Origin of the sequence: Gordonia sp. Swx-4 (genome assembly GCF_030316175.1) — a bacterium.
Classification (GTDB): Bacteria; Actinomycetota; Actinomycetes; order Mycobacteriales; family Mycobacteriaceae; genus Gordonia; species Gordonia alkanivorans.
This window is the reverse complement of the sequence record NZ_CP128197.1, coordinates 1721125-1778033: the sequence shown is the minus strand read 5'-3', so window position 1 is coordinate 1778033 and position 56909 is coordinate 1721125. Positions and strand designations below refer to the sequence as shown.

Sequence of the window (56909 nt, the reverse complement as noted above, 5' to 3'; positions counted from 1 at the left end):
GCCGGTCCGCTCGACGGCTTCGAGGATCGTCTCGTCCTCTGCGACAGTCACCGTCACCCCGGACATCTGGCACTCGACCTCGAACGGCGTATCGCCGATGCGGGGCCCCACCGGCTCGGCCGGGCTGAAGCGTTCCGTGTGCAGGGCTCCGTGCGGCCACGATCCCGTTTCCGATTCGACGGCCGTCAGGAGCCCCTCGGGTCCGCAGCAGTACACGCCGACACCCTCGCGCGGTCCACCGAGAATCCGCGTCAGGTCCAGCACGCCGACCTCGTCTTGCGGATAGAGGTGCACCTTGTCGTCGTAGCCGGCGAGCTCGGCGGCGAATGCCATCGAGTCCCGCGTTCGCCCGCCGTAGTGCAGAGACCATGGAATCCCCCGCTCCTCGGCGTCGCGGAGCATGGGCAGGATCGGCGTCACCCCGATTCCCCCGGCGATGAACAGGTACTCGTCAGCGTCCTCGAGCGGGAAGTGGTTGCGCGGTCCGCGAACCCGGACGCGGTCGCCGCAGGAGAGGCGATGAGCGCGTTCGGAGCCGCCACGGCTCTCGCGTTCCCGCAGGACTGCGATGCGCCATGTCGGCTCGTGGCGTGGTCCGCACAGCGAGTACTGCCGAACGAGATCGTTGCCGAGGTCGAGGTCGACGTGGGCGCCCGGCGAGAAGTCCGGCAGCGCGGTTCCGTCTCCTGCCTCCAACGACAAACTCACCACGCCGATGCCCTCGGAGCGGACGCCACTGACCACCGCTTCGATCCATTGCGCATCATCCGACGCGCCGGCGGCCGGGCCCTTGACTGCTGAAGGCTGTGTCATTCGACGCCACCTGGCCGAATCTGAACGCCTCCCAGGGCCTTCGGGGCGTGGCGGGCCGGGATACCGTCCACGGTCACCAGCGCACGCCGCGAGCGTCGATGACGCGGCGTGCCTTGAAGGTGGTCGGTTCCAGAGTGCCCGGGGTGAGCACCTCGAACGGAATGCGAATGCCCAACCGTTGTTTCAGTACGGACTCGGCGCGCGCGACGAGTGCAGCCTGGGCTTCGGCACGTCGGTCGTCGTCCACCGCTTGCCAGGCCTCATGGGTGCCGGCCGAGACCTCGGCGTGAACCGCGATCTCGTCCAGTGCGCCTTCGGTGTGGACGTGGATCCGGAATTCGGGTCCGAGTTCAGGGATGTCACGCAACGCGGTCTCGATGGCACTCGGGTAGATGTTGGCACCCCGGATGACGAGCATGTCGTCGAGTCGCCCGAGCACACCCTCGGGCATGCGCGGGTAAGTTCGTCCGCAGACGCACGGGGTGTCGTCGAGATACGTCTCGTCTCCGGGCGCGAATCGGATCATCGGTTGGGACTCCCGCCACAGGTGCGTGTAGATCACGGCCCCACGTTCGCCGACCGGGATCGCCACGTTGTGGTCGTTCCGATCGACGACCTCGGTGTAGACCTCATCGGTGATCAGGTGGGTGCCGGTACCTGCCTCGCACCCGACGCTGGTCTGGAACGGATACATCTCCGACGTCGATCCGGCATCGGCCACCGTTGCGCCCCAGCCCTCTTCGATGATTCGTCGCGTTCCGGGCAGGCTGCCGCCGGGCTCTCCACCGACCAGCACGTGCTGTACCGAACTGGCGCGCAGATCGACACCCATCCGCTCTGCCACGGACAGCAGGTGGATGCAGTACGACGGGGTCGCGCTGAACACCGTTGAGCCGAGCGTGCCGATCATCTCGATGTGCTTCTCGGAATCGGTGACCCCCAGCGGAAAGACCGTGGCGCCGATGCGTTCCACGCCCTGCAGGACGCCCCAGCCACCGAAGAACAGTCCGAACGGGAATCCGATCTGCACGATGTCATCGGGGCGCACACCGGCACACCACTGTGCCATGGCGTGTACGTCGGCGGCCCGGTCCCAGTCACCGCGGGACACCGCATACATCGTCGGGGTTCCCGATGTGCCCGATGACCCATGGATGCGTGCGATGCCACCGGCTCCGAAATCCCTTGTGTACGAGCCGAACGGCGGATTCTCCTGTTGGTCGGCGACGAGCATCTTCTTGGTGATGATCGGAACCTTCGCCGTGAAATCCGCCAGCGACGTCACGTGTTCGGGCCGGAACCCGTGCTTGTCGTAGTGGCGCCGGTAGAACGGCAATTCGTCGTAGACATAGCGCAGCTGCAGCTGTATCCGCTCGAGAATCCGACGATCCCGTTCCTCGGGGTCGCGGGTTTCGCGGGCTTCGTCCCAATATCGGCGAGTCGCCGACAAGGAAGCGGCGTCACCGTCGGCGGCAGCGGCGGCAAGCGCGTGTGAAGGGGTCATCGATGTCTGTCCTTGGCTCGCGGAGGTGGATTCAGGTGGGTCGGCTGCCTAATCAGACCCCCAAGGCGACGCGTGCGAGCTTGTTGCGGCGAGCCATGTTCTCGCGCGGGGTGAATTGCGGTGTGACGTAGCGCGCGAAGAGCTCGAGAGAGCGATTCCACTTGTCGGTGGTCACCCAGTCACGGCTGTTGATCAGGAACGTCCCGAATCCGCCGGTGGCTTCTTCCAATTCGCGGATCTGACGGGTGCAGTCCTCGGGGCTGCCGATGATCCACGGGATCTCCTCGACCATCCACTCGAAGGTGAGCTCGGCGTCGTCCATGCCCTCTCCCTTCTTCATCAGCGCACCCAGACCGAGGCCCAGGAGGTACTCGTAGGACCGGTGCACGCCGGCCCGGATCTCCTTCATCGCCTGGTCCTTGCTGTCGGACACGTAGACCTCACGGGTGATCCGCCAGTTCTGACGCGCGACGTCGGGGTCGAGACCGTTCTCCTCGGCCGCCGAGGTCAGTGCCGCAGCGTGCGCCGCGAGGTCGGGGGCATGCGGGTAGCCTTCGTTGTCGGTCGGAGAGAAGTACACACTGAGAGCCTTCCACCCCTTGGCGCCACACCGTGCGTAGTTGTGCGTTCCGGTCAGGCCGGCGATCGCGAACGGCGGAACCTCCTGGTACGGACCGACCTGCAGCTGACGATTCTCGTACTTCCAGTACACGCCTTCATAATTGACCGGCTCGTCGGAGGTGAGGAGTTCCCAGATGATCTCGAGCGCCTCGGACGTACGGGGCGCGGCTTCGGAACGTTCGAGCTGGAACAGCGCCTGGTCCGTGGGCAGCCCGCCGCCACCGAAACCGTATTCCAGCCGACCATGAGTGAGGTGGTCGAGGAATGCCAGACGCTCGGCGACCTGGAACGGATCCTGGTACGGGAGGTTCACCACGCCGGTGCCGAGCCGGATCCTGCTCGTGAGGGCTGACGCCTTCGCCAGCAACAGTTCCGGCATCGGCACGTTCTCGTAGCCACCGGTGTGGTGTTCGCCGATCCAGAACTCGCTGAAACCCAGCTTCTCCGCCAGAACGATCTCTTCGATGTCCCGGTCGTACGACAGCGACCAGTTCTCGATCGGCGGGTGTTCCGGCATCGCGAACAGACCAAACCTCATGTGTGACCTCCCTGTATGGCTGAGCCCGATCGTTGACCAGACACATATTGGTTTATTGCCGACCCAATAGTGATGTGACTCACTGCGGCATGTCAAGAGTGACCGAGAAAACTGGCATCTAACAGTCTGTTTCGACGCCACCCCGGCGGTACGCCTAGTTGATAACCTACCTCGACTCTGTTTATCTTGTGACCGTGAACACAACCGATCAAACCCGTGTGGGCGTCGACCCGCGCCCGGTCGTGAGGCCCGGCGACGACGGCATCTGGACCGTTTCCGGTTCACGGTGCGCACGCTGTGCGCGAGCTGTCGCCTACCAGTGGCCGCGTTGCCCCGGGTGCGCGGGAGAAGTGCACTCGGAGGACTTCGCCGGCACCGGGGTGGTGTGGAGTCGGACCACCATCAACATCGCCGTGGGCGATCACGTTCCGCCGTACACGGTCGCCTACATCGACCTCGACAACGGGCCACGAATGCTGGCCCATGTGGCCGGGGAGAACGTCGACGTCGGCGCACGGGTGCGGCTCGTCGGCCTCACACCCGGCGGAGATCCGTGCGTCGAGGAGGTACACCGATGAACCGGGTCGCAGTACACGGCGTCGGCATGTCCCGCTTCGGACGGCAACCGGGACGTGATCTGTCGGCCCTCGCCGGCGAGGCGGTCGCCGGGGCGTTCGACGAAGCCGGCTCCGTTTCCGTCGACGCGGTGTGGGTCGGAACCGTGTTCGGCGCGCCCGGTGTCGCGCAGCGGGTCCTGCGAAGCCTGGGTATCACCGAGGTTCCCATCATCACCGTCGAGAATGCCTGCGCGAGTGGGACAACGGCCTTCATCGAGGCGCACGAAGCAATCCGCACCGGCCGATTCGGGCGAGTCCTCGCCCTCGGTGTCGAGCAGATGAGTACCGCATTCTCCGGTCCCATCGTGCCCGAGACGACCGATCCCGAAGGCCTCACCGGGCTGGCCCTGCCCGCGCTCTACGGGATGAGTGCCGCCCGATACCTTCACGACGGAGCTGTGACGCTGGAGCAACTTGCCGCGGTCTCGGTCAAGAATCGCAATCACGCGCAGGGCAATCCGCGAGCGCCGTTCCGCGAGCGCCTCACCGTCGAAGAGGTTCTCGCGTCCCGCATGATCGCCGATCCGCTCACACTCCTACAGTGTTGCCCGACCAGCGACGGTGCTGCCGCCGCGATCCTGGCGCCGGCCACCGGCGCTGCCGACGAGGTGACCGTGCGCGCGACGACGATGCGAAGCGGACGCGTATGGGACCAGACCTCGCCCCACGTGTGGGGTCACGACATCGTTCGCGACGCCACCGTCGACGTGCTCGGTGCCGCCGCGATCGAGTCCATCGACGACATCGATGTCTTCGAGGTCCACGACGCATTCACCATCGGCGAGATCGTGACGACCGAGGCCCTCGGAATCGCCGCCCCGGGTGAAGGCGGTGCCGCGGCTGCGGCCGGGAGGACAGCGCTCGGCGGCGACACGCCGGTCAATCCCTCGGGCGGACTGCTGTCACGCGGACATCCGCTGGGCGCAACCGGTTTGGCGCAGGTCGCGGAGATCACGTGGCAACTCCGCGGCCAGGCCGGCAGCAGACAGGTCGAGTCGGCGCGACTCGGCCTGGTCGAGACGATGGGTGGAGGTGTCTCCGTTCTGGACGGAAACGCCTGTGCCATGACGATTCTGGAGGCTTCATGAGCACGTCGGACACCGAGGTCGCGAACCTCGACCTGCTGGACCCGACCGCACTGGCCGACCCGTACCCGGTCTTCGCATCGCTGCGTGCGCACGACCCTGTCCACTGGAACGCTCGCTACAAGTCGTGGTTCATCACCTCGTTCGACGACGTCACCGCTGCGCTCAAGGATCCGCGTTTCACCTCGAACCGCATCACCCCCTACCGCGAGAACGTGCTGAGCCGGCCCGGAACCGACCCGTTGCTGCGCGAGGCTTTCGGAGTCCTCGACGACTGGATGGTGTTCAAGGATCCGCCCGACCACACGCGACTACGCCGACTCCTCAGCCGTGCGTTCACACCGCGCTCGGTGTCGAGGATGCGGCCGGCGATCGAAGCCATCGCCGCCGAACTGCTCGATCGGGCGGTCGAGCACGGTGACAACCGGATCGATCTCATCAGCGACTACGCCTATCCACTCACGTCCTCGGTGATCGCCGAGATGCTGGGCGTTCCCCGCGAAGATCGTGACCGGTTCAAGGACTGGTCCGACCAGATCAGTGGGCTCGTCTTCGGCAGCCTCGGCGACGACGAACGCCACCGGCGCGGTGCACGCGGAATGAAAGAACTGACCACCTATCTCGGGGAACTGGTCGCCGACCACGAGAAGTCGCCGTCCGATGATCTGATCTCGATGCTGATCTCGGCCAGGGAGAACGACGACTCGCTGAGCCACGACGAGGTGATCGCCACCGGTGTCCTGCTGCTGTTCGCCGGCCACGAGACCACCACGAACCTCATCGGCAACGGAATTCTGGCCCTGTTGGACCATCCGGAGGAGCTTCGTACCGTCGATCCCTCCGACCCGGCACGGGTCAACGGGCTGGTCGACGAACTCCTCCGATATGACGGACCGGCCAAGAGTGTCGTGCGACTCGTCACCGAGGACATGGTGTGGCGCGACAAGCAGATGCGTGCCGGCGAGCGGGTCTTCCTGTTCCTGTCCAGCGCCAACCGCGACCCGTCGGCCTTCGAGAACCCGGACACCTTCGACGCCTCGCGGCGACCCGGCCGCCAACTCGGCTTCAGCGCGGGGCTGCACTACTGCCTGGGCGCGCCGCTGGCCAGGCTGGAAACCTCCATCGCGGTACCGACCGCCATCAACCGGCTCAGTGGGTTGGCACCCGATCCCGACGACTCTGTCTCGTGGGCGCCGACTCTCCTGACACGCGGGATGACCCGGTGTCCCGTCCGTTACGGCCTAACATCGGGTTCGACCCACTAACCTCGGTTGCCACCCGGTCGCCGAACAGCGAAGCGGCACCGGCCGATTCGGAACAGGAGGAACGATGGCTCGTCCGAGTCGGTGGACAGACGTCGTCGAAGCGGCCGCCGAAGAGTTCCGGAGCCGCGGATACGACAGCGCAACCCTCGAGGACATCGCCACGCGTGTGGGAATCCTCAAGGGCAGCATCTACAACTACGTCCAGAACAAGGAAGAGCTGCTGCTCGCGGTCGTGGAACGCCCGGCCGAGGTACTGCTCGCCGACCTCGAGCAGCTACGCAACGATGACCAGCAGTCGGCAACCATCCGGTTGCAGACGCTCTTCCGGATTCAGGTACGCGTGTTCAGCGACCACTACCCCGCGGCGTTCGTGTACCTGCGCAACATCGGACGCACCGACCTCTCCGACAAGTTCGGGAAGTTCACCGAGATGGATGCGAGATATATGGGCATCCTGGAAGATCTGATCGCCGACGGAGTCCGGCGCGGCGAGTTCAATCCCCCGGTGAGTCCGCGGATCGCCGCCCTCTCATTGGTCGGCATCCTCAACTGGATGCAGCACTGGTTCACACCCCAGAGCGACGAGGCGAACCGTCGCCTCGCCGACGATCTGTTCGCGATGGCGCTCGGGGGTCTCACGTCCGGCGGCAGTCTCGCCCGAATCCTGGCCGGCACTCACGATGCCGCGTCGTCGGTCAGCGAGCCCGACCGGACAACCACCCGATCAGTACGCTGAGCCCGGCACCCACACCCGCCGCAGCTGCGAGTGCCGCCGGGCGCGGCGTCGGGTTCACCTCGACCGTCGGCGAGATCACCACGGGCCGACGCAGTTCCGCGTCCGGGTCCTCCTCGACCTGGAACCCGGCGTTCGCCGGGTCGGTCGCACACCAGGCGGCGGCGTAGAGCACGATGCGTGACGCGAGGTAGGCGAACACCATGACACCGAGGATCGGGCCGAAGGCCACACCGGCGGGGCTGCTCAACACCGACTGGAGGTAGAGCCCGCCGACCGTCTTGACGATCTCGAACGCGACCGCGGTGATCAGACCAGCTTTCAGGGTGTTGCGGAATGGCAACTGCACCAAGGGAAGCCGCGCCATGATGAATGTGAACAACGCCCAGGTGGCAAGGATCGAAACCGCGATGGACACCAGTCGGACGAGGACCGGCGCCCACGACGCATCGTCGAGGCCGACCCATCCGAGCACGGTCCGCGTGAGACCCGAATTTCCCAGGGCGGTAAGGGCCATCGTCACTGCGAACGCGACACCGAGTCCGGCGAAGGTCACCAGGTCCCAGACCTTCGACATCACCGCGTTGCGTTGCACCCGGCCGCCCCACATCTCGGTCATGCCGGTGCGTACACCGGAGATCCAGCCGATGCCGGTGAACGCGGCACCGAGCAGACCGACCACACCCACCGTGGTGCGGGAGTCGATGGCCGAGGTGATGATGTCGGATACCTGGTCGCCGAGCTGGCCCGGCATCTTCTCCACGACGGCGTCCTGGATGTTCTGCAACAACTCGGGCTGCCGGGCCAGCACGAAGCCGGCCACCGCGAACGCGACCATGATGATCGGGACGAGCGCGAGGATGCCGTTGAAGCTGATACTCGCGGCATACAGGTTGCCGCGACGGTCGTTGTAGCGATCGACCGTCCGGAGAAGATGGTCGAGCCACGTCCAGCGTTCGCGCCGGTCCTCGTAGATCGACTTCGCCCGGGTGACGAGCGACTTCCCCGAATCGACCACCGAACTCACCGCACGCCTCCTCGTCGGGTCGCCGAGGGCGCCGGACTCTCGCAGACCGTGTCAGCGCCTCGGTGACAGGAAACCCACCTTGTCATAGACCGACTCCAGGGTCGCCGAGGCCACCGCCCGGGCGCGCTCCGCGCCACGCGCGAGGATGACGTCGAGCTGGGCGGGGTCGTTCATGTACTCGGTGACGCGGCCGCGTAGCGGCGTGACGAACTCGGCGAGGACGTCGGCGGTCTCGACCTTCAGATCGCCGTATCCCTTGCCCTGGTACTTGTCGACGAGGACGTCCACCGGGGTGCCGCTCAACGCCGACTGGATGGTCAGCAGGTTGCTGACACCGGGCTTGTTCTCCGGGTCGAAGCGGATCTCGGTCTCGGTGTCGGTCACCGCGGAACGAATCTTCTTGGCGGACTTCTTCGGCTCGTCGAGCAGATTGATGAGGCCCTTGTCGGTCTCGGCCGACTTGCTCATCTTCGCGGTCGGGTTCTGGAGGTCGTAGATCTTGGCGAACTCCTTGACGATGTACGCCTGCGGGACCTTGAGGACCTTGCCGAACCGAGAGTTGAAGCGCTGCGCGAGATCGCGGGTGAGTTCGAGGTGCTGACGCTGGTCCTCACCCACCGGAACCTGATCAACCTGGAACGCGAGGATGTCCGCGGCCATCAGGATCGGATAGGTGAACAGCCCGACGCCCGCGGCGTCGACGCCCTGCTTGGCCGACTTGTCCTTGAACTGCGTCATCCGGCTCGCCTCACCGAAACCGGTGATGCACGACAGCACCCACGTCAGCTCGGCGATCTCCGGGATGTGCGACTGGACGTAGATCGTGGAGCGCTCGGGGTCGACGCCGACGGCCAGCAGCTGAGCTACCGACAGTCGCGTGCGCTCGGCAAGGGTCTTCGGATCGAACGACGCCGTGATCGCATGCATGTCGGGGATGAAGTAGAAGGCCTCGAAGTCGTCCTGCAGGGCCACCCACTGGCGAACCGCACCCAGGTAATTGCCGAGGTGGAAGGAATCGCTGGTGGGCTGGATTCCCGACAGTACGCGGGGGCGGGCGGCGCCGGATGCGGAGACGTCAGAACTCATCGGTCCATTTTCGCAGACCCGCAAAGCCTTTTTCGCCGGTGCCCGCATCACTCGTAGACGACGGTGACCGGCGCGTGATCCGACCAGCGCAGGTCGTAGGCGGCTGCCCGATCCACTGTCGCCTTCACCGCACGCTCGGCGAGCGAACGGTTGGTGAGTTGGTAGTCGATCCGCCATCCGGAGTCGTTGTCGAACGCCTTGCCGCGCCACGACCACCATGAATATGGACCGCTCTCGCCGGGATAGAGCTCGCGGGTGACGTCGTGCCACCCGGCTTCGAGGAGGCCACCCACCCACGCGCGCTCATGCGGCAGGAAGCCCGGGCTCTTGAGGTTGCCCTTCCAGTTCTTGATGTCCGCCTCGGCGTGGGCGATGTTCCAGTCGCCGCCGACGACGACGTGGCGGCGACGGCGGACGAGCCGGCCGAGGTGCGCGCCGAACTCGTCGAGGAACCTCATCTTCTCCTCGTACTTGACGACGTCCTTCTCGGCATCGGTGAGCGCCGCACCCTTCGGCAGGTACAGACTGGCCGCGGTCACCGGCCCGAGGTCGGAGTCGAGGTCGACCTCGAGGTAGCGGCCGAGGTCGTCGAATTCCGCACTGCCGAAGCCGAAGCGGACGGCGGCCGGCTCGGTACGGGTCAGCACGCCGACACCGGCATGTCCCTTCACCGAGGACTCGCTCATCGTGAGATGCCAGCCGGCGTCGAGCGCAGGAGCCAGGGCGTCCCGGGCGAGGTCCTCGCTCGCCCGCACCTCCTGCAGCAGCACGACGTCGAGCGACGAGTCCTCCAACCAGGGCAGGAAGCCGCGGTTGGTCTCGGAACGATGTTTGACCGCCGCGCGGATTCCGTTGACGTTGACCGTGGAGATGGAGAGTGGCACGGGGCCACATCCTACGGATGCGGTCCGACAGACCAACGCCCGCAAGCCTTCTTCGCGGACGGTTCCCGACGTCTCGGATTGAGACGAAAAAGAGGTAAGGCAACCCTTGTGCATCCCGGGAGAGATATGTAAGCATTACCTAATCCAGGCACTACGTTAGGTCCGAAGATGTTCGTTTGTATTTGCCGCGCTGTCACCGTCGACGAGGTCCACGAGCACTGCGATGCCGGTGCCTACACCATCGACGACATCAGCGACCGCTGCGGCGCGGGCGAGGGCTGCGGAACCTGCCTGGAGAAACTCGACAGCATCCTGAGCGAAAGGCTGGCCACCTCGACGAGCGCTGCATGACCTGACATCAGACAACTCCAGCAACAACCTCGCCCGAGTACGCGCGCGGGGCGTTTTGCCGTGTTAGCTTCATCACTACGATTGTCCGGCTAACGGGAGGCTGTCATATGCGTGGCGACGACGAGGTCATTGCACTGCTCAACGAGCAGCTCACGAGCGAGCTCACCGCGATCAACCAGTACTTCCTCCACGCGAAGATGCAGGAGAGCTGGGGTCTCACGGAGATCGCGGCCAAGACGCGCGCCGAGTCCATCGAGGAGATGACGCACGCCGAGATCCTCACCGACCGCATCCTCTTCCTCGACGCGCTGCCCAACTACCAGCGTCTGCTGCCGCTGCGCATCGGTCAGTCCATCCGCGAACAGTTCGAGTCGGACATGGCGATCGAGGTCGAGGTCGTCGAACGACTGCGCCCGGGCGTCGCGATGTGCCGCGAGAAGGGCGACATCACCAGCGCGAACCTCCTCGAGAAGATCCTCGCCGAGGAGGAAGAGCACATCGACTACCTCGAAACCCAGCTCGAGCTGATCAACAAGATCGGCGAACCGCTCTACCTGTCGAAGACGATGGCGACGCCGCCGACCAACGGCTGACGTTCCGCGCTCAGGCGGGGACCGGGCGGCGACGCGCCGTCATGAACGCGACGACAGCGACCGCGATGCCGCCGACAGCGAGGACCGCACCGATCACCGCCGGTGACAAGAATCCCCATCCGGCACCGACGACCACGCCTCCGAGGAACGCGCCCGCGGCATTGGCGATGTTGAGCGCCGAGTGATTGAGGGCGGCGGCCAACGTCTGGGCGTCGGCTGCGACGTCCATCAGACGTGTCTGTAGCGCGGGGATCATCGTCGTTCCGGTCAGCGCGACGAGGTACGTGAGTATCAGTGCCGCCCAGGCATTCTCGGCGAGTACGGCGAAGGCGGCGAGCGCCACCGCACTGGTGGACAATCCGGCGAGGATCGCGGTCGAGACGTTGCGGTCGGCCGCCCAGCCGCCGACGAAGTTGCCGGTCACCATGCCCAGGCCATACAGCATCAGGGCGATCGGCACGATCGAGACCGGCAGCCCCGTCACCGAGGTGAGTGCCGAGTTCAGGTACGTGTAGAAGGCGAACATCCCGCCGAAGCCGACGACACCGATCACCAGCGTGAACCACACCTGAGATCGCCGAAGCGCGCCGAGTTCGGTCAGCGGGTCGGTGATCGTCATGCCGGACAGGCTCGGGAGCACACGGACCAGTGACACGACGGTCGCGATGCCGATGGCGACGACGATCGCGAACGCGGTGCGCCACCCGAACGTCTCCCCCAGCCAGGCCGCCGCCGGTACGCCGACGACGTTCGCGACCGAGAGACCGAGCATCACCTGCCCGACCGCCTTGGCGCGATGACGCGGACCGGCGAGGTGCGCGGCGACCAGTGCCGCGACGCCGAAGTACGCACCGTGCGGAAGACCGGCGACGAACCGCGCCACGAGAAGGAGTCCGTACGACGGCGCCAGGACCGTGGCGAGGTTGCCGATCGTGAACGCCACCATCAGGGCGATCAGGAGAACCCGCCGCGACATCCGCGCGGTGAGCGCCGCGATCAGCGGAGCGCCCACCACCACGCCGAGTGCGTAGGCGGAGATGACATGACCGGCGGTGGGCTCGGAGACGCCGAGGGAACCGGCGATGTTCGGTAGCAGACCCATCGCGACGAACTCGGTGGTTCCGATACCGAAACCGCCCAGGGCGAGCGCGAGGATCGTCAGCCGGCGGCCACGACCCGAGATCCCCGACGAACGATGTTCGACGTTCGACGCCGCGTCGTCGAGCGCGTTGAGAGCGAGGTCGTCCGGGGCACCGGCGGTCGTCGTGGGGGCTTCAGGCACGCCTCATGCCAACCGGCCCTCCGACACCACCATTCCCCCTACGGCCGGTGAGTTCGTTCACACGACGAGCGACGACCCGTCGTCCAGCGCTCACTCCGAGCCGGAACCACCGCTCGAGCTGTCCGAGCCGCCACCGCTGCCACCGGAACTGCTGCTGCTCGAATTCGAGCCGCTGCCGGAGTCCGAGTTCGAGCCACCGCTGCTGCTGTCGCTGTCACCCGAACTACTCGAGTCCGTTCCACCGGAACCGCCAGAGCCCGAGCCGCCGCTGCCGGAACCGCCCGCGTCCGAGCCACCCGAGTCCGAGGTCCCGGAATCGGTGCTGCCGGAATCGCCGGTGTCGCCGTCGGGACCACCCGAACCCGGGCTGCCGCCATCCGACGACGGTCCGTCCGACGAGTCGATCTCCGACCGCGTGACGCCCGGATCGCTGCCGCCGGTCGACGGGTCGGTGCCGTCTCCACCGCCGGCCGGGGTGTTGTCGTCGCCGACCGCCGGCGCGGGCGACGAGGTGTCCGGACCCGCCGAGGAGTCGCCGCTCGACGGACCGCCGGCCACCTCGGTGACCTCAGGCGTATCGGTACCGCGGACCGGTGCCTCGACCTCCGGTGCAGTGGTCTCGGGATCGTCGGCGGCGGCGGCGACGAACCGGGCGAGAGCCACCGATGCAGAGGAGTCATCGTCGGCGACCACCGAAAGGGTGTTCGGTTGCGAGGTGACCGACGGTCCGACGATCGCGCCCGCCCAGTACCGCACGAAGTTCACCGGCAGCAGCACGATGCTGCGCACACTCGCGGCGAGAGCATTCACACCACGCATGAGTCGTGCCGGGGACAGACTGACGATGCCCTGCAGGATGTCCTCGAACACGAAGAGGTCGGGCAGGTAGGCGCCGTAACCGAGTTGCGGCAGCGGGGGCAGGAATCCCTGGACCAGACGGACGACGGGCTGCAGGTTGGCCAAGGTGATGCCCAGCGGGAGGCCGATCGTCGGACGACCGGACAGGAAGTCGCCGATCTCGCCGGTGTACCCGAGGTCGTTCGCCCAGCCCTGGACCAACTCGGCGAAAGCGGACTTCGCCCCCACCATGCAGACCGTCCCGGTCGCGGTCCCCGCGCCGCTGCACGAGACCGGCCGCGTCGCCCACTGCGACGCGGGGTCGCGATACATCGCGTACGGGTAGAGGAAGTGCTTCGTCTGGTATCCGAGGATGCCGTCGATGGCACCGATGGGGTCGTACAGCGGATCCGGCAGGTCACAGATGGGGTCGCCGTCGATGCACACCGACACCACCCGATCGGACACCGTTCCGAACCCCGCATCCGCACCGTTCGCGCCGCGCGGCCCAGACATCGTCAGACCTGGGATCACACCGATCATCGACAGCTCGATACCCCGCCCGGTCTTGTCCCCGGCACGTCGCGGATCGGAGTACAGCTCGCCGCTGATGACATCCGGGTCGATGGTCACCATCACCGGGTTGCCGTCGTCGTCGAGCAACGGTTCACCGTTCTCGTCGATCGCGACGACCTCACCGGCCGTGCCGTTCCCGATCTCGGACAGCACGTCACCGGCCACACGGGCGCCCTGCGAGTACCCGGCCACGACGACGGGCTTGCCCTGGCACTGCGACTGGTAGCCGGCGATCGTCGACTTGGTCGCTGCGGTCCCCTGCGCGACGCTCGAGTCGTATCCCGTCGCACCCAGTGGCCACAGGGTCGTCGGATAGTCCGCATAGATGACCTGGTAGGCGTTGTCGCTGGCGTACGGCGAGTTCGGATCGGGCTGATTGTCGGGCCCGAGCCCTGTGTAGCGCTGTTTCACGCCGACGAGGTACTGCCCCTCCGGGTCGTTGGTGCCGCCCACGATGACGACCGCGCCCGCGCCGCACGAGTCCGCCTTCGCCTCGGGGACCCCGCCGACCAGGCCGAAAGACGCGGCCACCGCCACGCCGGTCGCGGTTGCGATCAGAAACGACGTCCGACGCGACCTGAGATGCTTCATTGCCTTCATGAGGCCCACTCCTCACCACACCCGGACACGCTTCAGGGATGAAGAGGCGTCCTCCGCCGGGATTGACCCGAACGTTAGGGCATCGAAGCGAACCTGACAGGACGCTGAGAACTGCTAATGATCTTGTACTGGCGATTCACGCTGAACATCTACCGATTTCAACCGCTCGGAGGACACGCTCAGTACACGTTTCGGAACGCTGATGAAGAGTTCGATTCGGCGTGACCGGGAGGGTTCTCTGGCACTCACATCCGTGTTATATCCTTGTCGCCAGGTCATGAGTATCAGCGACAAGCCCCGGCTTGCTGATCGGCAACCCTCCAACCGCGGTGGGGTGCTCCGGGTGATGACCGGGTTGTGGGATCGCGGAAGCGAAGCCCCGGCAAGCGCGGGTCCGAAGGTCGGACCCCAACAGGGTCGAGTTTGGCCCTGCCGACCGTAGAAAGTGATCAACAGTCATGTCTGATGCCAACGAAGGCACCAATCCAGCCGACACGTGGAGCTTCGAGACCAAGCAGATCCACGTAGGCCAGGCCGCCGACGCAACCACGAACGCCCGGGCGCTGCCGATCTACCAGACCACCTCCTACGTCTTCAACGACACGCAGCACGCGGCGAACCTCTTCGGTCTCGCGGAGCCGGGCAACATCTACACCCGCATCATGAACCCGACCCAGGACGCGGTCGAGCAGCGGATCGCGGCCCTGGAGGGTGGCGTCGCGGCCCTGCTCGTGTCGTCGGGTCAGGCTGCCGAGACCTACTCGATCCTGAACATCGTCGAAACCGGCGGTCACGTGGTGTCGAGCCCGCGTCTGTACGGCGGCACCTACAACCTCTTCCACTACACCCTGCCGAAGCTGGGCATCGAGGTGAGCTTCGTCGAGGATCCCGAGGATCCCGCGTCGTGGCAGGCGGCCATCAAGGACAACACCCGAGCGCTGTACGGCGAGTCGATCTCCAACCCCAACAACGAGATCCTCGACATCAAGGGCATCTCCGAGGTCGCACACCGCAACGGCCTGCCGCTGATCATCGACAACACCGTCGCCACCCCGTACCTGATCAACCCGCTGGCCCACGGCGCCGACGTCGTCGTCCACTCGGCCACCAAGTACATCGGCGGACACGGCACCGCGATCGGCGGCGTGATCGTCGACGGCGGCACCTTCGACTGGCGCGTCCAGCGTGACGGTGAAGACCTGTTCCCCGGCTTCACCACCCCGGACCCGAGCTACCACGGTGCGGTGTTCGCCGACCTCGGCGCCCCGGCCTTCGCGCTCAAGGCCCGCGTCCAGTGGCTGCGCGACACCGGTGCCGCCATCGCACCGTTCAACGCCTTCCTGCTCGCCCAGGGCCTCGAGACCCTGAGCTTGCGCATCGAGCGCCACGTCGCCAACGCGCAGAAGGTCGCGAAGTTCCTCGAGGGTCACGCGCAGGTCGAGTCCGTCGCCTACGCCGGCCTCGAGTCCTCGCCGTGGTACCAGCGCGGCCAGGAACTCGCCCCCAAGGGCCAGGGTGCGATCATCGCCTTCGAGATCAACGGCGGTGTGGACGCGGGCAAGAAGTTCGTCGACGCCCTGAGCCTGCACAGCCATGTGGCGAACATCGGCGACGTCCGTTCGCTGGTCATCCATCCGGCCTCGACCACCCACAGCCAGCTGACCCCCGAGGAGCAGCTCGCCGCGGGTGTCACCCCGGGCCTGGTGCGCCTGGCCGTGGGCATCGAGGGAATCGACGACATCCTGGCGGATCTCGAACAGGGCTTCGCAGCCGCCAAATAGGACAGGTGAGGCAGTTTTGTCGGTGAGTATCGACCTGAACGCGCAAGCGTCTGATCAGCCCGACTGGGAATCGGTCCCGGACGGGAAGCTCGTCGGCATGAGCATCGGCTCGCTGCCTCTCGACAGCGGTGAACGGATCGACAACGTCACCCTGGCGTTCCAGCGCTGGGGGACGTTGTCGCCGTCCCGCGACAACGTCATCCTCACCCTGCACGCACTCACCGGCGACTCCCATGTCACCGGTCCCGCCGACGCCGAGCACGAGACACCCGGCTGGTGGGACGGCCTCATCGGCCCGGGCCAGGCCATCGACACCGACGAGTGGTGCGTCATCTCGGCCAACGTGCTCGGTGGGTGCAAGGGATCGACCGGTCCCGGGTCTCTCGCCTCCGACGGTCGGCCCTGGGGATCACGCTTCCCGCAGATCACCGTGCTCGACCAGGTCCGCGCCGAGGTCGCGCTCCTCGACCGCCTCGGAATCCGCAGCGTCGGAGCCGTTCTCGGCGGATCGATGGGCGGGGCCCGCGCACTCGAATGGGCCATCGAATACCCGGAGCGCGTTCGCAGCGCACTGGTGCTGGCCGTCGGTGCCCGCGCCACCGCCGACCAGATCGGCATCCAGACCACTCAGATCGCCGCCATCAAGTCCGACCCGGCCTGGCACGGCGGCAACTACCACGGAACCGGCCAGACGCCGCTGACCGGGATGGGCATCGCCCGTCAGATCGCGCATCTGTCGTACCGCAGCGAGCCCGAACTCGACGAGCGCTTCGCCAACGAACCGCAGGGCGACGAGCAGCCGCTGCTCGGCGGCCGGTACGCCGTCCAGAGCTACCTCGAGCACCAGGCGTCGAAGCTGATGCAGCGCTTCGATCCAGGCAGCTACGTGGTGCTCACCGAGGTCCTCAACCATCACGACGTCGGCCGCAACCGCGGCGGCGTGCAGAAGGCGCTCAACGAGTGCAAGGTCCCGGTCATCGTCGGCGGAATTGACTCGGATCGCCTGTATCCGTTGCGGTTACAGGCCGAGCTCGCCGAAGAACTGGGCAACTGTGTCGGCGGTTTGCAGGTCGTGCGCTCCGACACCGGACACGACGGCTTCCTCACCGAATTCGACGCCATCAGCGACCTGCTCAAGCGCACGGTCGAGCTCGCTCGCCGCGACGCCTGACTTTTCGGGATCCTCCCCGGTCTGAAACCGGCCGTCTGCGCTCAGCGCGGGACTGGTACCGGGGTGCTCGACGACGCCGGTGGTGCCGTCCGCACGGCTCCGGATTCCGGCGTCTCTTCGCGAGGCGATGACCCCGACGACCGATTGGGTACCGATCTGTTCGGTGTCGGCGTCAGCGGCGGCGGAGCCGGCGTGGTGTTCCGCGGCCGGATCTCCTTGGGCAACAGCGTCGGCGGGATCGGGGGTGTCGAGCCCGGCGCGAACGGCAGCGTCGGCCACGGGAACGGCGACAACGTGCGTGTGCTCGTCCCGGTCGACGGCGCGGTCGGCGGCAATTCGGTGGTGGCCCAGCCCGGCTGCTGGTTCCACGCCGGCGGCTCAACCGGTTGCAGCGGTTGGGTGGGCTGCTCGTAGGTCTGCTCGACCGGCTGGTCCGGGATCTGCGTCACCGGGGCCGAGGTGGTCGTCGGCGCCGGCTCGGAGCTCTGCTCGCTCGTCGTGGCGGCGGCGGGGACGCTACTCACCGTCGACGACGGCTCGGTGATCTGACGTTCGGCGAACGACGAGCTGACCGCATAGACGGTGATCAGGGCCGCGGCGATGATCGCGCCCGCAACCGCGAGCGGTGTGGCCGACAGCCACTCGCGCTGCCGTTGTCCGCCGATGAAGGCGAGCCGGGTAGTGCCCGAATAGGTTTCGCCGGCCAGGAGAGCCGCACCAGTCGCCGCGACCAGTTCCGGGGTCGACGGGCAGACCGTGTCGAAGTCGTGGCCGCGGGCCAGGTCGCGGACCGCAGGGAGATTGGCGAGACCGCCGACGAAGACCACCGCATCGGGGTCGACTCCGCGGGCGGACGCTTCGGCGACGTATCGGTCGAACACCTCGCGCGCCTCGCGGACCATCGGCGCCACCGCGTCCGCCACATGGGATTCGGTCAGCGCGACCCGCCCGGCACCGCCCGGGAGTGCCACCGAGGGACCGCCGGACCCCGAATGTCCGTAGGAGATCTCTTCTTTCGCCGTCCGGCAGGCGCTGAGCAACTCGCTGCGGCCGGCGCGGCTGCGCGCGGCGTCCCCGAGCGACGGATTGTCGGCGGTGAGGTTCGCGGCGATGGCACGGTCGAGACGACGTCCGCTGAGGACCGTCGAGCGTTCGACCCCCGTGATCCGGCGACTGCGCGGATCGACGGTGTAGATCGACATGCCGGTGTCGCCGCAGTCGACGACGACGGCGGTGGAGAATCGATCGATCTCGCCGGTGTCGGCGAGGTAGGCGACCACGGCCTCGTCCTCGCCGACCAACCGGATCTGGCGACGGGGGCCGCTCCCCCGCGATCGCAGGTGGCGTCGTTGAGCGGCGGTCCGGGCAGCCACTCCGATCGGACCCACCCGGGCGCCCGCCTCGCGGGCGGCGCCGAGCATGACGTCGATGCCGGCGTTGACGCGGCCCGCACCGTCGAGACCGTCGGTCGGGTCGACGTCGATGACGCGGGAATCCACCACGCTGCGGCCGAGATCGTCACGCGTCAGCAGGACGTAGTGGATCATGCCGGCGCCTGCCGACACGCCCATCGACGTCGCTTCGTTCACATGGTCATCGGTCGGTGTTGCGGTGATACGTACTCCAGCGGTCGGTGCGTCTGCCCCAGCGTCGTACTCGGTGCTGCTCGGCAGAGAGTTGCCTGGTCAGGCGCGACCACTCGTTCTGAAGGTCACGCTCAGGTCTCTATTGTAATCAATCCGTGCCCAGAGAGTCGATCGATGTGGCGAGCCAGAGCATCACACCGCCGACCGTCGCCATCACCGATACGTCGAACAATTTCCCTCTGACCTGCAGCAATCCCGCCTGAGACGACGGGATGAACGCACGGAGCAGCGCTCCGACGAGAAGCGCCGCACCGAACACGAAGGATCCGCGTCGCCATCGGTCGAACATCACGAGCAGGGCAGCCGCCAGGACACCCAGCATGACCAGCAGGTACGGGATCTGGACGAGAACCGCACGCACCCCCCGCACCGGCTCGGACCCGGGCTCGGCATCGTGATGTCCGTCACCGGAGGCCGGCGGCCGCAACCGATTCGGATCCGACGAGGGCAGATCCGCTCCGGCGGGACCGACGCGCGGCTCGTCCGGGCTCACGCCGTGCCGCCGCCCTCAACCCCGGCGACGGCGCCGGCAGCGGCCTGCTGGGCGGCGAGCTGCTGCTCGGCCCGCTCGACGACGTTGACGAGCAGGAACGCGCGCGTCAGCGGTCCGACCCCGCCCGGGTTCGGCGAGACGTGTCCGGCGACCTCCCACACGTCGGGATGGACGTCGCCGACCAGGCCGTCGTCGGTCCGGCTGACGCCCACGTCGATGACCGCGGCACCCGGCTTCACCATGTCCTTGGTGATCAGATGCGGCACGCCGGCGGCCGCGACGACGATGTCGGCGCGCTCGACCTCCGACCGGAGATCTGCGGTGCCGGTGTGGCAGAGGGTGACCGTGGCGTTCTCGCTGCGGCGCGTCAGCAGCAGACCGATAGGCCGGCCGATGGTGACACCGCGACCCACGACGGTGACGCGGGCACCGGCGATCGGGACGTCATAACGACGAAGGAGGTGGATGACGCCGCGCGGTGTACACGGCAGCGTCGACTCCTTGCCGAGTACGAGTCGCCCGAGGTTGATGGGGTGGAGTCCGTCTGCGTCCTTGAGCGGGTCGATCCGCTCGAGCGCCGCGTTCTCGTCGAGGTGCTTGGGCAGCGGCAGCTGCACGATGTATCCGGTGCAGGCCGGGTCGGCGTTGAGTTCGTCGATCGCGGCGTTGAGCTGCTCGGTGGTCGTGTCGGCCGGGAGGTCCTTGCGGATGGAGGCCACCCCGATGCGGGCGCAGTCCGAGTGCTTGCCTTTCACATAGGACTGCGAGCCCGGGTCGTCGCCCACGAGCACGGTGCCCAGACCGGGGGTGATGCCCGCCTCGCGCAGTGTGTTCACCCGTTCGGTGAGATCTGCGAAGATCTCGTCGCGCGTGGTCTTGCCGTCCAGTCGTATCGCGGTCACGCCCGACATTCTTCCATCCACGGCGACTCTGCTGTGAGCCACTACTGTCTGTGCCGTGAGAGCAACACGGGCCGACGTCGACCTCGCTGCGGCAACCATCTCCCCGCTCGTGCGGCGGACACCGACGCTGCGCACCGCCATCGAGTCCGTCGACGGTCCCCGGGACGTCGTCTTCAAACTCGAATACCTCCAGCTCGGCGGCTGTTTCAAGGTGCGGGGCAGCCTGTGGGCGACGCTGCACGCACGCGCGGAGGGAACACTGACCGACGCCGGGGTTCTCGTCGCGTCGGGAGGCAACGCCGCGATCGGCGCCGCCTGGGCCGCACGGATCGCCGGCGTGCCGTGCACCGTCGTGATCCCGGAAACCGCGCCCGAGGTCAAGGTCCAGACGTTGCGAACCCTGGGTGCGCAGGTGCACCTCGTCGGGCTGCGCTATCAGGACGCCGCCGACGCCGCCGTCGAACTCGCCGCCACCACCGGCGCGCTCCCGCTGCATGCCTACGACCTGCCCGACATCGTCGCGGGTGCGGGCACGATCGGCCTCGAGGTGACCGAGGACATCCCCGGTCCGCTGACCACCGTGGTCTGTGTCGGTGGCGGTGGCCTCATCGCGGGCCTCGCGGCGACCCTGCGTCCGGGCGACCGTCTCGTGGGTGCCGAACCCCTCGGGGCGTCATGTCTTCACCAGGCGCGGGCAGCGGGGTCGCCGGTCCCGGTCGAACTCGAGAGCGTCGCCGCCGACTCCCTCGGCGCCACCCGCGTCGGTGACATCTGCTGGGAGACCGCCGCGCAGCACCCCGGCGTCGACAGCGTGCTGGTGACCGACGACCAGCTCATCGCCGCGCGGCGGATGCTGTGGGACTCGCACCGCATCCTCGTCGAACACGGCACCGCTGCCGCCGTCGCCGCGGTGACCACCGGAGCGGTTCGGCCGGAACCGGATTCGACGCTGTGCATCGTGCTGTGCGGGGCAAACACGGGCTCCGACCTGTAGCGGCGCCGTCATCGACGCCGAGCCGTGCGACTACGCTGGGCACATCATGTTCCGGATCATGTTCTATCAACCCTGCATCCCGCCGAACACCGGAAACGCGATCCGGCTGGCCGCCAACACCGGGTGCGAACTGCACCTCATCGAACCGTTGGGGTTCTCGATGTCCGACGCCCAGGTCAAGCGGGCGGGGCTGGACTATCACGAAATGGCCAATGTAACCGTGCATCCCAACCTGGTGACGGCGTGGACCACGCTGAAGCCCGAGCGGGTGTTCGCGTTCACCGCACACGCGGAGCGCTATCACACCGATGTCGACTACCGGCCCGGCGATGTGCTGTTGTTCGGTCCGGAACCCACGGGTCTGCCCGACGAGGTTCTCGCCGAACCCGAGGTCACCGACCGGGTGCGCATCCCGATGCTCGCCGGCCGTCGATCACACAACCTCGCCAACGCGGCGAGCATCGTCGTCTACGAGGCATGGCGGCAGAACGGTTTCGCCGGCGCCGTTTAGTCGACGCGGTACCGCTTGGTGCGGGCGGTGGCCCCGCCGATGAGCGCGACCTTGCTCTTGGGTACGCCGAGATGTGAGGCGAGCAGTTCGGCGACCGCCTTGTTGGCACGACCCTCGGTGGCGGGTTCGCGAACGTAGATGGTGAGGGTTCCGTCGGGGCCGGCTTCCACCAGCGGCCCCTTGCTGCTCTTCGGCTTGACGGTCACCACGACCTGCTGCGACATCGATGTCCCCGATTCGTAGTTTGTCACTCCGGCAGGCCCTCACGGGCTACTGCCAGTCTCTGGATCTGGTTCCCACTCGAAGATCCATGCGCTGCAAACGATCTGCGACGACGGTCACGGCGCCTTCGGCATTCTGTACCCGACCGCGCACCAGCAATGCCGGTGCGGTCTGTGCCAATACACGGTACCGCGCCCAGAGGCCGACGGAACACACCACGTTGACCATTCCGGTTTCGTCCTCGAGGTTGATGAAGGTCACGCCGGAGGCCGTCGCAGGTCGTTGGCGGTGGGTCACCGCGCCGCCGATCAGTACGCGCGCGCCGTCGGGCACCGACAGCAACCGGTCCGCGGCCACCACCCCCATCGCGTCGAGCCGAGGGCGCAGGAACTGCGTCGGATACGACTTCGGGGTGATACCGGTGGCCCAGGCGTCGGTGGCCGCCAGCTCGATGTCGGACAGGCCGGGCAGCGTCGGCGTGGCACCCGCCGATCGCAGTTCCAGCTGGTCGTCACGAACGGTCGCGGCCGCCCCGGCCTCCCAGAGCGCCTGTCGCCTGCTGAGACCGAAACCGTCGAAGGCCCCGGCCCCGGCGAGACCCTCGAGTTCCTTGGCGCTCAACGCGGCCCGGCGGGAGACGTCGGTGATGTCGGTGTACGGGCCGTCGGCGCGCCGGTCGACGATCCGCTGGGCCACCTCCTCCCCGACCCCGCGCACCTCGTCGAGCCCCAGCCGCACGTCGAGGCCCTCGTTCTCCAGCGTCGCGTGAGCAAGAGAAGCGTTGATGTCGGGGCGATGGACCGCCACCCCGTGCCGGCGGGCGTCGGCGACCAGGGTCTGCGGCGAGTAGAAACCCATCGGTTGCGCCCGCAGCAGCGCCGCGCAGAACGCGGCCGGGTGATGCAGCTTGAACCACGACGAGTAGAAGACCAGCGACGCGAAACTCTGCGAATGACTCTCCGGGAAGCCGAAGTTGGCGAAGGCGGCCATCTTCTCGAAGATGCGGTCGGCGGTGTCCCCGGTGATGCCGTGGAGCTTCTCCATGCCGGCATAGAAGCGTTTGCGCAGGCGTTCCATCTTCTCCGGCGACCGTTTGGAACCCATCGCCCGACGCAGCTGGTCTGCCTCGGAGGCGTCGAAACCCGCGACGTCGACGGCCAGCTGCATCAGCTGCTCCTGGAACAGCGGCACACCCAGCGTCCGCTCGAGGGCCTTGTGCATCGACGGGTGTTCGACGGTGACCGGCTCGTCTCCGTTGCGCCGTTTGATGAAGGGATGCACCGAACCGCCCTGGATGGGTCCGGGGCGGATCAACGCCACCTCGACGACCAGGTCGTAGAAGCAGCGCGGTTTCAGCCGCGGCAGGGTCGCCATCTGGGCGCGGGACTCCACCTGGAACACACCGACCGAGTCGGCGCGGCACAGCATTTCGTAGACCGCCGGTTCGGCGAGGTCGAGCGTGGCGAGATCGACCTCGATGCCCTTGTGCTCGGCGACCAGATCGATCGCGTAGTGCAGCGCCGAGAGCATCCCGAGACCGAGCATGTCGAACTTGACCAGCCCGATGGCCGCGCAGTCGTCCTTGTCCCACTGCAGCACGCTGCGGTTCTCCATCCGCGCCCACTCCGTGGGGCAGACGTCGGCGATGGGCCGGTCACAGATCACCATGCCACCGGAGTGGATACCCAGATGCCTTGGCATACCGAGGATCTCACCGGCCAGATCGGTCACGTCGGATGGCGCGGCGTCCGGGGACTTGGCCCAGGCATCCTGCTGCCCGGGCGCATATCCCAGCGCCCTCGCCATGTCCCGGATCGCCGACTTGCCTCGGTAGGTGATGACGTTGGCCACCTGCGCGCTGCGATCCCGGCCGTACCGGCGGTAGACGTACTGGATGGCCTCCTCACGACGGTCGGACTCGATGTCGACGTCGATGTCGGGCGGCCCGTCGCGTTCGGGGGCGAGGAACCGCTCGAACAGCAGCTTGTTGGCGACCGGGTCGACGTTGGTGATCCCCAGGGCGTAACAGACCGCCGAGTTGGCGGCGCTCCCCCGGCCCTGGCACAGGATGTCGTTGGCCTTGCAGAAGTCGACGATGTCGGCGACGACGAGGAAATAGCCGGGGAACGTGAGGGTTTCGATGATGGCGAGTTCGTGTTCGATCTGCCGGTAGGCCTGCGGATGTTCGACGGGTGTGCCGTATCGGCGCCGGGCGCGGGTCATGGTGAGTTCGCGCAACCAGCTGGCCTCGGTGTACCCCTCCGGCACGTCGAACGGCGGCAACTCCGGCGCGATCAGACCGAGCCGAAAGGCGCAGTCTGCGGCGATGCCGACCGCGTTGTCGATCGCGTCGAGGTGAGCGGGCATCAGCCGGGCCATCTCGTCGCCGCTGCGCAGGTGTGCGCCGGCGACCCCCGGCATCCAGCCGGCGATGGTCTCGATGTCGGTGCGTGCCCGAACCGCCGCCATCGCCATCGCCAGCCGGCGGCGTCGGGGTGCGGCGAAGTGCGCACCCGTGGTGGCGACCGTCGGCACCCCGGCGCGTGCGGCGAGACCGGCGAGCACCGCATTGCGTTCGTCGTCGTCGGGCATGCCCTGGGCGGTGAGTTCCAGGACGACGTTGCCGTGACCGTAGGTCTCGATCATCTCCCGCAGCGCGATCTCCGCGGCCGGGACACCGCCGCGGTCCAGCGCCCGCCGGACCGCGCCCTTCCGGCAGCCGGTGAGGATCAGCCAGTGTCCGTCGCCGGCGCCGGACAGGGCGTCGCGGTCGTAACGCAGCAAGCCCTTCTCGCCCGCCACCATGTGTGCCTCGGCGATGGTCCGCGACAGCCGCCGGTAGCCCTCGCCGTCGCGGGCGAGGACCAGCAGGTGTTCTCCCGGTGGATCGTTGAGGCCGCTCCGGGCGATGTCGGGTTCCAGCGACAGCTCGGCACCGAAGACCGTCGGCATGCCGAACTCGCGGGCGGCCTCGGCGAACCGGACGATGCCGTAGAAGCCGTCGTGATCGGTGACGGCCAGCGCTTGCAGTCCGAGCCGTTCCGCCTCCTCGACCAGCTCCTCCGGCATCGACGCGCCGTCGAGGAAGCTGTACGAGCTGTGGGCGTGGAGTTCGGCATAGGCCACCGACGACGAGCCGCGCGCGATGTCCTCCGCCTGGTAGGCGCCGCGTTTGCGCGACCAGGCCGGGCTGTCGCCGCCGTCGCCCGGGAACATGGCGTGGTCGCTGTCATCGGGGCCGAAAGCGGTACCCGGACGCCCGCCGTCGGGTGCCCGACCGGAGAGCACCCGCTCCATCTCCGACCACGTCGGTGGTCCCTGATCCCAGCCCACCCGAGCAGTCTATCGAACATGCATTCGAATGAACATCTCGATTCCCGCCCCGCGGTCGTTGCGCTCGGCACAAGTAAGTGCAACTCTGAGTATCAGACAGATTCCATCTCCCATCGGGGGGACGAGGACATCCAGCGGGCGACATGCCCGCTCACATGATGGGATCCCAACATGACCAGCTACTTCATCACCGGAGGCAGCGGATTCATCGGCCGACGCGTCATCGATCGACTTCTGACCGTCGACCCCGGCGCGACCATCCACGCCCTGGTTCGCGAATCCTCACGATCGGCGTTCGACGCCCTGCTCGACGAGCTCGGTGCCACCGGTCGGGTGACCCCGGTCGTCGGGGACCTGACCAGCCCGGGCCTCGGCCTCGACACGCATGACCTGCCGGAGTTCGACCACGTGGTCCATCTCGCCGCGATCTACGACATGGCCGCCGACGCCGAGTCGCAGCGCGCGGCCAACGTCATCGGCACCTCTCGCGTCGCCGACTTCGCCATCACCCACGACGCCCTGTTCCACCACGTGTCCTCGGTCGCCGTCGCCGGCGATCATCGCGGCCGGTTCACCGAAGCCGATTTCGAAGTCGGCCAAGGTTTTCCGACGGCATATCACCGGACAAAGTTCGAGGCGGAGCGGGTCGTCCGCGAGCGCGAGGGCCTGCGGTGGCGCGTGTATCGGCCGTCGATCGTGGTCGGCGACTCGCGAACCGGCGAGATGGACAAGATCGACGGTCCCTACTACTTCTTCGGGCATCTCGCCGCGCTCGGCCACCTGCCGTCGAGACTGCGGTTGCCGATGCCCGACCTCGGCACGCTCAACATGGTGCCCGTCGACTTCGTCGCCGCCGCGATGGTCGCGCTCATCGCCGTGGACCCCGAACGCAGCGGATTGGTGTTCCATCTCGGCGACCGGCGTTCGCTCACCACCACCGAGATGTACAACGCCCTCGCCCCGGCATTCGGAGCGCCCCGCGGTTTCGATGCCATCCCGCACTCGGTGGTCGAGCCCGCGCTCGCTCTGTCAGCCATGGGACCCGCCCGCGTCGGACGCAATCTCCTTGCCGCCCAACAAGGTATCCCGTCAGCGGTGCTCGACGCGGTGTCGTTGCCGGTGGACTTCTCCTCCGACGCCACCCACGCCGTCCTCCACGAGCACGGGATCAGCGTTCCCGACTTCACCGAGTACGCACCCGGCCTGTGGCAGTACTGGTCTGCCCACCTCGACCGCTCCCGCAACCGGCGCCGTGACCCCCGGGGTCCGCTGGTGGGCAAGAACATCCTCATCACCGGCGGGTCGAGCGGTATCGGCAAGGCCACCGCCCGGATGTGTGTCGCCCACGGCGCCAACGTGATGATCGTGGCCCGGTCTGCCGAGGAACTCGATTCCGCCGCAGACGAATTGAATTCGACGACCAGCAAGAAGGGCATCCCGCCGGGCCGGGCGGTGGCCTACCAGTGCGACATCACCGACGAGGAGTCGGTCAACGCACTGATCAAGTCGGTGCTCGCCGAGCACGGTCACGTCGACGTGCTGGTCAACAACGCCGGCCGGTCCATCCGGCGCGCCACCGTGAACTCTGTACAGCGCTCGCACGACTACCACCGGGTCATGGCGGTCAACTACTTCGGCGCGGTCAACCTCATCCTCGGACTCCTGCCGCACATGGTGGCCCGGCGGTCGGGACATGTGGTCAACGTGACCTCGATCGCGGTGCAGTCCCGCGGACCGCGCTTCGGTGCCTACGCGGCGTCGAAGGCGGCACTGGAGGCGTTCAGCGACGTCACCGGCACCGAGACCGTCTCCGACCACGTCACATTCTCCAATGTGCGTCTGCCGCTGGTGAAGACGCGGATGATCTCGCCCACCGAGGCCTACGACAACCAGCCCGGCACCTGGGATGTGGACAAGGCCGCGTCCCGCGTGTTGCACGCGATCGTCGACCGGCCCAAGCGGGTCAGCTCGGTCGTCGGGACGATCGCCGAGATCGGGCACCGCTTCACGCCCGACCTGACCACCCGCATCCTGCATCTGGAGTACCTGCTGTTCGGCGAGTCGGCGGCAGCGATGGGGCGTGCCCGCCGTTCGGGTGGTCGCGACGCGTGATCGACACCCCGTACCTCGAGGTCGACGTCGACCGCCTGGACCGCAACCTCGCCGCCCTCGCCGGAGCAGCCCGGAGCGTCGGGGTCGACGTGCGGCCACACGCCAAGACTCACAAATGCGCCGAGATCGCCCGCCTGCAGATCGAGCACGGCGCGGTCGGCCTGACCGTGGCGACCATCGGCGAGGCCGAGGCATTCGCCGATGCCGCGGATGTCACCGGGTGCACCGACATCTTCATCGCGTACCCGTTGTGGCCGACCGCTGGCCAGGCAGCTCGACTCCGCGCCCTCGCCGAGCGGGTCACCCTGCGATTGGGGATCGATTCGCTCGCCGGCGCACGGCATCTCGCCTCCGCGGTGGGTCCGGCCCGGTTGCAGGTGCTCGTCGAGGTCGACTCCGGCCAGCACCGCACCGGCGTCACCCCCGAACTGGCCGGTTCGGTCGGCGCGGCGGGTGTCGCGGAGGGACTCGACGTGATCGGCGTGTTCACCTTCCCCGGCCACTCCTACGGCCTCGGCGACACCCGACGCGACGCGGCCACCCAGGAGCTGGCCGCACTGGCGACGGCGGCAGACGGATTGCGCGCCAACGGAATCGAACCGCGGGTACGCAGTGGTGGCTCGACCCCGACGGTCGGCCTGCTCGACGCCGAGCAGGCGAACGTCCTGACCGAGATCCGGCCCGGCGTGTACCCGTTCAACGACGCACAGCAGGTGGAGATCGGCTCGTGCGGCTTCGACGAGGTCTCGTTGACCGCGGTCGCGACGGTGGTGCGCCGTGACAACCACCGGGTCGTCCTCGACGCGGGCAGCAAGATCCTCGGTGCCGACCGCGCCGCCTGGGCGACCGGGTACGGCCGGCTCCTCGATCATCACGACGCCCGCATCGTGATGCTGTCGGAACATCATGCGGTGGTGGAGTTCCCGGCCGGGTCGTCCGACGAGCGCATCCCCGGTATCGGGAGTTTTGTTCGCGTGGTGCCGAATCACGTGTGCAACGCGGTCAACCTCGTCGACGAGCTGGTGGCGATCGACGGCTCGGACACCCGTTGGCCGGTGATCGCGCGGGGCCGCAACAACTGAGGCCCTCACTCGTAGACCCCTTCGACGATCCACTCACCGCCGCGGTAACAGAGCAGCAGGGCGCGTGAGTCGTCGAGCAGCACCTGAGCCCGCGCGATCAGTTCGGTTCCCGCCGCGGATGCGCGGTCCATTCCGACCGGCCACGGACCGGCCCACCAGCACAACCCCCAGCTCGTCTTCCGGCCTTTTCCGCCACCCGTCGTCTCCGACAGCCGGACGGTCACCGGTTCGGCGGTGAACGCTCCCCGGTCGGTCACCCGCACGGGTTGACCGAGGGCGTCGAGCACGCTGATCGCCGTCTCCACCAGAACCGTCGGGGTGGGTTGCGGCAGGTGCCCGGGCCACGGCGCGGACGGGTCGCGACGCGGTGTCCGTTCGTCGCCGAGGGACACCATCGTGATCCGTTCGGCTGGTCCGCGGCCACCGCTGAGCACCGGGATGCGCACGGCATCGCCGCCCAGCAACCCCTGGATGCGGACCAGGGAACGTCGAGCGCGTTCTTCGACGTCGGGGTCGACCGCCGAGCCACCCGCGAGCGTTTCCGTGAGCTGGTAGTGCAGGGCACCGGCCTCGACGACCTCCACCGGCTCCAGCCGCAGGCGCACGATCGGCGAGTCGGGGCGGGTGTCCTTGACCTGCCCTCTCGCCCGGCTGTTCCCTCGCCGGCCACCGGTCAGCCAGCCCTCCAACTGCCATCGGATACGGTCCGCGGTGGTCTCCGGGGTCAGCGGCTGCGCACAATTCCACGTCCTCGAATGCTGTTGTCCGCGTTCGGTGGTCGCCTCGATGGTGAGTCGGGTGCAAGCAACGGCGGCGTCGCGCAGTCGTTGGTGGAGCTTCTCGGCGAGGGTGCGGCCGATGAACGCCGCGGCATCGATGCGGTCGACTGGCGGATCGCAGGTGTGGTCGACATCGAGTTCGGCCGGCAGGTGGCGGCCCGACGGCACGCGGCCCGGCAACGCGTTGGCCAGACGGTGCGCGAGCACCGCGTCCCGGGCGAAGCGGGTCGCCACGTCGGCGATGTCCATCTCGGCGAATGCGCCGATGGTGCCTATCCCCAGACGCCGCAACAGATCCACCAGCTCGACACGCGACGGGTCGCTCATGCTCGGTTCGAGGGCGAGATCGGCGATGGGCCGGCCGGCGAGATAGGCCCGGTCCCCACCCGGCTCCACCTGGTGGCCGCGCCGCGCGGCCAGGACCGCGGTGAAGATCTCGTCGGCGATGCCGACCTGCGATTCGATGCCGCAGGCCGACACGACGTCGACGAGCTCCTCGGCGAGCGCCTCCATGCCGCCGAAGTAGCGAGCCGCCCGATCACCGGGGATCACCAGCAGACCCGGCCGGAGCACCTCGAGGGTCGGGATCACGTCGGCCACCGCGGCCACCACCGGATCGAACAGCCGGCCGTCGCGGACCTCGTCGGCCGCGACGACGGTCATCTCCGGGCACAGCGCCTGCGCCTGGCGTTTGCGCATGCCGCGCCGGACGCCGACGGCCCGGGCGGTCGACGAGCAGGCGACCACCCGGTTCGCCGACAGCACCGCCACCGGATGCAGCGGCGGCAGGTCGGCCTCGGCGGCCGCCGCCATCGCCGGCCAGTCCGGGCACCAGAGCGCGAGAGTCCGCCTGGTGAGTTCCTGCCGTGTCATCAGTTCGCGACCGCGAGGACCGGACGAGTGCTCGTCGTCGAGACCATCTCCACCGAGCGGTCGGCACCCTGACCTCGTGCCAGGAGGTCGACCTCGGTGCTCTGGGTCTGTCTGCCGCGTCCTGATGCCGTGACCTGCAGTCTCATTCCGCCGATGCGGCCGTATCCGCTGCGTGCGGAGTCCAGGTCGGTGGCGCCGGACAGCAGCGGACTGTGCCGGTAGGTGAGCACTCGCGCCTCGATGGTCAGCTGCGCACCCGGCCAGGTACCACCGGCGACCAGCAGGACCGACGACTGCTTGCGGACGCGTCCCATCACCACGCGTGCACGCGACGGGGCGACCGCATCCGCCGTACCCGGCCCCACACGGCCGAGCACCACCAGGTCCATGCCGTCGAGCAGGACCGCGGCGACCTCCACCGGATCGAGGCCGGGATCGGGAATGGTGGCGATGCGCGAGAGGTCCGCACCCATCTCCACCGCCGACAACAGGCTCAGCCGGGGCATCCCGACGATCCCGACCTGGCCACCCGCACGGGTGGCCGACGCGATCATCGCGATCAGCAACGAGTTGGCACCGTCGAACCGGGCGACCGTTCCGCGAGGAATCCCATTGTGCGGCAGTATCTCTGACAGCGGCTCCGGAATCGGCAGCACGCCGGTGGCCGGATCGCGCGTCTCCACTGCATGCCGGTCGGGACGTCCCGACATCGCCGCCATGCGTCGGCGGAGGCCGGCCAACTCATCCGTACGGGACGACACATCCATGACACTCTCCAGTCGCGTGGTGGTTCTCGAGCGAGCCGGGAAGGTGCTGCGCCATCTGGTTCTCGAACCGCCGTGGGAATGATCCGAGAGGGTGATCTCGTCCGCCGATCATTCGAACATTGTTTCGATGATCAGAGAGTAGGACCACCCACCGACAAGCGTCAACCGAGACCGATCGGCGACCCGCGACCAGACATAACACGTTGCACTGGAGCATCTTTCGTCACAGAAGAAGGCGAACAGCTGCGTATCCCCGCCTCGCTGCTTCAGGCGCGGGGAGCAAGGGCCGTCAGAACAGGGTGAGTGCGTGCTGCAGTTCGGGTGCGGCCACGGACCCGGGCGACCCCGCGTCCGAGCCGGACTGCCGCAGGCCACCAGAGCCGGCCAGCCCGTGCCGCTGAACCATCGGTTGCATCCGCTCCCGCAACCACGACGAGTACTCCGGCGTCACGTAGGCACCGCGCCCGTAGAGACCGCGGTACCTACGGATCAGCGCCGGATGTTCCTCGGCCAGCCATTCCAGGAACCACGGCTTGGTCGAGGACCGCAGGTGTATCGGGAACGCGGTCACGCCCGCCGCCCCCGCGTCGGCGAGCGCCCCGAGCAGCTCGTCGAGATGAGATCTCGCATCCGTCAGATACGGGATGACCGGTGCGACCATCACGTGCGGGGCGAGGCCGGCGTCGGCGAGGTCGCGGATCAGCGAGAGCCTGGCCTGCGGCGACGGGGTGCCGGGTTCGACCTTCCTCTGCAGATCCGGGTCGATGATCGCCAGCGAGATGCCGATGCCCACCGGGACCTGACCCGCCGCCTGTCGCAGCAGCGGCAGATCGCGCCGGATCAGCGTCCCCTTGGTGAGGATCGAGAACGGGGTCCGGGACTCCGCGAGCGCGGCGATCACACCCGGCATGAGCTTGTACCGACCCTCCGCGCGCTGATACGGGTCGGTGTTGGTCCCCAGGGCGACGGTCTCCCGCGTCCACGAGCGGCGTTTGAGCTCCTTGCGCAGCACCGCGGCCACGTTCAGCTTCACGACCACCTGGGAGTCGAAGTCCTTGCCCGCGTCGAGGTCGAGGTACTCGTGCGTCGGCCGGGCGAAACAATAGCGGCACGCGTGAGTGCATCCGCGAAAAGTGTTGACAGTGAACTGAAACGGGAGATGAGATGCTTCCGGGACACGATTGAGAGCACTCTTCGCCAGCACCTCGTGGAAGGTGACACCCTCGAAGTCGGGCGTCCGCACCGACCGCACCAGGCCGGAGCGGCTCAGCCCGGGGAGCGCCCCGTCGTCAGCCTCGACCGCCTGCTCGGACCATCGCATGAGAGCGAGTCGAACACATGTGCGATCCGGCTGTCAAGCGGAGTGCCCGCCGACGACCCCTCGCGGCTATCATCGCCGTATGCCACCGTCCGTCGGAACCCATCATGCCCCAGGTCCCCAGTACCTGGTGGCCGGCCGATACCGCCTGAAGTCGCGGATCGGTGGCGGCGGCATGGGCACGGTGTGGCTGGCCCGCGATCAGCTCCTCGATCGCGAGGTGGCCGTCAAACAGGTCATCTCCACCGAGGGCCTCACCGAGGATTCCGCGGACAACGTCCGCAAGCGGGCCATGCGCGAAGGTCGCATCGCGGCGAAGCTCTCGCATCGCAACGCCATCGCCATGCACGACGTCGCCCTCGACCGCGGTGAGCCGTGGCTGGTGATGGAATACCTGCCGTCGCGCAGTGTCGCGCAGATCCTGCATGCCACAACGACACTCGAGCCGAGGGAAGCAGCCCAGATCGGCGCACAGGTTGCCGATGCGATGGTCGAGGCCCATGCGGCCGGCATCGTGCACCGCGACATCAAGCCGGGCAACATCCTGATCGCCGAGGGCGGCCGTAACGCCGGGCTCGTCAAGATCACCGACTTCGGGATCTCGCGGGCCAAGGACGACGTGACCCTCACCCAGACCGGCGTGATCACCGGCACCCCAGCCTATTTCGCGCCCGAGGTGGCCCGCGGCGCGGAGCCGATGGAGGCCTCCGACGTCTACTCGCTGGGCGCCACGATCTACACGATGGTCGAGGGTCAACCACCGTTCGGCGTCGACGACAATTCGATCACCTTGCTGCACAAGGTCGCTCGCGCGCGGATCAATCCGATGACGAAGGCCGGCGAACTCGAACCCGTCCTGCTGCGCCTGCTCGAACCGAGTCCGACCAAGCGGCCGACGATGGCGGAGGCGCGCGATGCCCTCACCGCGTTCGCGGCGGGTTCGCGCGGTACCAAGGACCAGGTGCTCACCGGCCTCATCACCCGCCCCGGCACCGGTACGCCGGTGTGGGCACAACGTAACAACCGTTCGTCGACGACGGGACCTCACCGCCCGGTGGCGGGCGCGACGCTGCCGCCCTACGCCCCCACGATCGCCGGCGACCGCGGCTCACGCGATGTCCCGCACACCCGGCAGGAGCACCACTCCCCGACCCTGATGTCGACGCCGCCGCCGTATTCGGTGACGTCCCGGTCGTCTTCGTCCCACCGTCAACCGATGAACCCCGGCTACGGGGAACCGACCCGGACCCCGGTGACCTCGAGCACCGCGCTCGCGGTGTCGGTGTTCGTGTTCTTCGCGGTGCTGGCGGTGCTCGTGGTCCTCGCCATCGCACTGTTGCGGTAATACGCAATCCCGCGGGACCATTTCCTTCCCGCTTTCCGGCTAGCGCCCGCGGGAGGGAAATGGACCCGCGGGAGGTCAACGCTCCCGCGGGGTTACCCGATGTGGCGCGTGGCCGCCCAGCGGGTCAGCGCGTTCCGGTTGGACTGCTGGGTCTTGCGCAGCACGTTCGACGCGTGCGTCTCCACTGTCTTGATCGAGATGAAGAGTTCCTCGGCGATCTCCCGGTAGGTGTAGCCGCGGGCGAGCAGCCGCAACACCTCGAGTTCACGGCGGGTGAGGGAGTCGAGTTCGGGGTCCAGCGGCGGTTCGGGCGCCGACGACTTCCCGGTGAACGAGTCCAGCACGAATCCGGCCAGCCGGGGGCTGAACACCGCATCGCCCTCGGCGACCCGGCGCACCGCGTCGGCCAGTTCGGCGCCGTCGATCGTCTTGGTGACATACCCGCGGGCGCCTGCCCGGATCGTCGCGATCACGTCCTCGGCGGCATCGGAGACGCTGAGGGCGAGGAAGACCGGCGCCGTCTCCGCATCGGCGCCGACCCGGTCGAGGACGCCCCGCAGCACCGCGACCCCGCCGCCGGCGGGCATGTGGACATCGAGGAGCACCACATCCGGTGCGGTGGCCACGATCCCGGCGATCGCCTCCGGCACGGCGCCCGCCTCCCCGACCACACGTAGCCCCGACTCGTCGGCCAGTTCCGCGCGCACCCCGGAACGGAACACGGCGTGGTCGTCGACGAGGTACACGGTGTAGGTCGACGCCGCGGCGTCGGCGTTGTACGACGCTGCCGCGTCGGCCGTCGTGTCCGTCGGGTTCGGGGTCTGCTCGGGGGTCGTCATCTCACCTTCCGGTCGTCCGTCGGTTCGTTCTCTGACTGCAGCTGTTCCACCGGGGACGCCGCGACCTCGCCCGCGACCTCGGTCCCCGCCACACCGTCGATGCGCGGCATCGTGAGCGCGACGTTGGTGCCGCGCCCCGGTGTCGAGGTGATCGCCACGCGGCCACCCATCCGTTCCATCCGCGCCCGGATCGACCGGGTGATGCCCTGGCGATCGTCGTCGACGACGTCCGGGTCGAAGCCGACGCCGCGGTCGCGGACGAACACCTCGACCTGATCGTCGGTCACCTCGCTGTACACGTCGACCGTGCGCTCACCGGAATGTTTGGCCGCGTTGACCAGCGCCTCCCGGGTCGCGCCCGCCAGCGCCGACCAGCGCTTCGCATCACGTGCGTCGCTGGGCCGCAGGTCGCCGACGGTGATGATCTCGACCTCGACCCCGTAGGCGTCCTCGACCTCCGCGCCGACGCTGCGCAGCGCCGCGGCGAGCGAGCCGCGCTCCTGGGCGGGGTCGCCGAACAGCCACGCACGCAGCTCGCGTTCCTGGCTGCGGGCGAGGCGCGCGACCTCCTCCGGGCGATGGGCCTTCTTCTGGATCAGTGCGAGGGTCTGCAGCACCGAATCGTGTAGGTGCGAGGCGATCTCCTCGCGTTCGGCATTGCGGATGCGTGCGGCACGTTCCTCGTTGAGGGCGCGCCACATCCGCATCCACAGCGGCACGGTGAGCAGCACGACGCCGATCAGGGTCGCGATCACCGCGAGGATCGTCGAGTTGAGTCCGCCGAAGCTGCGATCGCCGGCGAGGACGATCACCACCAATCCGCCGACCACCAGCAGCACCCCGCCGATGAGCCGTGTCCAGGTGAGCAGCGGGGCACGCGGCGCGCGGTGAGAGGTGTCGAACTCGCGCCACACCAGGCTCGCGCCGATGGCGACGAACACGAAGGGGACGAGGTATTCCGCGGGCGTGCCCGACGCGGCGAAGCCGACGACCGACATCGCCACGAGCCCGATCACCGCGAGTCCGAGTGACTGCCGGCGCTCGCCCGGTGCGGGCGGTGCGGTGTCCTTGCCGGGTGGGCAGAAGAACCACAGCAGCCCGTAGGCCGCGACCCCGGCACCGGCCAGCGCGGCGAGCACCACGAACACGATCCGGACGCGGAAGACGTCGACCCCCAGATGGTCGGCTATGCCACCGGCGACCCCGGCGACCACCCGGCCGCCGTCCCGTCGTACCAGCCGCGGGGCAGGCTCCACCTCCGTTCCACTCACCCCTCGATGTTCCCACGGGCGACGAATCCGGACATCGGGGTTCACCCCTGTTTCTGTGCCCGCGGTCTCGGGGTGGAGGTTCGTCCCCCCGATCACCCCCGGGCGGAAATCAGGGGATCACCCGATGTGCTGCGGGTGCCCGGGAGAGCACGATGATCGCCATGGACACCAAGGAGTTCCAGAATCAGCTCAGGGAGATGTGGTCGACACGCCCCTACCGTCCGGAGAACCGGACCATCGCCGGCGTGTGCAGTGGCATCGCGGCCCGCTACCGCGTCGATCCGACCCTCGTGAAGATCGCCTTCGTGGTGTCCGCCTTCTTCGGCGGCAGCGGGCTGATCCTGTACCTGGCCGCGTGGATCGCGTTCCCGGGCCGGCAGCGCGCCCACGCCGAGGCCCTTCGCGCCGCCCACTCCGGTGGTCGCGGCGGCCACGGCTGGGGCAACCCGCAGTTCATCGTGCTGGCCGTCCTCGCGATCGTCATCGTCACCTCGGTCGGCCCGAACCGCACCTGGGGATCGGGCGGACTGGTCGGCGCGATCCTCATGCTCGGCGGGTGGTACCTGCTCCACCTGCGCACCCCGACGCCCCCGCCCGGCACCAGCATCGACACCGTCGCCGTCACCGACGTCGTGGTGCCGCCGCCGACGGCGGGGCAGTTCGAACGCTGGGTCCCGCGCGCCATGGCCGGCACCGAGACCACCGGTGTCCCGGCGAACACGCCGACCCCCACGAACACCCCGGGCGTCGACTTGCAGAAACCCACCCACGGCCCCGGAACGCAGCCGAGTCCGGCGACGAACGTGACCCCCACCACCGAGCCGGCCGTGAACTTCGCGGCGACAGAGGAGACGGGCTTGAGCCAGAACGACGTCGACACCGCTTCGGCCGGCACGCAACGCTGGTCTCCCCTGCCGACCCCGGTGCCCGCCTCCGACGACATCGACACCGCCCCGCCGGCCTGGGATCCGCTGGGAGTCGCCCCGTTCGCCTGGGATCTGCCCGAACCCGCCACACCGGTGAAGCCGGTCGAGCAGCGTCGTCGCCGGTCACCGTTGACGCTGATCGTCCTCGGGCTCGCGGTCATCGTCGGAGCGATCGGCACGGCCCTGCATCAGGCTGGAGTCGATTGGTTCACCGTGCCACGCATCCTCTCCCTGTCTCTGGCGGTCGTCGGTGCCGGCCTCGTGCTGGCCGCGACACTGCGCCGGCGCACCGGCGAGCACAGCACCGGCCTGCTGCCCGTCGCCATCCTGCTGGGTATCGCGACCATCGTGACCACCACGGTCTCCGGTGTCACCCTGCCCACCGGCGGGGTCGGCGATCGCAACTGGAAGCCGCTGAGCGAGAACGACATCCAGACCGAGTACACCCTCGGGATGGGTGAGATGACCCTCGACCTACGGGAGATCGACCTCACCGCCGACCGGCGGGTGGAACTACGGAACGGGATCGGCGTCATCGAGGTCGCGTTGCCCGAGAACATGAACGTCCGCGTCACCTGCGACACCGGCGTCGGCGACATCGAGTGTCCCGCCGGACTCGACGGCGGCCGTGACGGCACCGACGGGCCCGTTCTCGAGATCGACGCACACACCGGCATGGGAGAGGTTCGGGTCACCCGATGAACGAGCAAACCGACAGCGGCCCGAACGCCGCCGACGACTACGCCGAATCAACCCATCGTGCACCGGGATTGGGGATCGTGGGCATCGCGGCCCTGGCGGTCGCGGGCTGGGGACTCGCCGGCGGACCGGCACTCCCCGACGCCGCCGACCTCGGCTGGGCCGCCGTCGGCGTCGGACTGCTGATCGGCCTGATCCTCATCATCTCCGGAACGCGTAGCCGGGGATGAGGGACGAGGGGTGAACGCAATCAGGCCGGCGCGATGATCACGCCGGCCTGATTGCGTTCGGTCATTCCCACTCGATGGTGCCCGGCGGCTTGCTCGTCACGTCGAGGACGACGCGGTTGACGTCGGGAACCTCGTTGGTGATGCGCGTCGAGATGACCTCGAGGACCTCGTAGGGCACGCGGGTCCAGTCGGCGGTCATCGCGTCCTCGCTCGAGACGGGACGCAGCACGATCGGGTGTCCGTAGGTACGGCCGTCGCCCTGGACGCCGACGCTGCGGACGTCGGCCAGCAGCACCACCGGGCACTGCCAGATCTGGGCGTCGAGGCCGGCGGCGGTCAGCTCCTCGCGGGCGATGAGGTCGGCCTTGCGCAGCATCTCCAGGCGATCGGCGGTCACCTCGCCGACGATGCGGATAGCCAGACCCGGGCCCGGGAACGGCTGGCGTGCCACGATCTCCTCGGGCAGGCCGAGCTCGCGACCGACGGCGCGGACCTCGTCCTTGAACAGCAGGCGCAGGGGCTCGACGAGGCTGAACTCGAGGTCGTCGGGCAGGCCGCCGACGTTGTGGTGGCTCTTGATGTTCGCGGTGCCGCTGCCGCCACCGGATTCCACGACGTCGGGGTACAGGGTGCCCTGGACCAGGAACTCGACCTTCTCCCCCGACTCGGCCTCCTCGCCGAGGACCTCGCTCACCGCGCCCTCGAAGGAACGGATGAACTCGCGGCCGATGATCTTGCGCTTGGTCTCCGGGTCGCTGACACCGGACAATTCCTTGAGGAACGTGTCGGCGGCGTCGACGGTCACGAGCTTGGCGCCGGTCGCGCCGACGAAGTCGTGCTGGACCTGCTCGCGCTCACCGGCGCGGAGCAGTCCGTGGTCGACGAAGACACAGGTGAGGCGGTCGCCGATGGCGCGCTGCACCAGCGCGGCGGCCACCGCGGAGTCGACACCGCCAGACAGACCGCAGATCGCCCGGCCGTCGCCGATCTGATCGGCGACCGCGTCGATGAGGGCGTCGGCGATGTTCGCCGCGGTCCAGGTGGCCTCGAGACCGGCGACCTCGTAGAGGAAGCGGGTGAGGATCTGCTGGCCGTGCGGGGTGTGCAGCACCTCGGGGTGGTACTGGACGCCGGCCATGCGGCGCTCGAGGTTCTCGAACGCCGCGACGGGGGCGCCGGGCGTCGAACCGGTGACGGTGAAGCCCTCCGGCGCCTGCTGCACCGCGTCGTTGTGGCTCATCCACACCGGCTGGGTGTCGGAGAGACCCTGGTGCAGGATGCCCTCGCCGTTCGCCGTCAGGGTGGTGCGGCCGAACTCGCGACCACCGGTGTTCGCGACCTCGCCACCGAGCTTCGCGGCCATCGCCTGGAAGCCGTAGCAGATGCCGAAGACCGGGATGTCCAGGTCGAACACGGCGGGATCGAGTTCGGGGGCGTCTTCGGCGTACACCGACGCCGGTCCGCCCGAGAGGATGATCGCGACCGGGTTCTTCTCCTGGATCTTCGCCAGCGGCGCGTCGTGGGAGATCACCTCGGAGTAGATCCGGGCCTCACGCACTCTCCGTGCGATCAGCTGCGCGTACTGCGCTCCGAAGTCGACGACGAGTACGGGCCGCGGGCCCTCGAGGAAATCCTCTGCAGAAGAGTCTGTCACCCGGCCGAGTCTAGTGGTCGACCACGACGTGAAATACTTCGACACCGACATGACTGCATCTCCCCGTACCACCGCATGGTCGCTGAGCATCGGCGATCTCACCCAGGCCGCCGTTTTCGCCGCGCTGATCGCCGCACTCGGCCTGCCCGGGACCATCAACATCGGCACCAGTGGCGTGCCGATCACGTTCCAGACCCTTGGTGTGATCCTGGCGGGAGCCGTCCTGGGACCCAGGAAGGGCACCCTCGCCGTCGTCATCTTCATGGTGCTGGCCATCGCCGGACTCCCCATCCTGTCGGGCGGACGCAGCGGCCTCACCGCGCTGGCCTCCCCGACCGCCGGCTACTTCGTCGGCTTCCTGCCCGCGGTCATCGTGATCGGCGTGCTCACCGCGGCGATGATGTCCGTCGGCGACAAACCGCGCTACCGCGTTCTCTGGGGCATCGGGATCAACGCGCTGGGCGGGATGTTCGTCCTGTACCTGTTCGGGGTGATCGGATTGGTCCTGCGCACCGACCTGACGGTGTGGGCGGCGATCACGTCGAACGGCCCGTTCATCATCGGCGACGTCATCAAGGTCGTCGTCGCCGCGGTGGTGGCCGCGCAGATCCATCGCGGTCGCCCCGGCCTCATCGAGCCGCTCCGACTGTCCCGGCGCGCCGGCGCCGGCAGCTGAGCCGCTCCGCGATCGCCCCGCTTCGATGATCGAGTTCACGAACGTCTCCCACGCCTACGACGACCGGGTCGTGCTGCGTGACGTCTCGCTGAATCTCACCGAGAACCGGATCGGCATCGTCGGGGCCAACGGCAGCGGGAAGTCGACCCTGGCGCGGATGATCAACGCGCTCGTCGTGCCCGGGACGGGCATGGTGACGGTCGACGGTCTCGACGTCTCCCGCAACAAACGTGAGGTCCGTCGCCGCGTCGGGTTCATCTTCTCCGACCCCGACCGGCAGATCATCATGCCGACGGTCATCGAGGACATCGAACTGTCGTTGCGCCGCACCGACCTAGACAAGAAGCAGCGCGCGATCCGGGCTCTCGAGGTGCTCGAGCGTTTCGGGCTGGGCGAGCACGCCGACCATCCCGCCCAACGGCTGTCCGGCGGGCAGAAACAGCTCCTCGCGCTCGCATCGATCTTCGTCACCGACCCGGCGATCATCGTCGCCGACGAGCCGACGACACTGCTCGACCTCCGCAACACGCGCATGCTCACCGACGTCTTCGCGACGCTCGACGAGCAACTCATCGTCGTCAGTCACGACCTCGACATCCTCGACGGCTTCGACCGCGTCATCGTCATCGACGACGGCCGGGTGGTCGCCGACGACGAGCCCTCGCCGGCGCTCGCCTACTACCGCACACTGATGTCGTGAACGTCCTCGGCGTCTACCGTCCCGGGAACACCCTGGTGCACCGGCTCCCGCCGGGGGTCAAGTTCGTCGCGATGGCCGTGGCGATCCTGGTGATGTCGCTGACCGTGCGGACGCTGCCCGCGTTGGGGATCGCGACCCTCGCGGTCGCGGCGACGTTCGCGCTCGCCGGGATCGGCCCGGTCGAGGCCTGGCGTCAACTCCGCCCGCTGCTCTGGATGTTGTTGTTCATCTTCGCTTTTCAGGTGATCTTCACCGATTGGCGACGCGCCGTGGTGATCTGCGGCGTGCTGGCGTTGTCGGTCGCGCTCGCCACGATAGTCACACTGACGACCCGCACCACCGACATGCTCGACGCCATTGTCCGCGGCCTGGGTCCGCTGCGCCACGTGGGCGTGCGCACCGACCTGATCGCCATCGCTCTGGCACTGACGATCCGAGCGATCCCGCTGATGGTCGAGGTGGTGCGCGAGGTCGACGAGGCACGCAAGGCGCGTGGGCTGCGGCCGGGTCCGCGCATCCTGGTGGCGCCGGTGGTGCTCGCCGCGCTCCGCACCGCGGACGGGTTCGCCGACACCCTCACCGCCCGCGGGCTCGACTAGCCGCAACCCGTAGAAGTCATGCGTGCCATGCACAGCCACATTTCTTCTCCGGAGTCCGGTCAGGCGGTGACGCCCGGCCGGGTGATCGGCGTGATCGGCAGGCGCAGCGCCCCGGGCGCATCCGCGGGGACGACCGGCGCCTTGGGCGTCGAGGGATCGATGCGCTGGTACGACTGCCCCTGCGACGGCCGGCGGTCTTCCTCACCCTTGTTCGGCCACAACGCGATCGCGCGCTCGGCCTGGGCACAGATCGTGAGCGACGGGTTCACACCGAGGTTCGCCGAGACCGATGCACCGTCGGTGACGTGCAGCGTCGGGTAGTTCCACACGCGCTGGTAGGGGTCGATGACGCCGGTGGACGGGTCGTCGGAGATCGCACACCCGCCGAGGTAGTGGGCGGTCAGCGGCATGTTGAAGATGTCGCCCCACGTGCCACCGGCGATGCCGCTGTTCATCTTGGCGGCGATCCGGCGAGTTGCCTCGTTGCCCTTGGGGATCCACGTCGGGTTCGGCTCGCCGTGCCCCTGCTTGCTGGTGACGTAGCGCAGCGGTCCCCGCTTGCGCACGAAGGTCGTCAGCGAGTTGTTGTTGTTCTGCATGACCAGCGCGATCACCGTACGTTCGCTCCACTGCTTCACGACGAGCAGCCGAACCAGCAGGAACGGGTTCTTCGCGACCTGCTTCAGGAACTGCCCGAACCGGTTGCGGCGCGTGCCGCCGTCGGTGAGCAACGTCTGCAGGTAGGCGATCGCGTTGGAGCCCTTGCCATATCGCACCGGCTCGATGTGGGTGTTCGGCTCCGGGTAGAACGACGAGGTGATCGCGACGCCGCGCGAGTAGTCGTTCTCCGGATCGATCCGCGAACCCATCGCGCCCAGGATCGACTCCGAGTTCGTACGCGTCAGCTGTCCCATCGCATCCGAGATCTGCGGCAGCGTGGTCAGTTTCGCGTGATGCATCAGACGCTGGGTGTTGAACGTTCCGGCGGCGAGAATCACGTGACCGGCGGTGAAGGTGCGCTTGCGTCGTCCCAGCGGTCCCCACGAGGACGAGTGGTGTGTGCCGACCTGCCACGAGCCGTCGGCACGCCGGACGAGCGAGTCGACCGTGGTGCGGTCGACGATGGTGGCACCGTTGCGTTCCGCGAGTCCGAGGTAGTTCTTCAGAAGCGTGTTCTTGGCGCCGACGCGGCAGCCGGTCATGCAGGCTCCGCATTCGGTGCAGGCAGTGCGGTCGGGTCCCGCGCCGCCGAAGTACGGGTCGGGCACCGTCTCTCCGGGTGCGCCGGCGAGTCCGGTCTTGGCTCCGAAGAACACGCCGACGGGCGTGGGGGTCACGGTGTGGCCGACGCCCATCTCCTCCGCCACCTCGGCGACGATCCGGTCGGAAGAGGTGACAGTCGGGTTCTTGACCACGCCGAGCATCCGCCGGGCCTGGTCGTAGTACGGCGTGAGCTCGTCCTCCCAGTCGGTGATGTGGTTCCACTGGGGGTCGGTGAAGAACGGCGTCGGCGGCTTGTACAGCGTGTTCGCGTAGTTCAGCGAACCGCCGCCCACACCCGCACCGGCCAGGATCATCACATCCTTGAGCGCGTGGATGCGCTGGATTCCGTACAGGCCCAGCTTCGGCGCCCACAGCCAGCGGTTGAGACGCCATGAGGTCTTCGCGAACTCGTCGTCCTCGAAACGGCGACCCGCCTCGATGACGCCGACGCGGTAACCCTTCTCCACGAGTCGCAGCGCGCTCACGCTGCCGCCGAAACCGGATCCGACGATGAGGACGTCGAAGTCCGTGGAGCTGTCGGATCGCTTCTTCACACCCATGAATACGATGCTAATGGTCGTTGTCACATGGGATGACTCAGGTCACCCTAACTAGGCGTGGACGGAAAGCCCCACCCGCTGGAACTCCTTGAGGTCGCAGTATCCGGCCTTCGCCATCGCGCGACGCAGGGCGCCGACGAGGTTGAGCTCGCCGAACGGGTCGTCGGACGGACCGTTGAGGACGCGCTCGAGGCTCGGGCGGTCGGCGTTGCCGGCCACCTGCAGGAGCGCGCCGCGCGGGGTGTCGGGGTGGGCGGCGGCCGACGGCCAGTACCAGCCACCACCGGGAGCCGACGCGGAGGCGGCGAGCGGCGTACCGAGCACAGCGGCGTCGGCACCACAGGCGATGGCCTTGATCAGGTCGCCCGAGTTGTGGATGTCGCCGTCGGCGATGACGTGGACGTACCGTCCGCCGGTCTCGTCGAGGTAGTCGCGGCGGGCGGCGGCGGCGTCGGCGATGGCGGTGGCCATCGGCACGCCGATGCCCAGCACCTCACCGGTGGTGGTCGCGCCCGCGGCCGAGCCGTAACCGACGATCACACCGGCCGCACCGGTACGCATCAGGTGCAGCGCGGTGCGGTGGTCGTGCACACCACCCGCGATGACCGGGATGTCGAGATCGGCGATGAACGTCTTGAGGTTCAACGGTTCCCGGGCACCCTCGCCGTCGACCTGGGCGACGTGCTCGGCCGAGATGATCGTGCCGTGCACGACGAGGAGCTCGACACCGGCCTTGAGCAGCGCAGGGGTGAGTTCCGGCGCGTGCTGCGGGCTGACGCGGACCGCGGTGGTGACACCGGCGTCGCGCACCTGCGCCACCGCCTCGGCGAGCAGACCGCTGTCGAGGGGTGCCGCATGCAGCTTCTGCAGATGACGCACCGCGGCATAGGGATCGGGATCGCCGGCGGCGATGGCGGCCAGCTCCTCGAGCTTGGCGTCGACGTCGCGATGCCGTGCCCACAGTCCTTCACCGTTGATGACGCCGAGCGCGCCGAGCTTGCCGAGTTCGATGGCCACCGACGGCGACACCAGGGCGTCGGTGGGGTGGCTCAGGATCGGCGACTCGAACCGGTAGGCATCGATCTGCCACGCGGTGGAGACGTCCTTGGAGGAACGGGTCCGACGGGACGGGACGATGCTGATGTCGTCCAGTTCGTAGGTCCGTCGGGCCGTCCGGCCCATGCCGATTTCGACGAGGTCACGCACCAGTGCGCCTTTCTGAGTGTTCAGGCTCCGGGGAGTTCAGCTGCACAACGACCCTACGGTGTCCCCGGTCCGGGCGGACCGGCGGGAACGACCGAGGAGACGTCAGCGGGAATAGTAGTTGGGCGCCTCGGCGGTGAGGGTGATGTCGTGCGGATGCGACTCCTTGAGCCCGGCCGCGGTGATCTGGACGAACCGCGCCGTCTGCAGATCGGTGATCGACGACGACCCGGTGTAACCCATCGCGGCGCGCAGGCCACCCACCAGCTGGTGGATCACCTGGGACAGCGGGCCGCGGAACGGCACCCGACCCTCGATGCCCTCGGGGACCAGCTTCTCCTCCTTGAGGACGTCGTCCTGGAAGTAGCGGTCCTTGGAATACGACTTGGCCTGGCCGCGTCCCTGCATCGCGCCGAGCGAACCCATGCCGCGGTAGCTCTTGAACTGCTTGCCGTTGACGAGCACGAGTTCGCCGGGAGCCTCGGCGGTCCCGGCGAGCAGCGAACCGAGCATCGCGGTCGACGCACCGGCCGCAAGGGCCTTGGCGATGTCGCCCGAGTACTGCAGACCGCCGTCGGCGATGACCGGTACGTCGGCCTTCTGGCAGACGGCGACGGCCTCGAGAATCGCGGTGATCTGCGGTGCGCCGACGCCGGCCACGACGCGGGTTGTGCAGATGGAGCCCGGTCCGACGCCGACCTTCACCGCATCAGCACCGGCGTCGATGAGGGCCTGAGCGGCCTCACGGGTGGCGACATTGCCGCCGACGACGTCGACGCGGTCGCCGACCTCGGCCTTGAGCTTGGCGACCATGTCGAGCACCAGACGATTGTGCGCGTGGGCGGTGTCGACGATGATCACGTCGACGCCGGCATCGGTCAGCGCCATCGCACGGTCCCACTGGGGTCCACCGGTGCCCACGGCCGCGCCGACGAGCAGACGGCCGTCGGAGTCCTTGGTGGCGTTCGGGTGCTGCTCGGTCTTGACGAAGTCCTTGACGGTGATCAGACCGGTGAGGCGACCGTTGCCGTCGACGATCGGCAGCTTCTCGATCTTGTTGCGACGCAGCAGCCCCAGGGCGGCCTCGGCGGAGACGCCCTCCTGCGCCGTGATGAGCGGCGCCTTGGTCATGACCTCGGCGACCGGACGGTTCTGGTCGACCTCGAAGCGCATGTCGCGGTTGGTGATGATGCCGATGAGCTCGCCCTTGTCGTCGACGACGGGCAGGCCGGAGATGCGGTACCGCGCGCACATCGCGTCGACCTCGGCGAGGGTGTGGGTCGGCGAACAGGTGACGGGATCGGTCACCATGCCGGCCTCGGACCGCTTGACGGTCTCGACCTGGGCCGCCTGCGCCTCGATGGACAGGTTGCGGTGCAGCACGCCCATACCGCCGGCGCGCGCCATCGCGATGGCCATGCGAGACTCGGTCACGGTGTCCATCGCCGAGCTCACCAGCGGCACGCGAAGGGTCACGTTCTTGGTCACCCGCGAGGAGGTGTCGACCTCGCTGGGGATCACGTCCGAGGCCGAGGGCAACAAGAGGACGTCGTCGAAGGTCAGGCCGAGCATTGCGACCTTGCCGGGATCGTCTCCACCGGTGCGAACATGCGTCATCGGTCCATCGTATCGACTCGATGGATGCGGCGATCGTCACACGTGCACTGTGCGCCGGGGACGCGTCCGGGAGGCCGTGTTCCCGCCTCCCCGGCGCCTGCCGTATATCGCCTGAATACCTTCGGATGCCTGCGGCGTGACAGCCCCGGGATCGGCTACGGTGGTGGGGTGCGTGACCACCTGCCACCCGGCCTCCCGCCGGACCCGTTCGCCGACGACCCGAGCGACCCCGCTTCCGCATTGGACAGCGTGGAGCCGGGCATCCCGTTGGACGAGAACGAGCGGCTGGCGGTCGAAGAAGACCTGGCCGACCTCGCCGTCTACGAGGCGCTGCTCGCCCACCGCGGCGTCCGGGGCCTCGTCGTCGTGTGTGATGACTGCCACGAGGACCACTACCACGACTGGGACATGCTCCGCGCGAACCTGATCCAGCTCCTCATCGACGGCACCGTCCGCCCCCATGAGCCGGCCGTCGACCCGCGCCCCGACGCCTACGTCACCTGGGACTACTGCCGCGGCTACGCCGACGCCCGCAACCACTACGACGAAGGCCGCTGACCCCCTCGGGGCCCACAGACCACCGATCCCTCTCACACGACTGCGCCCGTACCGATCTCGGTACGGGCGCAGTCGTCTGTGGTCGCGCGGGTCTAGCGGGGACGACCCTCGGACGCGTCGACGCCGGGCGGCGGCGTCCACGGGAACGCCGGGAAGTCGGCAGGTGTCCGCGTCATCGAGGAACTCGTGGGCGGCACCTCTTCGGTCGGCTCGCTCGGCGGGCTCGACGGCACCGGCTCCTCGCTCTGACCGGGCTCCTCGACCGGGGTGGGCACCTTGGTCGTGGGAGTCGTGGTCACGGAGGTGTCGGAGGGCGACGGCTCCCCGGACCGGTTGCGCACGTCCGGATTCGTGGTCGGCTCACCCGACTCGGTCACCGCGGGCTCCGACCGATCGGCCGACGACGTGGCCTCCCTGGTGGTCGGCAGACCGGCCCCGGCGCGCAGCCGGTTCATCCAGTCCGACATCTCCTCGCGGGTGTCCTTGTCGCGCATCGGCCCCATGCTGCCCTGGGCCTTGGCGATGAAGCTCGCGGCCGCCGCGGTGTCGCCGGCGGCGATGGCCGCCTCGGCGCGTTCGAGGTTGGCGCGTACGTCGTGGGCCGCCTGGGTCTCGGAGGCGGCCTCGGCGAACACGACCTGCTTGACGCCCCACAGCGGGTCACCCGGCTGCGAGCCCTCGGACAGGACGGTCAGGCCGGCGGCCGCCACGATGACGATCGCGGCCGCGCCGGACACGACGCGGAGGTGGCGCACCATGCGACGGCCACGACTCGCGCGTTCGGTGCTCTCGATGGCCCGCTCGACGTCGTCGACGGAGACCAGCTCCGGCACCGGGGCCGACACGGTCTCGTTGCGCCAACCCGAGAGAAGTTCGGCGAGTTCATATTCCGCGTCGTCACGCGTGGGGACGGGAACGTCGTGGGAAAGCGCCTCGAGGAAGTTCTCGTCGAAGCCGACCTCGGCGAGGTCCAGCGACTCCCCGCCGAGCACGCTCGCTTCGCGCTCGAGGGCGTCGTCGCCGGATACGGGACCACCGGTGGACGGGCCACTCGGACCGGGTCCCCGACCATGGGCCGGCGGCCGGCCGGGACGGCCGAGCTGCTCACGCCCGTGGACGGAGCGACGATGACGCCAGTCAGATCCTCCGCTCATCGTGACCTCCTGTCCGTTTCAACTCGTCCTTCAACTTGGCCAGCGCCCGGTGTTGGGCGACTCGAACCGCACCCGCGGTGCTTCCGATCATCTGGGCCGTCTCCTCGGCTGACATGCCGACGACCAGCCGGAGTACCAGCACCTCGCGCTGCTTCTCCGGAAGTATGTCGAGCAATGCGCGCATCCGCCTGCTGCTGTCGGCGTCGAGAGCCGACTGCTCCGGCCCACCGGTGACGTGTCCGACCTCGGGCACGTCCTCCACCGGATCGGCCTTGACCCGGGCGGCGACCCGCATGGCGTCGGCGACTTTGTGTGAGGTGATGCCGTAGACGAAGGCCATGAACGGCTTGCCCTGGTCCCGATAACGGGGCAGCGCGGTCATCACCGCCATCAAAGCCTCCTGCGCGATGTCATCTGCGGAGAACAGATGACGTTCTCCGATTCCGATTCGCCCTCGGCAATAGCGCAGGATCGGTTCCTGCACGCTTTCGAGAACTGATGTGAGAGCTGCACGATCGCCCTGGCCCGCGGCCCGGACGGCGTCGTCCAACTCACCACCTGTCAGCTTCATCGCGCGTAGGAATCCCCGTGTTACAGATCGGTTGACCGTTTGTGAGCCGGTCCTGTTACGGGCCCCGACACCCCGGAACGTCGTGACAACGCCGAGGCAGACCCTCAAACACCTTAGCCATCAGCCCTCGGGCATCAGTGCCATGCCCTTGCCGATCAGCGTGGCGCGAAGGTCCCGGTGCCTCTTCTCCTCTGAATCAGACGCCGCGACCATCCCGGTGAGCAGGCTCAGTCCCGCCCACTCCAGCGGCAGCAGACCGTGTTCACCTGCGTCGACGACTACGTTGCGGGCCCGGGCGGCCGACGCCTCGACCTCCCCCACACCCGCGAGGGCTGCCGCATGGATGAGAGAGGTCTTCACGCGGTGCCGCGCCGGTACGTCGGAGGTGTCGGACAGATGCCGGACCAGCAAGTCGCCGGCCTCCGCGTGGGCCAACCCCGCCGCGACGTCTCCGGAGTACAGGCCGAGTTCGGCGCTGACCCACTCCCAGCGAAGCCGGCACCGGCCGTGGGTGGGCCAGTCGACCGGCGGTGCCGAGACCCAGTCTTCGGCGGGATCGGACAGCAGTGACCGCGCACGATCGAGGACTCGCGCCGACGCTCCGAAACGAAGGAGACCGAGGTTGTCCGCGGCCAGCCCGATGAGGGCGTCGGCGCGTGCGGCCCGCACCGGGTCGACACCTGCCTCGCCGCCCGGTGCCGGATCGATCCCCGCGACGGTCGCGAACGCGAGACCGTCGAGCCCCAGCGAGAGGTCGTGGCGTCCGCCCTGACGCAGTAGAGAGGCCGTCGTGCTGCGGCACAGTGACAGCAGTGCCGCGGCCCCCGGTCCGCGCGGCATCGACCCGTGCGCGGACCGCACGTCCTCGCCCAGCCGGGCCAGCTCGGTGAGCGCCGCGGCGTACTCACCGCGTCCTCCCGCCTCCACGGCCGACTTCCAACGCAGTTCAGGGGCCATGTCGAGGCCCTGCGAAGTGGTCTTGATCACTACGTCTCTTTTGGTTTGCATGAATTTAACGAACGATTCCCAACGTTAATCCTGAGACCAGATCACCGGCGGATAAGAAGCAGATTTCCTCGGTGTTAACCGTTGACATGGTCGTCGTTTGATGGTCGTTGCGTTCCCACCCTCCAGACAAACGCCATTTTGCTGAATACTCGCAGCTCATCGATCGTTCCTTTCGTCCGGTCGGAGGGCACGCCGACCGCTGGGCAGCACTGTGCTATCGCCTTCCGTTCATCTAACGCGCCGTTAACATTTCCGAGACTTTCACCCGGCGGATCGCCGATTTCAACGGTATTGACGCCATTTCTCACACCCGCTTAATGTGAGCCCCAGCGTTGCAGGAAATCGACGTTTCTCCACCGAGCACCTCGGTGCGGCCCTAGACAAGGAGCAGCTGCCATGCCTCAGCCCAACCATCTCCCCGGCCCCAACGCAGACATCTGGGACTGGCAGATGTCCGGCCTCTGCCGCGGCGTCGACTCCTCGATGTTCTTCCATCCTGACGGTGAACGCGGCCGTGCGCGCGCTCAGCGTGAGCGTCGGGCCAAGGAACTGTGCCACCAGTGCCCCGTCATCGCCCAGTGCCGCGAGCACGCGCTCGCCGTGGCCGAGCCCTACGGGATCTGGGGCGGGCTCTCGGAGTCCGAGCGCAGCATGCTGATGAAGCGCGGTGTCGGCCGCCGCATGGCGAGCTGAGCAGTCCGTAACCGCCGGCGGAGAGGGACCCGCCGACGATCAGGGCCACCGCGGCACCACCGCACACAACACAGGAGCCGGGCATCCGCAGAGGATGCCCGGCTCCTGTGTTGTGTACTACCGGCGCGATGCGCTCAGCTCAGTGCGCGTGACCGTGTCCGGCGTGACCGGCCGGCTCCTGCGCGGGCTGATCGGTGATCGCGGTCTCGGTGGTGAGCACCATGCGGGCGACCGACGCGGCGTTGACAACCGCGGAACGGGTCACCTTCACCGGGTCGATGATGCCCTCGCCGACGAGGTCACCGTAGGTGAGGCTCGCGGCGTTGAAGCCCTCGTTCTTGCCGAGGTCGACGACCTTGGACACCACGACGGCACCGTCGAGACCGGCGTTGGAGGCGATCCAGAACAGCGGGGCCTTGGCGGCGTCCCGGACCACGCGGACGCCCAGCGCCTCGTCGTCGGTCAGCGAGGCGGCGAGCTCGTCGAGCACCTTCGATGCCTGGACGATGGCCGAACCGCCGCCGGGGATGATGCCTTCCTCGACCGCGGCCTTGGCTGCGGCGACGGCGTCCTCGACGCGGTGCTTGCGCTCCTTGAGGGAGGTCTCGGTGGCCGCACCGACGCGGATGACGGCGACGCCGCCGGCCAGCTTGGCCAGACGCTCGGCGAGCTTCTCCTTGTCCCAGTCGGAGTCCGACGCCTCGATCTCGCGACGCAGCTGCGCGGCGCGACCGGCGATGGCCTCCTTGGTGCCCGCACCCTCGACGATGGTGGTGGCGTCCTTGGTGACGACGACACGACGCGCCGAACCGAGAACCTCCAGGCCGACGGTCGACAGGGTCAGGCCCACGTCGGAGGTGACCACGGTGCCGCCGGTGACGACCGCCAGGTCCTCCATGAACGCCTTGCGACGGTCACCGAAGAACGGCGACTTCACCGCGACGGCGCGGATGGTCTTGCGGATCGAGTTCACCACGAGGGTCGACAGCGGCTCGCCCTCGACGTCCTCGGCGACGATCAGCAGGGACTTGCCCGCCTCGACGACCTTCTCCAGCAGCGGCAGGAACTCCGGCAGCGAGCTGATCTTGTCGCGGTACAGCAGCACGAGCGCGTCCTCGAGGACCGCTTCCTGGCTGTCGACGTCGGTGACGAAGTACGGCGAGAGGAAGCCCTTGTCGAACTGCACGCCCTCGGTGATCTCGAGTTCGGTCTGCAGACCCGAGCCCTCTTCGACGGTGACGACGCCGTCGGCGCCGACCACGCTCATCGCCTTGCCGACCATCTCGCCGATCTCCTCGTCACGCGAGGAGACGGTGGCGATCTGGGCGATGGACTGCTCGCCGTCGACCGGGGTCGCGGCGGCCAGCAGGGCCTCGCTCAGTGCGTCGGCGGCCTTGCTGATGCCCACGCCGAGTGCGATCGGGTTGGCACCGGCGGCGACGTTGCGCAGTCCGGCCTTGACCATCGCCTGCGCGAGAACGGTTGCGGTGGTGGTGCCGTCGCCTGCGACGTCGTTGGTCTTGGTGGCAACCGACTTCACCAGCTGGGCACCGAGGTTCTCGAAGGGGTCCTCGAGGTCGATGTCACGAGCGATGGTGACGCCGTCGTTGGTGACGCTCGGTCCGCCGAATGCCTTGGCCAGCACCACGTGCCGGCCGCGCGGGCCCAGGGTGACCTTGACGGTGTCGGCGAGCTGATCGATGCCTCGCTCGAGCGCCCGCCGCGCGGTTTCGTTGAATTCAATCTGCTTGGCCATGAATCTCTTTCTTCACGGGAGTCGTCCGACACAACGCACACCGCCCCGGTACCCCTGCACGGGGAGCCGGGGCGGTGCGTCGAGTCGCGAGACGACTCGCGGGGTCTGTGTGGCCCGAGTCCTACTTGCCGATGACGGCGAGGACGTCGCGCGCCGACAGGATCAGGTACTCCTCGCCGGCGTACTTGATCTCGGTGCCGCCGTACTTGCTGTAGATGACGGTGTCACCTTCCTTGACGTCCACGGGGACGCGGTTGCCCTGCTCGGTGACCCGGCCCTCGCCGACGGCGATGACGGTGCCTTCCTGCGGCTTCTCCTTGGCGGAGTCCGGGATGACCAGGCCCGAGGCGGTGGTCGTCTCGGCCTCGACGGCCTGCACCAGGATCTTGTCCTCAAGCGGCTTGATGTTCACGCTCGCCACGATGTGAGTCCTCAACTTTCGTACTGAGAAAGAATCTGCACGTTCATGGCCCTGGGACAAAACCTCGTCGTCGCGGGTGTCCGAGGCTTCACTCAGCGCCGACTAGCACTCTATACGTGCGAGTGCCAGCACTCAAGGGTGGAGGGTGCAAAATGCCGGAGTTTCGCTCGCCGCGAATACAGCTCGGCGCGTCGGGGCCCCCGAAGAGGCCTCAGAGCTGACTGACCCGCACCGACATCGCCGGGTCGGATGCGACCGTGAGCGGCGACGGCGCCGCGCCTCCGGCGATCACGTGCGCGCCCAGCGTCGCGATCATGACCCCGTTGTCGGTGCAGAGTCGCGGCTTGGGCACGCGCAGCGTGATGCCGGCGGCCGCGCACCGCTCCTCGGCGAGCGACCGAATCCGCGAGTTGGCGGTCGCACCACCGCCGAGGACGAGCGTGTCGACTCCCAGATCACCGCACGCACGAACCGCTTTCATGGTGAGCACGTCGGCGACGGCCTCCTGGAACGACGCCGCGACGTCGGCCACCGGGACCGCCACCCCGTCGCGCTCACACTTCTCCACGTACCGCGCGACCGCCGTCTTGAGACCGCTGAACGAGAAGTCGTGGCGGGCGTCGCGCGGGCCGGTCATCCCGCGGGGAAAAGCGATGGCCTCAGGGTCGCCGTCGCGGGCGGCACGGTCGAGGGCCGGGCCGCCGGGGAATCCGAGGTCGAGGAGTCGGGCGACCTTGTCGAAGGCCTCCCCCGCCGCGTCGTCGACCGTGGTGCCGAGTTCGACGATCGGCTCGGCGAGATCGGTGACGTGCAGCAGATGAGTGTGTCCGCCGGACACGAGCAGGGCGACGCACTCGGGCATCGGGCCGTGCTCGAGGGTGTCCACCGCGACGTGCCCGCCGAGATGGTTCATCGCGTACAGCGGCACATCCCAGGCGAGCGCATAGGCCTTGGCCGCGGCGACGCCGACGAGCAGCGCGCCCGCGAGCCCGGGCCCGATGGTGACGGCGATGGCGTCGGGCCGGTCGATGCCGGCGGCCTCACGAGCACGGCGCATCGTCGGCACGATGGCCTCGAGGTGTGCGCGCGAGGCGATCTCGGGGACGACGCCGCCGAAACGGGCGTGTTCGTCGACGCTCGAGGCGACCTCGTCGGCGAGCAGCGTCGCGTGGCCGGGGGTGTCGCCGTCAGCCGGCGTCCAGCGCACGATGCCCACTCCGGTCTCGTCGCAGGAACTCTCGATGCCCATGACGATCATGCCGGGCCCTCCTCGGGGTCGAGCGGCCGTCCCGAACTCGGGACCCGCAACATCGTGTAGGCATCCGCACCGGACGGCTGATAGTAGTTCCGGCGGATTCCGGCGGTGCTGAAGCCATGCCGGGAGTACAGGGTGATCGCGACGTCGTTGTCGGTGCGGACCTCGAGGAACACCGGGGCGTCGACGGCGTCGGCCACCGCCAGCATCGCCTCCAGCAGGTCCTTGCCGATCCCCCGCCCGCGATGGGCGGGATCGACTGCGATCGTGTGGATCTCGCATTCGTAGGCGTCGGGCTGACCGAGCGTGGAGATCCCGGCGTAGCCGATGACCTCGCCGCCCGCGCGTTCGCGCGCCGCGAAGTAGGTGTTGTAGGGCGCGTTCAGTTCGGCCCGGAACGCCGACGCCGGCCACGGCGAGTCCTCGGCGAACATCAGCTTCTCCAGCGCCGCGCACTGCGGGATGTCGCCGTAGGTCAGCGCATCGATGATCAGCTCCGGCGCCGTCACCGCGCGGCCCCCAGTTTCCGGGCCTTCTGCTCGACCGCATCGGGACGTCGGAGATACAGCGGCACAAGGGGTTCGGGGATCTCACCGGCGATGATCGCGGGAGCGGCCGCCGCGACGAGTCCGCGAGCCGACGGCACGGTGGCCTGCGGCGGCGCGCCCGTCCAGCCGACCAGTTCGAGATGGGACGCCGAGCCGTACGCCGCCCCGACCTCGCCTGCGGTGAATACCGGGGACAGTTCCTCGGCGACCGTCGCCGGGGCGGTGACCTCGGGTCCGCGCACCCGCGCACCGTCGCGGTACAACGCCCAGTACACCTCTCGGCGCCGGGCGTCGGTGACGACGAGGACGTCGGAACCCTCGCCGGGCGGGGTCGTGTCGAGGGCGAGCGCGTCCAGCGAACACACGCCGTGGGCGGGGATGCCGAGTGCGTCGGCGAAGGCCGCGCCGGTGGCCATGCCCACGCGCAGACCGGTGAACGGCCCGGGGCCGCATCCGACGACCACCGCGGCCAGCGAGTCGCGGGAGATCCCGGACTCGGCAAGGCATTCCGCGATCAGGGTGGTGAGCAGTTCGGCATGCCGACGGTGGTCGGTGACCACGCGTTCGGCGAGCACCCGCACATCGGCGATCGTGTCGCCGGTCAGTTCGACGACCCCGGTGACCACCGAGTCGGTCGCGGTGTCGATCGCGAGCACCGTCCGGGCCGCGCCGAGACCCCCTTCACCGGAACTCATTCCTCACCTCACCCACTCCCACTCCACATGTCGCACATCGGTGTCCACATCCCGGCGCAACCGCACCACGAGATAGCGCTGCGCCAGCCGCTCGGCCACACCCTCACCCCATTCGACCACGACGACCGCATCCGTCAGCTCCGTGTCCAGGTCCAGGGCGTCGAGCTCGTCGAGACCGCCTCGCGCCAGTCCCCCGTCCCCGTCGCCGCCTGCCAGCCCGAGCCGGTACGCGTCGACGTGAACCATCGCCGGCCCTCCGGGACGGCCCGGCCGGTGCTCGCGCGCGATGATGAAGGTCGGCGAGGTGACCCGGCCCTCGATCCCCAGACCTGCGCCGATGCCGCGCGCCAGGGCGGTCTTGCCCGCACCGAGCGGGCCGTCGAGGATCACCAGGTCGCCCGGCGACAACACGGTGGCGAGTTCGGCGCCGAACGCCTCGGTGTCGGCGACCTCCGGTAACTCGCGGGTCCCGGTGCGGTCGGTGACCGGCGTCGGGCGGGTTCCGCCGGCGTGCGGCCTCTCCGGGCTCATGCCTTCGCCCGTCGCTTCCACCAGCGACGCCGGGGCGCAGGCAGCGCGACCCGGGCGCGGTCCACGAGATCGACGATCGCGTCGCTGACCAATCGGGGTTCCTCCATCTGGACCATGTGACCGGCTCCCTTGACCACCACGAGACGAGAATCCGGGCCGAGCTGGGAGTACATGCGCACCGAGTTCGGCAGCGGCGTCAGCCGGTCCTTGTCGCCGCACACGACGGTCGTGGGCACCTGCGCCAGCGCCGGAAGCGCCGTCGACTCGTCGTGGATCTCCAAGGCGTGCAAGAAGTTCACGATGGTCTCGATCGGCGTGGACTGGATCATCTTCTCCACGGCGCTACCGAGCGCCGGACTGAAGAACGCCGGGCCGAAGCTGGCCGCGACGAGCACCGGTTCGAGGGCCTGGCGGGTCAGTCCGCGGCCGGCCTGGACCAGGCGCGGTGCGCGGCGGACGCTCAGGCGGAAGGCGTCGATCACCGGATTGCCCAATCCCTCACCGAGTCCCGCCTCGGTCAGGCCCCGCGAGGCGGTCGCGACCACGCCGACCCCCGCAACCGGTCCGATGGACGAGAACAGCGCCGGGTGCCGGCGCGCCAGACCCATCACCGTCATGCCGCCCATCGAATGCCCCACCACCACAACGGGTCCGCTGGTCACCGTCGAGCGGATCACCGCCGCGGCGTCGTCGGCGAGTTGCGCGATCGTGCAGGTCTCGGCCGGCGCGGGATCGCTCTCGCCGTGGCCGCGGTGATCGTAGAAGACGAAGCGGTAGTTGCGGTCGGCCCACTCGGCGGCAAGCTGTTCACATTGGAAGTGCCAGCTCGCCAACCGCAGGCTGAACCCGTGCACGAAAACGATGGTGAGCTCGGGATATGCGCCGTTCGGGACGTCACCGAGGTCGATGGTCCGGACCGCGAGATCGAGGCCGTCGTCGGTGGTCACGGTCCGTGCGTGCTCGTCGTACATCGTGGTGAGGTCGATGTCGGCGTGGGGATCCGACCTGCCGACGACGCTCTTGCGCGCCATGTTGCGCGCCGCGCCGATCGCCGCCAGGCCGCCCAGTGCCGCGACACCCGCCAACCCGGCCAGCAGCCCGACGCGTTCGGAATCGTCCACCACGCTCACCCCGCTCACTCGTCGGCCACCGCGTCACCGCGGGCCGGGCCCGCGTTCAGGTAGCGCCGGACCGCACGGTTGCCGACCTGGGAGACGATCTCGTAGTCGATGGTGCCGATGGCGTCGGCCCAGTCCTTGGCCGTGACGCCGCCGCGGGCGCCGGTGCCGAAGAGTTCGACCTCGTCGCCCTCCCGCACCCCGGCCCCGTCTGGTCCGAGGTCGACGACGAACTGGTCCATGCAGATGCGCCCGATGCCGTCGAACAGGCGATCGGCGATGCGCACCCGGATGCGGCCCGACAGCAGTCGCGGCACCCCGTCGGCGTAACCGGCCGGGACGATCGCGACGACGGTGTCGTGCGGTGTGATCCAGGTGTGACTGTAGGAGACGCCCTGCCCGGCAGCGACCTTCTTGACCAGGGCCACCCGCGCCGACAGCGTCATCGCCGGGATGAGCCCGAAGTCGCCGAGTTCGGGGACCGGGGTCCGGCCGTACAGTGCGATACCGGGGCGGACGAGGTCGCGCGCCAGGTCCGGACGGGTCAGTGCCGCAGGAGAGTTCGCGATGTGCATGATCTCGGGCGCCGCGCCGAGGCGGGCGAGGTCGGCGGCCGCGGCGTC

Annotated in this window: 53 protein-coding genes and 1 riboswitch (2 of these 54 only partly in view); of the genes, 20 read left to right on the top strand and 33 right to left on the bottom strand. The window is 68.4% G+C overall.

The features are described 5' to 3' along the window. The 3 genes from PWF70_RS08175 to PWF70_RS08165 all read right to left on the bottom strand — a co-directional run. A protein-coding gene (locus PWF70_RS08175) for a PDR/VanB family oxidoreductase (RefSeq protein WP_006359186.1) crosses the window boundary here: on the bottom strand, nt 1–813 show its 5' portion. The gene continues 180 nt to the left of window position 1, outside the view; 813 of the gene's 993 nt are visible here — the first part of the coding sequence; it begins with the start codon at nt 811–813; the stop codon falls past the left edge of the window. A 73-nt stretch (nt 814–886) separates the two neighbouring features. Next, nucleotides 887–2317, bottom strand: coding sequence for a phenylacetate--CoA ligase family protein (locus PWF70_RS08170; protein ID WP_286352919.1), 1431 nt, complete (start codon nt 2315–2317; stop codon nt 887–889). Between the two features lie 52 nt (nt 2318–2369). After that, nucleotides 2370–3476, bottom strand: a complete 1107-nt coding sequence (locus PWF70_RS08165; protein ID WP_006359184.1) for an LLM class flavin-dependent oxidoreductase — start codon at nt 3474–3476, stop codon at nt 2370–2372. 194 nt (nt 3477–3670) lie between these two features. On the opposite strand from PWF70_RS08165, the gene PWF70_RS08160 reads away from it, so the two are divergent. The 4 genes from PWF70_RS08160 (at nt 3671) to PWF70_RS08145 (ending at nt 7179) form a co-directional block, all read left to right on the top strand. Continuing rightward, entirely contained in the window at nt 3671–4054 is a 384-nt protein-coding gene (locus PWF70_RS08160) for a Zn-ribbon domain-containing OB-fold protein (protein WP_231380809.1), read from the top strand. Further along, a complete protein-coding gene (locus PWF70_RS08155) occupies nt 4051–5181 on the top strand; it encodes a thiolase family protein (protein WP_006359182.1) in 1131 nt (376 codons plus the stop codon). The genes PWF70_RS08160 and PWF70_RS08155 overlap by 4 nt, the downstream gene beginning before the upstream one ends. Beyond that, on the top strand, nt 5178–6443 hold the full coding sequence (locus tag PWF70_RS08150; RefSeq protein WP_006359181.1) for a cytochrome P450: 1266 nt from the start codon (nt 5178–5180) through the stop codon (nt 6441–6443). Before PWF70_RS08155 ends, PWF70_RS08150 begins: the two co-directional genes overlap by 4 nt. 64 nt (nt 6444–6507) lie before the next feature. Then, nucleotides 6508–7179, top strand: coding sequence for a TetR/AcrR family transcriptional regulator (locus PWF70_RS08145; RefSeq protein ID WP_006359180.1), 672 nt, complete (start codon nt 6508–6510; stop codon nt 7177–7179). On the opposite strand, the gene PWF70_RS08140 is transcribed toward PWF70_RS08145, so the two are convergent. Genes PWF70_RS08140 through PWF70_RS08130 form a run of 3 tightly spaced genes read right to left on the bottom strand, consistent with a single transcriptional unit; the run spans nt 7139 to nt 10173 of the window. Continuing rightward, a complete protein-coding gene (locus PWF70_RS08140) occupies nt 7139–8203 on the bottom strand; it encodes a YhjD/YihY/BrkB family envelope integrity protein (RefSeq protein WP_006359179.1) in 1065 nt (354 codons plus the stop codon). The two genes, PWF70_RS08145 and PWF70_RS08140, sit on opposite strands and share 41 nt — an antisense overlap. Before the next feature lie 51 nt (nt 8204–8254). Next, nucleotides 8255–9289, bottom strand: a complete 1035-nt coding sequence (trpS, locus tag PWF70_RS08135) for a tryptophan--tRNA ligase (RefSeq protein ID WP_006359178.1) — start codon at nt 9287–9289, stop codon at nt 8255–8257. A gap of 47 nt (nt 9290–9336) precedes the next feature. Continuing rightward, nucleotides 9337–10173, bottom strand: a complete 837-nt coding sequence (locus PWF70_RS08130) for an exodeoxyribonuclease III (RefSeq protein WP_241549014.1) — start codon at nt 10171–10173, stop codon at nt 9337–9339. A 168-nt stretch (nt 10174–10341) separates the two neighbouring features. Between PWF70_RS08130 and PWF70_RS08125 the strand changes: the two genes are divergently transcribed. Together PWF70_RS08125 and bfr are read left to right on the top strand one after the other, a co-directional pair. Further along, nucleotides 10342–10524: a (2Fe-2S)-binding protein gene (locus tag PWF70_RS08125; protein ID WP_006359176.1), complete on the top strand. Its 183-nt coding sequence runs from the start codon at nt 10342–10344 to the stop codon at nt 10522–10524. 107 nt (nt 10525–10631) lie between these two features. Next, nucleotides 10632–11117, top strand: coding sequence for a bacterioferritin (gene bfr, locus PWF70_RS08120; protein ID WP_035750583.1), 486 nt, complete (start codon nt 10632–10634; stop codon nt 11115–11117). Nucleotides 11118–11127: 10 nt separating this feature from the next. Here bfr and PWF70_RS08115 read toward each other — a convergent pair whose 3' ends face one another. Beyond that, nucleotides 11128–12399, bottom strand: coding sequence for an MFS transporter (locus PWF70_RS08115; RefSeq protein ID WP_006359174.1), 1272 nt, complete (start codon nt 12397–12399; stop codon nt 11128–11130). Between the two features lie 90 nt (nt 12400–12489). Continuing rightward, complete coding sequence (locus PWF70_RS08110; RefSeq protein ID WP_006359173.1) at nt 12490–14412, bottom strand: cutinase family protein; 1923 nt, start codon at nt 14410–14412, stop codon at nt 12490–12492. A 273-nt stretch (nt 14413–14685) separates the two neighbouring features. Next, a riboswitch (SAM riboswitch) is annotated at nt 14686–14807 on the top strand. Nucleotides 14808–14870: 63 nt separating this feature from the next. Here PWF70_RS08110 and PWF70_RS08105 point away from each other — a divergent pair. Beyond that, nucleotides 14871–16193 carry a bifunctional o-acetylhomoserine/o-acetylserine sulfhydrylase gene (locus PWF70_RS08105; protein WP_006359172.1) on the top strand — a complete coding sequence of 441 codons (1323 nt, stop codon included), beginning with the start codon at nt 14871–14873 and terminating at the stop codon, nt 16191–16193. 16 nt (nt 16194–16209) lie between these two features. Next, nucleotides 16210–17364 carry a homoserine O-acetyltransferase MetX gene (gene metX / locus PWF70_RS08100; RefSeq protein ID WP_006359171.1) on the top strand — a complete coding sequence of 385 codons (1155 nt, stop codon included), beginning with the start codon at nt 16210–16212 and terminating at the stop codon, nt 17362–17364. Nucleotides 17365–17405: 41 nt separating this feature from the next. Here metX and PWF70_RS08095 read toward each other — a convergent pair whose 3' ends face one another. The 3 genes from PWF70_RS08095 to PWF70_RS08085 all read right to left on the bottom strand — a co-directional run bounded on the left by PWF70_RS08095 (nt 17406) and on the right by PWF70_RS08085 (nt 20405). Beyond that, a complete protein-coding gene (locus tag PWF70_RS08095) occupies nt 17406–18935 on the bottom strand; it encodes an Hsp70 family protein (protein WP_035750896.1) in 1530 nt (509 codons plus the stop codon). Between the two features lie 163 nt (nt 18936–19098). Next, nucleotides 19099–19332, bottom strand: coding sequence for a DUF3017 domain-containing protein (locus tag PWF70_RS08090; protein WP_210735478.1), 234 nt, complete (start codon nt 19330–19332; stop codon nt 19099–19101). Between the two features lie 167 nt (nt 19333–19499). Continuing rightward, nucleotides 19500–20405, bottom strand: coding sequence for a bifunctional methylenetetrahydrofolate dehydrogenase/methenyltetrahydrofolate cyclohydrolase (locus PWF70_RS08085; protein WP_196813013.1), 906 nt, complete (start codon nt 20403–20405; stop codon nt 19500–19502). A 55-nt stretch (nt 20406–20460) separates the two neighbouring features. Between PWF70_RS08085 and PWF70_RS08080 the strand changes: the two genes are divergently transcribed. Together PWF70_RS08080 and PWF70_RS08075 are read left to right on the top strand one after the other, a co-directional pair. Beyond that, complete coding sequence (locus tag PWF70_RS08080; RefSeq protein WP_035750580.1) at nt 20461–21399, top strand: serine/threonine dehydratase; 939 nt, start codon at nt 20461–20463, stop codon at nt 21397–21399. Nucleotides 21400–21445: 46 nt separating this feature from the next. Next, entirely contained in the window at nt 21446–21910 is a 465-nt protein-coding gene (locus PWF70_RS08075) for a tRNA (cytidine(34)-2'-O)-methyltransferase (protein ID WP_006359166.1), read from the top strand. Here PWF70_RS08075 and PWF70_RS08070 read toward each other — a convergent pair. Next, nucleotides 21907–22134, bottom strand: a complete 228-nt coding sequence (locus PWF70_RS08070; protein WP_006359165.1) for a DUF167 domain-containing protein — start codon at nt 22132–22134, stop codon at nt 21907–21909. The genes PWF70_RS08075 and PWF70_RS08070 overlap by 4 nt on opposite strands. A gap of 46 nt (nt 22135–22180) precedes the next feature. Next, the gene (locus PWF70_RS08065; protein WP_006359164.1) at nt 22181–25465 is read right to left on the bottom strand and encodes an error-prone DNA polymerase; all 3285 of its coding nucleotides are present in this window, start codon (nt 25463–25465) and stop codon (nt 22181–22183) included. Between the two features lie 171 nt (nt 25466–25636). Between PWF70_RS08065 and PWF70_RS08060 the strand changes: the two genes are divergently transcribed. Together PWF70_RS08060 and PWF70_RS08055 are read left to right on the top strand one after the other, a co-directional pair. Next, nucleotides 25637–27577: an SDR family oxidoreductase gene (locus PWF70_RS08060; RefSeq protein ID WP_035750573.1), complete on the top strand. Its 1941-nt coding sequence runs from the start codon at nt 25637–25639 to the stop codon at nt 27575–27577. Then, the gene (locus tag PWF70_RS08055) at nt 27574–28659 is read left to right on the top strand and encodes an alanine racemase (protein ID WP_006360740.1); all 1086 of its coding nucleotides are present in this window, start codon (nt 27574–27576) and stop codon (nt 28657–28659) included. Before PWF70_RS08060 ends, PWF70_RS08055 begins: the two co-directional genes overlap by 4 nt. Nucleotides 28660–28664: 5 nt before the next feature. Here the strand turns inward: PWF70_RS08055 and PWF70_RS08050 are convergent, their stop codons facing one another. From PWF70_RS08050 to PWF70_RS08040, 3 genes are all read right to left on the bottom strand, one after another. Then, a complete protein-coding gene (locus PWF70_RS08050; RefSeq protein ID WP_006360739.1) occupies nt 28665–30311 on the bottom strand; it encodes a DNA polymerase Y family protein in 1647 nt (548 codons plus the stop codon). Further along, the gene (gene imuA', locus PWF70_RS08045; protein ID WP_035750570.1) at nt 30311–31078 is read right to left on the bottom strand and encodes a DnaE2-dependent mutagenesis accessory factor ImuA'; all 768 of its coding nucleotides are present in this window, start codon (nt 31076–31078) and stop codon (nt 30311–30313) included. The genes PWF70_RS08050 and imuA' overlap by 1 nt, the downstream gene beginning before the upstream one ends. A 289-nt stretch (nt 31079–31367) precedes the next feature. Beyond that, entirely contained in the window at nt 31368–32399 is a 1032-nt protein-coding gene (locus tag PWF70_RS08040) for an Rv2578c family radical SAM protein (protein ID WP_286352918.1), read from the bottom strand. 79 nt (nt 32400–32478) lie between these two features. Here PWF70_RS08040 and PWF70_RS08035 point away from each other — a divergent pair, with 79 nt between their 5' ends. Then, complete coding sequence (locus PWF70_RS08035) at nt 32479–33741, top strand: serine/threonine-protein kinase (protein WP_035750568.1); 1263 nt, start codon at nt 32479–32481, stop codon at nt 33739–33741. 92 nt (nt 33742–33833) lie between these two features. Here the strand turns inward: PWF70_RS08035 and PWF70_RS08030 are convergent, their stop codons facing one another. After that, entirely contained in the window at nt 33834–34580 is a 747-nt protein-coding gene (locus PWF70_RS08030) for a LuxR C-terminal-related transcriptional regulator (protein WP_006360735.1), read from the bottom strand. Beyond that, nucleotides 34577–35851 (bottom strand): ATP-binding protein, encoded by a 1275-nt coding sequence (locus tag PWF70_RS08025; RefSeq protein WP_035750566.1) that lies wholly within the window; start codon nt 35849–35851, stop codon nt 34577–34579. The genes PWF70_RS08030 and PWF70_RS08025 overlap by 4 nt, the downstream gene beginning before the upstream one ends. Nucleotides 35852–36003: 152 nt before the next feature. Here PWF70_RS08025 and PWF70_RS08020 point away from each other — a divergent pair, with 152 nt between their 5' ends. Both PWF70_RS08020 and PWF70_RS08015 read left to right on the top strand, forming a co-directional pair. After that, nucleotides 36004–37479 carry a PspC domain-containing protein gene (locus PWF70_RS08020; protein ID WP_155225159.1) on the top strand — a complete coding sequence of 492 codons (1476 nt, stop codon included), beginning with the start codon at nt 36004–36006 and terminating at the stop codon, nt 37477–37479. Beyond that, nucleotides 37476–37706, top strand: a complete 231-nt coding sequence (locus tag PWF70_RS08015; protein WP_006360732.1) for a hypothetical protein — start codon at nt 37476–37478, stop codon at nt 37704–37706. The genes PWF70_RS08020 and PWF70_RS08015 overlap by 4 nt, the downstream gene beginning before the upstream one ends. 61 nt (nt 37707–37767) lie before the next feature. On the opposite strand, the gene guaA is transcribed toward PWF70_RS08015, so the two are convergent. Next, a complete protein-coding gene (gene guaA / locus PWF70_RS08010) occupies nt 37768–39360 on the bottom strand; it encodes a glutamine-hydrolyzing GMP synthase (RefSeq protein ID WP_035750564.1) in 1593 nt (530 codons plus the stop codon). A 49-nt stretch (nt 39361–39409) separates the two neighbouring features. On the opposite strand from guaA, the gene PWF70_RS08005 reads away from it, so the two are divergent. Genes PWF70_RS08005 through PWF70_RS07995 form a run of 3 tightly spaced genes read left to right on the top strand, consistent with a single transcriptional unit; the run spans nt 39410 to nt 41335 of the window. Next, complete coding sequence (locus PWF70_RS08005; protein ID WP_035750894.1) at nt 39410–40036, top strand: biotin transporter BioY; 627 nt, start codon at nt 39410–39412, stop codon at nt 40034–40036. Nucleotides 40037–40061: 25 nt separating this feature from the next. Then, a complete protein-coding gene (locus PWF70_RS08000) occupies nt 40062–40736 on the top strand; it encodes an energy-coupling factor ABC transporter ATP-binding protein (protein ID WP_006360729.1) in 675 nt (224 codons plus the stop codon). Next, on the top strand, nt 40733–41335 hold the full coding sequence (locus tag PWF70_RS07995; protein WP_006360728.1) for an energy-coupling factor transporter transmembrane component T family protein: 603 nt from the start codon (nt 40733–40735) through the stop codon (nt 41333–41335). Before PWF70_RS08000 ends, PWF70_RS07995 begins: the two co-directional genes overlap by 4 nt. A 59-nt stretch (nt 41336–41394) precedes the next feature. On the opposite strand, the gene PWF70_RS07990 is transcribed toward PWF70_RS07995, so the two are convergent. The 3 genes from PWF70_RS07990 to guaB all read right to left on the bottom strand — a co-directional run bounded on the left by PWF70_RS07990 (nt 41395) and on the right by guaB (nt 45978). Beyond that, the gene (locus PWF70_RS07990; protein ID WP_042376705.1) at nt 41395–43158 is read right to left on the bottom strand and encodes a GMC family oxidoreductase N-terminal domain-containing protein; all 1764 of its coding nucleotides are present in this window, start codon (nt 43156–43158) and stop codon (nt 41395–41397) included. 51 nt (nt 43159–43209) lie between these two features. Beyond that, complete coding sequence (locus PWF70_RS07985) at nt 43210–44364, bottom strand: GuaB3 family IMP dehydrogenase-related protein (protein ID WP_005195872.1); 1155 nt, start codon at nt 44362–44364, stop codon at nt 43210–43212. A 102-nt stretch (nt 44365–44466) separates the two neighbouring features. Further along, nucleotides 44467–45978: an IMP dehydrogenase gene (guaB, locus tag PWF70_RS07980; RefSeq protein ID WP_035750559.1), complete on the bottom strand. Its 1512-nt coding sequence runs from the start codon at nt 45976–45978 to the stop codon at nt 44467–44469. A 168-nt stretch (nt 45979–46146) separates the two neighbouring features. On the opposite strand from guaB, the gene PWF70_RS07975 reads away from it, so the two are divergent. Next, complete coding sequence (locus tag PWF70_RS07975) at nt 46147–46536, top strand: DUF5319 domain-containing protein (protein WP_005195870.1); 390 nt, start codon at nt 46147–46149, stop codon at nt 46534–46536. A 92-nt stretch (nt 46537–46628) separates the two neighbouring features. Here the strand turns inward: PWF70_RS07975 and PWF70_RS07970 are convergent, their stop codons facing one another. The 3 genes from PWF70_RS07970 to PWF70_RS07960 all read right to left on the bottom strand — a co-directional run bounded on the left by PWF70_RS07970 (nt 46629) and on the right by PWF70_RS07960 (nt 49248). Next, a complete protein-coding gene (locus PWF70_RS07970; RefSeq protein WP_006360724.1) occupies nt 46629–47690 on the bottom strand; it encodes an anti-sigma-D factor RsdA in 1062 nt (353 codons plus the stop codon). Next, complete coding sequence (locus PWF70_RS07965; RefSeq protein ID WP_035750555.1) at nt 47674–48261, bottom strand: sigma-70 family RNA polymerase sigma factor; 588 nt, start codon at nt 48259–48261, stop codon at nt 47674–47676. Before PWF70_RS07965 ends, PWF70_RS07970 begins: the two co-directional genes overlap by 17 nt. A gap of 120 nt (nt 48262–48381) precedes the next feature. Further along, complete coding sequence (locus tag PWF70_RS07960; protein WP_006360722.1) at nt 48382–49248, bottom strand: hypothetical protein; 867 nt, start codon at nt 49246–49248, stop codon at nt 48382–48384. A 417-nt stretch (nt 49249–49665) separates the two neighbouring features. Between PWF70_RS07960 and PWF70_RS07955 the strand changes: the two genes are divergently transcribed. Beyond that, nucleotides 49666–49962, top strand: coding sequence for a WhiB family transcriptional regulator (locus PWF70_RS07955; protein WP_006360721.1), 297 nt, complete (start codon nt 49666–49668; stop codon nt 49960–49962). 139 nt (nt 49963–50101) lie between these two features. On the opposite strand, the gene groL is transcribed toward PWF70_RS07955, so the two are convergent. From groL to alr, 8 genes are all read right to left on the bottom strand, one after another. Further along, nucleotides 50102–51718, bottom strand: a complete 1617-nt coding sequence (gene groL, locus PWF70_RS07950) for a chaperonin GroEL (RefSeq protein ID WP_006360720.1) — start codon at nt 51716–51718, stop codon at nt 50102–50104. Between the two features lie 121 nt (nt 51719–51839). Further along, nucleotides 51840–52139, bottom strand: coding sequence for a co-chaperone GroES (gene groES / locus PWF70_RS07945; protein WP_004019185.1), 300 nt, complete (start codon nt 52137–52139; stop codon nt 51840–51842). 211 nt (nt 52140–52350) lie between these two features. Beyond that, entirely contained in the window at nt 52351–53397 is a 1047-nt protein-coding gene (gene tsaD / locus PWF70_RS07940; protein WP_006360718.1) for a tRNA (adenosine(37)-N6)-threonylcarbamoyltransferase complex transferase subunit TsaD, read from the bottom strand. Beyond that, a complete protein-coding gene (gene rimI / locus PWF70_RS07935; RefSeq protein ID WP_006360716.1) occupies nt 53394–53903 on the bottom strand; it encodes a ribosomal protein S18-alanine N-acetyltransferase in 510 nt (169 codons plus the stop codon). The genes tsaD and rimI overlap by 4 nt, the downstream gene beginning before the upstream one ends. Beyond that, entirely contained in the window at nt 53900–54637 is a 738-nt protein-coding gene (gene tsaB / locus PWF70_RS07930) for a tRNA (adenosine(37)-N6)-threonylcarbamoyltransferase complex dimerization subunit type 1 TsaB (RefSeq protein ID WP_006360715.1), read from the bottom strand. The genes rimI and tsaB overlap by 4 nt, the downstream gene beginning before the upstream one ends. A 3-nt stretch (nt 54638–54640) precedes the next feature. Then, nucleotides 54641–55168 carry a tRNA (adenosine(37)-N6)-threonylcarbamoyltransferase complex ATPase subunit type 1 TsaE gene (gene tsaE / locus PWF70_RS07925; RefSeq protein WP_006360714.1) on the bottom strand — a complete coding sequence of 176 codons (528 nt, stop codon included), beginning with the start codon at nt 55166–55168 and terminating at the stop codon, nt 54641–54643. Further along, complete coding sequence (locus PWF70_RS07920; RefSeq protein WP_006360713.1) at nt 55165–56307, bottom strand: alpha/beta fold hydrolase; 1143 nt, start codon at nt 56305–56307, stop codon at nt 55165–55167. The genes tsaE and PWF70_RS07920 overlap by 4 nt, the downstream gene beginning before the upstream one ends. Then, on the bottom strand, nt 56304–56909 hold the 3' portion of the coding sequence (gene alr / locus PWF70_RS07915) for an alanine racemase (RefSeq protein WP_035750551.1). It continues 552 nt past the right edge of the window; the window shows 606 of its 1158 coding nt (coding positions 553–1158); its start codon lies beyond the right edge, outside the window — the gene reads right to left on this strand; its stop codon occupies nt 56304–56306. Before alr ends, PWF70_RS07920 begins: the two co-directional genes overlap by 4 nt.

What these genes read in the sequence shown, in the direction of transcription:
- PWF70_RS08170 (WP_286352919.1), bottom strand. Translation starts at nt 2,317, where the DNA reads ATGACCCCTTCACACGCGCTTGCCGCCGCTGCCGCCGACGGTGACGCC.
- PWF70_RS08165 (WP_006359184.1), bottom strand. Translation starts at nt 3,476, where the DNA reads ATGAGGTTTGGTCTGTTCGCGATGCCGGAACACCCGCCGATCGAGAAC.
- PWF70_RS08155 (WP_006359182.1), top strand. Translation starts at nt 4,051, where the DNA reads ATGAACCGGGTCGCAGTACACGGCGTCGGCATGTCCCGCTTCGGACGG.
- PWF70_RS08150 (WP_006359181.1), top strand. Translation starts at nt 5,178, where the DNA reads ATGAGCACGTCGGACACCGAGGTCGCGAACCTCGACCTGCTGGACCCG.
- PWF70_RS08145 (WP_006359180.1), top strand. Translation starts at nt 6,508, where the DNA reads ATGGCTCGTCCGAGTCGGTGGACAGACGTCGTCGAAGCGGCCGCCGAA.
- trpS (WP_006359178.1), bottom strand. Translation starts at nt 9,289, where the DNA reads ATGAGTTCTGACGTCTCCGCATCCGGCGCCGCCCGCCCCCGCGTACTG.
- PWF70_RS08125 (WP_006359176.1), top strand. Translation starts at nt 10,342, where the DNA reads ATGTTCGTTTGTATTTGCCGCGCTGTCACCGTCGACGAGGTCCACGAG.
- bfr (WP_035750583.1), top strand. Translation starts at nt 10,632, where the DNA reads ATGCGTGGCGACGACGAGGTCATTGCACTGCTCAACGAGCAGCTCACG.
- PWF70_RS08110 (WP_006359173.1), bottom strand. Translation starts at nt 14,412, where the DNA reads ATGAAGGCAATGAAGCATCTCAGGTCGCGTCGGACGTCGTTTCTGATC.
- PWF70_RS08105 (WP_006359172.1), top strand. Translation starts at nt 14,871, where the DNA reads ATGTCTGATGCCAACGAAGGCACCAATCCAGCCGACACGTGGAGCTTC.
- PWF70_RS08095 (WP_035750896.1), bottom strand. Translation starts at nt 18,935, where the DNA reads ATGGGCGTGTCGGCAGGCGCCGGCATGATCCACTACGTCCTGCTGACG.
- PWF70_RS08090 (WP_210735478.1), bottom strand. Translation starts at nt 19,332, where the DNA reads ATGCTGGGTGTCCTGGCGGCTGCCCTGCTCGTGATGTTCGACCGATGG.
- PWF70_RS08075 (WP_006359166.1), top strand. Translation starts at nt 21,446, where the DNA reads ATGTTCCGGATCATGTTCTATCAACCCTGCATCCCGCCGAACACCGGA.
- PWF70_RS08070 (WP_006359165.1), bottom strand. Translation starts at nt 22,134, where the DNA reads ATGTCGCAGCAGGTCGTGGTGACCGTCAAGCCGAAGAGCAGCAAGGGG.
- PWF70_RS08060 (WP_035750573.1), top strand. Translation starts at nt 25,637, where the DNA reads ATGACCAGCTACTTCATCACCGGAGGCAGCGGATTCATCGGCCGACGC.
- PWF70_RS08050 (WP_006360739.1), bottom strand. Translation starts at nt 30,311, where the DNA reads ATGACACGGCAGGAACTCACCAGGCGGACTCTCGCGCTCTGGTGCCCG.
- imuA' (WP_035750570.1), bottom strand. Translation starts at nt 31,078, where the DNA reads ATGGATGTGTCGTCCCGTACGGATGAGTTGGCCGGCCTCCGCCGACGC.
- PWF70_RS08040 (WP_286352918.1), bottom strand. Translation starts at nt 32,399, where the DNA reads ATGCGATGGTCCGAGCAGGCGGTCGAGGCTGACGACGGGGCGCTCCCC.
- PWF70_RS08035 (WP_035750568.1), top strand. Translation starts at nt 32,479, where the DNA reads ATGCCACCGTCCGTCGGAACCCATCATGCCCCAGGTCCCCAGTACCTG.
- PWF70_RS08030 (WP_006360735.1), bottom strand. Translation starts at nt 34,580, where the DNA reads ATGACGACCCCCGAGCAGACCCCGAACCCGACGGACACGACGGCCGAC.
- PWF70_RS08020 (WP_155225159.1), top strand. Translation starts at nt 36,004, where the DNA reads ATGATCGCCATGGACACCAAGGAGTTCCAGAATCAGCTCAGGGAGATG.
- PWF70_RS08015 (WP_006360732.1), top strand. Translation starts at nt 37,476, where the DNA reads ATGAACGAGCAAACCGACAGCGGCCCGAACGCCGCCGACGACTACGCC.
- PWF70_RS08005 (WP_035750894.1), top strand. Translation starts at nt 39,410, where the DNA reads ATGACTGCATCTCCCCGTACCACCGCATGGTCGCTGAGCATCGGCGAT.
- PWF70_RS08000 (WP_006360729.1), top strand. Translation starts at nt 40,062, where the DNA reads ATGATCGAGTTCACGAACGTCTCCCACGCCTACGACGACCGGGTCGTG.
- PWF70_RS07990 (WP_042376705.1), bottom strand. Translation starts at nt 43,158, where the DNA reads ATGGGTGTGAAGAAGCGATCCGACAGCTCCACGGACTTCGACGTCCTC.
- guaB (WP_035750559.1), bottom strand. Translation starts at nt 45,978, where the DNA reads ATGACGCATGTTCGCACCGGTGGAGACGATCCCGGCAAGGTCGCAATG.
- PWF70_RS07970 (WP_006360724.1), bottom strand. Translation starts at nt 47,690, where the DNA reads ATGAGCGGAGGATCTGACTGGCGTCATCGTCGCTCCGTCCACGGGCGT.
- PWF70_RS07965 (WP_035750555.1), bottom strand. Translation starts at nt 48,261, where the DNA reads ATGAAGCTGACAGGTGGTGAGTTGGACGACGCCGTCCGGGCCGCGGGC.
- PWF70_RS07955 (WP_006360721.1), top strand. Translation starts at nt 49,666, where the DNA reads ATGCCTCAGCCCAACCATCTCCCCGGCCCCAACGCAGACATCTGGGAC.
- groL (WP_006360720.1), bottom strand. Translation starts at nt 51,718, where the DNA reads ATGGCCAAGCAGATTGAATTCAACGAAACCGCGCGGCGGGCGCTCGAG.
- tsaD (WP_006360718.1), bottom strand. Translation starts at nt 53,397, where the DNA reads ATGATCGTCATGGGCATCGAGAGTTCCTGCGACGAGACCGGAGTGGGC.
- tsaB (WP_006360715.1), bottom strand. Translation starts at nt 54,637, where the DNA reads ATGAGTTCCGGTGAAGGGGGTCTCGGCGCGGCCCGGACGGTGCTCGCG.
- tsaE (WP_006360714.1), bottom strand. Translation starts at nt 55,168, where the DNA reads ATGAGCCCGGAGAGGCCGCACGCCGGCGGAACCCGCCCGACGCCGGTC.